Annotated in this window: 48 protein-coding genes (1 of these 48 running past the window's edge); 22 read left to right on the forward strand and 26 right to left on the reverse strand. The window is 43.3% G+C overall.

Features of this window, described 5'->3' with window-relative positions; translation table 11 throughout:
* Positions 1–398 precede the first annotated feature (398 nt).
* The 6 genes from AB4274_RS04335 to AB4274_RS04360 all read left to right on the forward strand — a co-directional run bounded on the left by AB4274_RS04335 (position 399) and on the right by AB4274_RS04360 (position 8,777).
* Positions 399–611 carry a DUF1656 domain-containing protein gene (locus tag AB4274_RS04335; RefSeq protein ID WP_017059802.1) on the forward strand — a complete coding sequence of 71 codons (213 nt, stop codon included), beginning with the start codon at positions 399–401 and terminating at the stop codon, positions 609–611.
* A 10-nt stretch (positions 612–621) separates the two neighbouring features.
* Positions 622–1,488, forward strand: coding sequence for an HlyD family secretion protein (locus AB4274_RS04340; protein ID WP_017059803.1), 867 nt, complete (start codon positions 622–624; stop codon positions 1,486–1,488).
* 9 nt (positions 1,489–1,497) lie between these two features.
* Positions 1,498–2,853 (forward strand): FUSC family protein, encoded by a 1,356-nt coding sequence (locus AB4274_RS04345; RefSeq protein WP_102397843.1) that lies wholly within the window; start codon positions 1,498–1,500, stop codon positions 2,851–2,853.
* A 326-nt stretch (positions 2,854–3,179) separates the two neighbouring features.
* Entirely contained in the window at positions 3,180–4,838 is a 1,659-nt protein-coding gene (locus AB4274_RS04350; protein ID WP_229647521.1) for a hypothetical protein, read from the forward strand.
* Between the two features lie 213 nt (positions 4,839–5,051).
* Positions 5,052–7,235: a carboxylesterase family protein gene (locus AB4274_RS04355; protein WP_372099344.1), complete on the forward strand. Its 2,184-nt coding sequence runs from the start codon at positions 5,052–5,054 to the stop codon at positions 7,233–7,235.
* Positions 7,236–7,319: 84 nt separating this feature from the next.
* A complete protein-coding gene (locus tag AB4274_RS04360) occupies positions 7,320–8,777 on the forward strand; it encodes a phospholipase D family protein (RefSeq protein WP_372111146.1) in 1,458 nt (485 codons plus the stop codon).
* Positions 8,778–8,878: 101 nt separating this feature from the next.
* Here AB4274_RS04360 and AB4274_RS04365 read toward each other — a convergent pair whose 3' ends face one another.
* From AB4274_RS04365 to AB4274_RS04395, 7 genes are all read right to left on the reverse strand, one after another.
* The gene (locus tag AB4274_RS04365) at positions 8,879–9,643 is read right to left on the reverse strand and encodes an aspartate/glutamate racemase family protein (protein WP_017070494.1); all 765 of its coding nucleotides are present in this window, start codon (positions 9,641–9,643) and stop codon (positions 8,879–8,881) included.
* Between the two features lie 228 nt (positions 9,644–9,871).
* Complete coding sequence (locus tag AB4274_RS04370; protein WP_029235664.1) at positions 9,872–11,590, reverse strand: autotransporter assembly complex family protein; 1,719 nt, start codon at positions 11,588–11,590, stop codon at positions 9,872–9,874.
* Between the two features lie 214 nt (positions 11,591–11,804).
* Positions 11,805–13,094, reverse strand: coding sequence for a DEAD/DEAH box helicase (locus AB4274_RS04375; RefSeq protein WP_017059810.1), 1,290 nt, complete (start codon positions 13,092–13,094; stop codon positions 11,805–11,807).
* Positions 13,095–13,295: 201 nt separating this feature from the next.
* Positions 13,296–14,036, reverse strand: a complete 741-nt coding sequence (locus tag AB4274_RS04380) for a DUF1223 domain-containing protein (protein WP_372111148.1) — start codon at positions 14,034–14,036, stop codon at positions 13,296–13,298.
* A 175-nt stretch (positions 14,037–14,211) separates the two neighbouring features.
* Positions 14,212–14,400: a hypothetical protein gene (locus AB4274_RS04385; protein WP_017059812.1), complete on the reverse strand. Its 189-nt coding sequence runs from the start codon at positions 14,398–14,400 to the stop codon at positions 14,212–14,214.
* 313 nt (positions 14,401–14,713) lie between these two features.
* Positions 14,714–15,715 (reverse strand): TerC/Alx family metal homeostasis membrane protein, encoded by a 1,002-nt coding sequence (locus tag AB4274_RS04390; protein ID WP_372111149.1) that lies wholly within the window; start codon positions 15,713–15,715, stop codon positions 14,714–14,716.
* A 574-nt stretch (positions 15,716–16,289) separates the two neighbouring features.
* Complete coding sequence (locus tag AB4274_RS04395; protein WP_372111151.1) at positions 16,290–18,029, reverse strand: bifunctional UDP-sugar hydrolase/5'-nucleotidase; 1,740 nt, start codon at positions 18,027–18,029, stop codon at positions 16,290–16,292.
* A gap of 238 nt (positions 18,030–18,267) precedes the next feature.
* On the opposite strand from AB4274_RS04395, the gene AB4274_RS04400 reads away from it, so the two are divergent.
* The gene (locus AB4274_RS04400) at positions 18,268–20,019 is read left to right on the forward strand and encodes an ATP-dependent endonuclease (protein ID WP_017059816.1); all 1,752 of its coding nucleotides are present in this window, start codon (positions 18,268–18,270) and stop codon (positions 20,017–20,019) included.
* A 176-nt stretch (positions 20,020–20,195) separates the two neighbouring features.
* Here AB4274_RS04400 and AB4274_RS04405 read toward each other — a convergent pair whose 3' ends face one another.
* Both AB4274_RS04405 and AB4274_RS04410 read right to left on the reverse strand, forming a co-directional pair.
* The gene (locus tag AB4274_RS04405; protein WP_017059817.1) at positions 20,196–20,690 is read right to left on the reverse strand and encodes a DUF1097 domain-containing protein; all 495 of its coding nucleotides are present in this window, start codon (positions 20,688–20,690) and stop codon (positions 20,196–20,198) included.
* Between the two features lie 204 nt (positions 20,691–20,894).
* Positions 20,895–21,800, reverse strand: a complete 906-nt coding sequence (locus AB4274_RS04410; protein ID WP_372111153.1) for a LysR substrate-binding domain-containing protein — start codon at positions 21,798–21,800, stop codon at positions 20,895–20,897.
* Between the two features lie 273 nt (positions 21,801–22,073).
* Here AB4274_RS04410 and focA point away from each other — a divergent pair, with 273 nt between their 5' ends.
* Complete coding sequence (gene focA / locus AB4274_RS04415; protein WP_017064629.1) at positions 22,074–23,525, forward strand: formate transporter FocA; 1,452 nt, start codon at positions 22,074–22,076, stop codon at positions 23,523–23,525.
* Between the two features lie 274 nt (positions 23,526–23,799).
* On the opposite strand, the gene AB4274_RS04420 is transcribed toward focA, so the two are convergent.
* The 3 genes from AB4274_RS04420 to AB4274_RS04430 all read right to left on the reverse strand — a co-directional run bounded on the left by AB4274_RS04420 (position 23,800) and on the right by AB4274_RS04430 (position 25,304).
* Positions 23,800–24,369, reverse strand: coding sequence for a YceI family protein (locus AB4274_RS04420; protein ID WP_017064630.1), 570 nt, complete (start codon positions 24,367–24,369; stop codon positions 23,800–23,802).
* Positions 24,366–24,905 carry a cytochrome b gene (locus AB4274_RS04425; RefSeq protein WP_017067366.1) on the reverse strand — a complete coding sequence of 180 codons (540 nt, stop codon included), beginning with the start codon at positions 24,903–24,905 and terminating at the stop codon, positions 24,366–24,368. Before AB4274_RS04425 ends, AB4274_RS04420 begins: the two co-directional genes overlap by 4 nt.
* Before the next feature lie 153 nt (positions 24,906–25,058).
* Positions 25,059–25,304 (reverse strand): DUF2164 domain-containing protein, encoded by a 246-nt coding sequence (locus AB4274_RS04430; RefSeq protein ID WP_017059821.1) that lies wholly within the window; start codon positions 25,302–25,304, stop codon positions 25,059–25,061.
* 252 nt (positions 25,305–25,556) lie between these two features.
* Between AB4274_RS04430 and AB4274_RS04435 the strand changes: the two genes are divergently transcribed.
* Complete coding sequence (locus AB4274_RS04435) at positions 25,557–26,192, forward strand: hypothetical protein (RefSeq protein WP_017069925.1); 636 nt, start codon at positions 25,557–25,559, stop codon at positions 26,190–26,192.
* Positions 26,193–26,767: 575 nt separating this feature from the next.
* Entirely contained in the window at positions 26,768–27,505 is a 738-nt protein-coding gene (locus tag AB4274_RS04440) for an EAL domain-containing protein (RefSeq protein WP_029235240.1), read from the forward strand.
* A gap of 179 nt (positions 27,506–27,684) precedes the next feature.
* On the opposite strand, the gene AB4274_RS04445 is transcribed toward AB4274_RS04440, so the two are convergent.
* The 3 genes from AB4274_RS04445 to AB4274_RS04455 are packed head-to-tail and all read right to left on the reverse strand — an operon-like array spanning position 27,685 to position 32,884.
* Positions 27,685–30,744 (reverse strand): efflux RND transporter permease subunit, encoded by a 3,060-nt coding sequence (locus tag AB4274_RS04445; RefSeq protein WP_017072168.1) that lies wholly within the window; start codon positions 30,742–30,744, stop codon positions 27,685–27,687.
* A complete protein-coding gene (locus AB4274_RS04450; protein WP_372111154.1) occupies positions 30,741–31,796 on the reverse strand; it encodes an efflux RND transporter periplasmic adaptor subunit in 1,056 nt (351 codons plus the stop codon). The genes AB4274_RS04445 and AB4274_RS04450 overlap by 4 nt, the downstream gene beginning before the upstream one ends.
* Positions 31,796–32,884, reverse strand: coding sequence for an efflux RND transporter periplasmic adaptor subunit (locus AB4274_RS04455; protein WP_372111157.1), 1,089 nt, complete (start codon positions 32,882–32,884; stop codon positions 31,796–31,798). Before AB4274_RS04455 ends, AB4274_RS04450 begins: the two co-directional genes overlap by 1 nt.
* A 150-nt stretch (positions 32,885–33,034) precedes the next feature.
* Here AB4274_RS04455 and AB4274_RS04460 point away from each other — a divergent pair, with 150 nt between their 5' ends.
* Positions 33,035–33,775 (forward strand): TetR/AcrR family transcriptional regulator, encoded by a 741-nt coding sequence (locus AB4274_RS04460; protein ID WP_017081129.1) that lies wholly within the window; start codon positions 33,035–33,037, stop codon positions 33,773–33,775.
* Between the two features lie 127 nt (positions 33,776–33,902).
* Here AB4274_RS04460 and AB4274_RS04465 read toward each other — a convergent pair whose 3' ends face one another.
* From AB4274_RS04465 to AB4274_RS04475, 3 genes are all read right to left on the reverse strand, one after another.
* Positions 33,903–35,174, reverse strand: a complete 1,272-nt coding sequence (locus AB4274_RS04465; protein WP_372111160.1) for a DEAD/DEAH box helicase — start codon at positions 35,172–35,174, stop codon at positions 33,903–33,905.
* 57 nt (positions 35,175–35,231) lie between these two features.
* Positions 35,232–35,843: an ACP phosphodiesterase gene (locus AB4274_RS04470; RefSeq protein WP_048612524.1), complete on the reverse strand. Its 612-nt coding sequence runs from the start codon at positions 35,841–35,843 to the stop codon at positions 35,232–35,234.
* 205 nt (positions 35,844–36,048) lie between these two features.
* Positions 36,049–36,177, reverse strand: a complete 129-nt coding sequence (locus tag AB4274_RS04475; RefSeq protein ID WP_017059831.1) for a hypothetical protein — start codon at positions 36,175–36,177, stop codon at positions 36,049–36,051.
* A gap of 444 nt (positions 36,178–36,621) precedes the next feature.
* Here AB4274_RS04475 and AB4274_RS04480 point away from each other — a divergent pair, with 444 nt between their 5' ends.
* Both AB4274_RS04480 and AB4274_RS04485 read left to right on the forward strand, forming a co-directional pair.
* On the forward strand, positions 36,622–37,845 hold the full coding sequence (locus AB4274_RS04480) for an aromatic amino acid transport family protein (RefSeq protein ID WP_017059832.1): 1,224 nt from the start codon (positions 36,622–36,624) through the stop codon (positions 37,843–37,845).
* A 148-nt stretch (positions 37,846–37,993) separates the two neighbouring features.
* On the forward strand, positions 37,994–39,418 hold the full coding sequence (locus AB4274_RS04485; RefSeq protein ID WP_017064641.1) for a methyl-accepting chemotaxis protein: 1,425 nt from the start codon (positions 37,994–37,996) through the stop codon (positions 39,416–39,418).
* Between the two features lie 408 nt (positions 39,419–39,826).
* On the opposite strand, the gene AB4274_RS04490 is transcribed toward AB4274_RS04485, so the two are convergent.
* From AB4274_RS04490 to AB4274_RS04500, 3 genes are all read right to left on the reverse strand, one after another.
* Complete coding sequence (locus AB4274_RS04490) at positions 39,827–40,552, reverse strand: HAD-IA family hydrolase (protein ID WP_017059834.1); 726 nt, start codon at positions 40,550–40,552, stop codon at positions 39,827–39,829.
* A gap of 304 nt (positions 40,553–40,856) precedes the next feature.
* Entirely contained in the window at positions 40,857–42,665 is a 1,809-nt protein-coding gene (locus tag AB4274_RS04495) for an HD domain-containing phosphohydrolase (RefSeq protein ID WP_017067501.1), read from the reverse strand.
* 60 nt (positions 42,666–42,725) lie between these two features.
* Positions 42,726–43,220, reverse strand: coding sequence for a hypothetical protein (locus tag AB4274_RS04500; RefSeq protein WP_017064644.1), 495 nt, complete (start codon positions 43,218–43,220; stop codon positions 42,726–42,728).
* Positions 43,221–43,468: 248 nt separating this feature from the next.
* Between AB4274_RS04500 and AB4274_RS04505 the strand changes: the two genes are divergently transcribed.
* From AB4274_RS04505 to AB4274_RS04520, 4 genes are all read left to right on the forward strand, one after another.
* The gene (locus AB4274_RS04505) at positions 43,469–43,948 is read left to right on the forward strand and encodes a CreA family protein (RefSeq protein ID WP_017064645.1); all 480 of its coding nucleotides are present in this window, start codon (positions 43,469–43,471) and stop codon (positions 43,946–43,948) included.
* Positions 43,949–44,077: 129 nt separating this feature from the next.
* Entirely contained in the window at positions 44,078–45,382 is a 1,305-nt protein-coding gene (locus tag AB4274_RS04510; RefSeq protein ID WP_017064646.1) for an inosine/guanosine kinase, read from the forward strand.
* 294 nt (positions 45,383–45,676) lie between these two features.
* A complete protein-coding gene (locus tag AB4274_RS04515) occupies positions 45,677–47,425 on the forward strand; it encodes a formate--tetrahydrofolate ligase (protein ID WP_372111162.1) in 1,749 nt (582 codons plus the stop codon).
* Positions 47,426–47,662: 237 nt separating this feature from the next.
* The gene (locus tag AB4274_RS04520; RefSeq protein WP_372111164.1) at positions 47,663–49,567 is read left to right on the forward strand and encodes a diguanylate cyclase; all 1,905 of its coding nucleotides are present in this window, start codon (positions 47,663–47,665) and stop codon (positions 49,565–49,567) included.
* 63 nt (positions 49,568–49,630) lie between these two features.
* On the opposite strand, the gene AB4274_RS04525 is transcribed toward AB4274_RS04520, so the two are convergent.
* The gene (locus AB4274_RS04525) at positions 49,631–50,236 is read right to left on the reverse strand and encodes a beta-phosphoglucomutase family hydrolase (protein WP_017069882.1); all 606 of its coding nucleotides are present in this window, start codon (positions 50,234–50,236) and stop codon (positions 49,631–49,633) included.
* Positions 50,237–50,323: 87 nt separating this feature from the next.
* Here AB4274_RS04525 and arfB point away from each other — a divergent pair, with 87 nt between their 5' ends.
* Positions 50,324–50,734, forward strand: coding sequence for an alternative ribosome rescue aminoacyl-tRNA hydrolase ArfB (gene arfB, locus AB4274_RS04530; protein WP_017059842.1), 411 nt, complete (start codon positions 50,324–50,326; stop codon positions 50,732–50,734).
* A 93-nt stretch (positions 50,735–50,827) separates the two neighbouring features.
* Here arfB and AB4274_RS04535 read toward each other — a convergent pair whose 3' ends face one another.
* Positions 50,828–51,145: a helix-turn-helix transcriptional regulator gene (locus tag AB4274_RS04535; RefSeq protein ID WP_017059843.1), complete on the reverse strand. Its 318-nt coding sequence runs from the start codon at positions 51,143–51,145 to the stop codon at positions 50,828–50,830.
* A gap of 200 nt (positions 51,146–51,345) precedes the next feature.
* Between AB4274_RS04535 and AB4274_RS04540 the strand changes: the two genes are divergently transcribed.
* On the forward strand, positions 51,346–51,672 hold the full coding sequence (locus AB4274_RS04540) for a hypothetical protein (RefSeq protein ID WP_102427961.1): 327 nt from the start codon (positions 51,346–51,348) through the stop codon (positions 51,670–51,672).
* A 115-nt stretch (positions 51,673–51,787) separates the two neighbouring features.
* Here the strand turns inward: AB4274_RS04540 and AB4274_RS04545 are convergent, their stop codons facing one another.
* From AB4274_RS04545 to AB4274_RS04555, 3 genes are all read right to left on the reverse strand, one after another.
* Positions 51,788–52,858, reverse strand: coding sequence for a trypsin-like serine protease (locus tag AB4274_RS04545; RefSeq protein ID WP_137001288.1), 1,071 nt, complete (start codon positions 52,856–52,858; stop codon positions 51,788–51,790).
* Positions 52,859–53,137: 279 nt separating this feature from the next.
* Positions 53,138–54,271, reverse strand: coding sequence for a glycine cleavage system aminomethyltransferase GcvT (gcvT, locus tag AB4274_RS04550; RefSeq protein ID WP_136973503.1), 1,134 nt, complete (start codon positions 54,269–54,271; stop codon positions 53,138–53,140).
* 447 nt (positions 54,272–54,718) lie between these two features.
* Positions 54,719–55,342: a helix-turn-helix domain-containing protein gene (locus tag AB4274_RS04555; protein WP_017059847.1), complete on the reverse strand. Its 624-nt coding sequence runs from the start codon at positions 55,340–55,342 to the stop codon at positions 54,719–54,721.
* A gap of 440 nt (positions 55,343–55,782) precedes the next feature.
* Between AB4274_RS04555 and AB4274_RS04560 the strand changes: the two genes are divergently transcribed.
* From AB4274_RS04560 to gcvP, 3 genes are all read left to right on the forward strand, one after another.
* Entirely contained in the window at positions 55,783–57,075 is a 1,293-nt protein-coding gene (locus tag AB4274_RS04560; RefSeq protein WP_017072175.1) for a serine hydroxymethyltransferase, read from the forward strand.
* Between the two features lie 51 nt (positions 57,076–57,126).
* Positions 57,127–57,507: a glycine cleavage system protein GcvH gene (gcvH, locus tag AB4274_RS04565; RefSeq protein WP_137033887.1), complete on the forward strand. Its 381-nt coding sequence runs from the start codon at positions 57,127–57,129 to the stop codon at positions 57,505–57,507.
* A 90-nt stretch (positions 57,508–57,597) separates the two neighbouring features.
* A protein-coding gene (gcvP, locus tag AB4274_RS04570) for an aminomethyl-transferring glycine dehydrogenase (RefSeq protein ID WP_372111167.1) crosses the window boundary here: on the forward strand, positions 57,598–57,671 show its 5' portion. It continues 2,806 nt past the right edge of the window; the window shows 74 of its 2,880 coding nt (coding positions 1–74); it begins with the start codon at positions 57,598–57,600; its stop codon lies off the right edge, out of view.

Raw genomic sequence — 57,671 nt, forward strand, 5'->3', positions numbered from 1 at the left:
ATTATTCAAAATAAATAAAGCATCTCGTTGCTTCGAACCGAATATTAAGAACAAAAGGTTTTATTATGTAATCCCATTTGATGGATCAAATCATCACTTTAACTGTTCGCATAGTTTTTGAAGTGCAATTTACACCTTAAGTGATTGGTTTAAACAGATTTATCTTAAACCGGCAAAAGTAGATGATTTTCGAAATCAATTTCAATTAAGTGTTTCCACTTCAAGAACGACAACCTACCTACCGTTGTTTTACTGGCTTACGGCTCTCAACAAAGAGGCAGTTGGCATAATCACCGAATAAAGTTGGATTTTGACGGGTACGATCCTCTATAAGCGATTATCACAATAAATCGAACTCCGTTATCGTTGCATTCATCAAACAAATAGAGAACAGAACCATGAATACCATGCCGCATGAGCTTGTGTGGGATGAAGTCTACTTCCCACCGCTGTTATTGGTTATCGCACTGGCTTACATACTGACAATGCTAACAGGGTCAATCGCGACACGGTTTGGCCTTCATAAGTACGTCGCCTTTCCTGCAATAGCAGAACTGAGCTTGATCGTGATTTTTACTGGCGCTATCGGCCATTTTATTACCATTTTTTGAGGCACTTACTGTGATCAAACGTTATCTCATCACACTTTTATTATTGGCTGCTGCGGGAACTGTGGTTTATAGCTATTACCAGTCGTACTCAAGTAACCCATGGACCAGAGACGGACAAGTCAGCGCTTATATCGTCTCGATTACACCTCGAGTCACGGGTCAAGTCATTGAAGTGCATGTCGAAGACAACTCGAAGGTAAAAAAAGGCGATCTTCTTTTTGAGATCGATCCGAGTATTTACAAGGCGACCTACAGAAAAGCACTTGCGACTCAAAAACAAGCATTTGCCCTACTCGCCAAAGCCAAAAACGAAGAGCAACGCGCGTTGAATTTAGAGAAAAGAACGCCCGGTGCCGTGCCCGTGCTGACACTAAACAACTTGAACAACGCGGTAGAAACCAGCGCCGCAAATGTCGAACTGGCAAAAGCGAACGTAGAAGAAGCACATCTCAACCTTGAGTACACCAAGGTATATGCGCCTACTAACGGCTATATCACCAATCTGAACCTACGTGTTGGCTCTCAAGTTGTCGCGAATTCACCTGTGGTTGCGCTAATTGATGAAGATAGCTTCTGGATTGAAGGTTATTTCAAAGAGACTGATTTAGTCGGTGTCGATGCTCAGGACACTGCTTATGTGACCTTAATGATGCACAACAATGTTCAGCTAGAAGGACATATCAAAAGTATTGGTTTTGGTATCGCGAAGCAAGACGGCAGCACAGGTAATGATTTATTGCCAAACGTGAATCCAAACTTCCAATGGATACGCCTAGCTCAACGCATCCCTATCAAAGTGAAGTTAGACAAAATACCAGAAGACGTACAACTGCGTGTTGGTATGACTGCCTCGATCAAAATAATCAAAAATAGCTAGGTGATTCTTATGTTCACTGCATCGACTAAAGACGCGATTAAAGTCGCACTCTCTATCGTTATCGCAATCTGCCTAGCGTTGTGGTTTGGTTGGGAAAAACCGTATTGGGCTGCGATAGCCGTCGCAGTGATGGCATTGAACGAGAGCTTCGCCCATTCAATAAACAAAGGCCATAACCGGTTAATGGGAACCTTGTTAGGGACCGGTTATGCCTTTTTCCTCATTGCGATGTTTTCACAAGATCGATTTTTGTTTCTAACATTTCTTACCGTGTTCTTAGGCACTTGTATTTTCATGTCTAGTGACGAGAAATACGGCTACATCTTTTCAATAGGATTTACCGTGTGTTCGATTGTTGCTTGTCTGGGCGGGTTTGATAACCAAACCACCTTTCACTTTGCTGTACTTAGACTTCAAGAAACACTATTAGGTGTTGTTGTGTTCTCTATTGTGTATCGCATCGTGTGGCCTGTGAATACTGAACTCAACTTTGTACAACGTTTCGAAACCAGTAAACAAGCGTTGTTAGATGCGATGGAAAAAACAGACAACATCGACATTGCCGCACTTGAAAGCAACACCGCGAATATTGATAAGCTGTATCAACTTTTAGATCTGCCACTGACCGGAAGCTACCACCTTAAAGAGAACATCCAAACATGGCGCTTGCGTATCGATGAAATGGCACATATCCAAGATACATTACTCAAACAAAGTAACAGCGAATCAGACTTAGATATCCAATGGGCAGTTCTTACTCACAACTTGAAGACGTTCGATGTATTAACACCAGAACAATCTCTTGTTGAGGGTGAACTCAATGTCATAGGTGATCATAAAGACGTGTCTTGGCATCATGCACATCGCACGTTTGTTGAACATTTGAATGAAGATGGGCGCAAAGTGCTGCAAGGCGTGTCGATGTTTATCACATCGCTGTTGGTTTGGATTTATCTTCCAGTTCCAGGTGGTTTCATATTTCCTATGTTAGCCGGTGTATTCTCTTCTATGGTGCCGACCATGCCACCAAGCGTTATTAAGGACGCTTTTTATGGTGTGTTGGGTACAGGGTCGGTGGTTCTGTTGCAATACATCTTTGTGATGCCATTAATGACAGAACTATGGGAGCTGGGACTATTCTACTTCCTTAACATTATGGTGATATGGAAAGTGTTCGCGACACCTAAGCTCATGGTACACCGAATATTGGGTATTAACTTATTAGTTGTTCTCACATCTGGTGCGCTCAACCTCACACCTGTTTATGGAATTGAAACGCCACTTTTGATGCTCGTAAACATTTTGATTATTCTGATGATAGCGAAGTTGTTTACTGATCTATTTAGAGTGAGGGTAACTGCTTAGAACTAAATGCGCTTAACAACTCACAACAAAACGGTCTGCCAAGTATTTTTACTTCACAGGCCGTTTTTTTATCTATTGAAAATCATTATAAATCAATTGATTAACGCTAATTATTACTAAGTGAGGATAGCGTCCATCAAAAGCGATTAACGCGATCTGCCACCTCCTCTTAAAATCCTCTCATTGATTGACGCAATGCATTTTTAGTCGCGACATTCACACTAGCAATCCTAACGGATAAATACATAACAACTGAACACGACGTTCAGTATTACATCGACTGTTTGAGTCTCGAAGGTTTGAGGCCACTCAGCGTGGAAACCGTCATGAGTTTTTTTGAAATACGCACCAGCGCTTGTAAGACCCATACTCTTTCTGTGTTAGCGAGCGCCCTATTACTTACCACCCCCAATTTTGCGTCTGCGGCAGAAACCAAGACTTACAGCGAAGTTATGGAAAAAGGTCGAGCACTATTTGACAAATATGGCATCAGTCATGATTTACCAAAGCTAGCAATCAGTTCGCTCGTACAGGGCGAACACCTAGTTGAACACGCACATCGAACCATACAAATTGGCGATGAGGTTCGTGACTCAAGCGTCTATCTGATAAAAAACACAGACAGCAAAGGCAACATCGACCTGCGCGTCAAATACAACCCGCAAGAGCTGGATGAAAACGAAAAACTGATCGATGAAATTGAAGAGTTTACGCGCACTGAGTATCGACTAAGAAATTATGCAGAAAGCTTCGATCCATCGTCAGTGAAAGTCAATGAAAAAGACAACGGCGACGTGACCATTAGCTTCAACTATTCGAAATACGGCTTACCACAAGACATCGCCTATTTCCGTTTCTTGAATGTTGATATTGAACTTGTAGGCGGCACACCAAAACGCATGGTAATCACCAACGACAAGCCATTTAATCTTGGTAAGTCAAAAGTCGATACCTATTACCAAGTGATTGATTTCCAAACGTTAGACTCTGGTAAAGTCGTTATTGAACGTAAGACAACTAACATCGAGGGTACGTCTAAAACGAAACCGATGACCATGAGCGCTGTAACTGAACCCGTCGCAATTTATGAAGACGACAACGGCGTTAATGTCCTGCATGAAGAGCGTCTAAAAGAAGTTTCAGATCCTCGTATGCAAGAAGCGAGTGTTAAGTTAGATCGAGTATTCCCTTTAATGGGTGACATGGTGCGTCGTCAAGGTATCGATTTGCCATTACCATTCGGTGTTTCAGTTGCTTATCGCAATCAAGACATGAACCTTCCTATGACCGATTACGTGATTGGCGGTGTGCGCTTGAATGACCTGTTCGACCCTGAAGATAGCGTTGCAACGGTTAAAGCAGAAAGTCTTTCAATACGTGGTGATGTGAATATTCTGCCGTTCTGGAATGTATTCGGATATGTAGGAAAGGTAAACGTTGACGCGAATGTTGATGCCTCTTACACCGGCGCTGCGGGAGAATATCTACAAGATAAACTCAATAACAAACTACCTGGTCTAGGTGACAAACTGTGCGAGGGCGTATCAGCACTGTGTAACAGTGGGCGTTTAAATGTACCACTGCATCTCGAATATGACTTACGCGGTGCGGGTACAACACTATCTGTTGGTTACAAAGAGTTCTTTGCATCACTGACCGGCACCTATTCACAAACCCGTCTGAAAGGGATGGATGATTGGGGTGACGGCATTGTCACGATTCAGCCAATGTTGGGCTACCAATTAGTTGATTATCGCGCTCAATTCTTCGTTGGTGCTGAATACCAAGGTTTAGATTCACGTATGCAAGGTACTGTAAAGACAGACGATATTGAGTTTGATTACGACGTTGGTGTGGACATTAACCAGTGGGCATTTTTAACCGGAGTCAACAAACAGATTGGCAAGCATTACAACATGACCGTGTTGTACAACAAAGGTGAAACTCGTTCGGCTGTGACATTGAACCTTGGCTATCGATTCTAACGGTCAAACCATCGCTCTATTGTGAATATAGATTCGTTAGAGCGATATTTTCATACGAGCCTCTGAAGCTCAGTCGTCCAACAAGATGACAACTCAAATATATGCCATGTCGATGCTCCATAGATGGAGCGCAATACCCAATGGAACTGCAGGATTGTCGATACAAGTGCGTTTGATCGTAACTATACCGAATATTATTGTGGAAAATTAAATATGAATATTGCATACCGCTCACTTATCGCATTGTCTATTGCTACTGCCCTTATAGGCTGTGGCGACGATAGCCAACCAACGGTTCCTTTCCCTGATAAACCTGAACCTTTAATTCCAGCACCTTCAGAAACCTTTACCACTCAAATCGGCGATGTGATGATTACTGCGACCAAAGAAGAGCTGGTTGTTACATCTAATACCGAAGACGATAAACTGGCTTCTGTTGAGTCTTTTAAAGGCATTAAGTTTGCCGATGCAGAGCGTTTTGAGCACAGTGAAATGGTTGATCTTGGGAGTGACATTGATGCCACTTCGTTTGGTGATGCATGTCCTCAATTGAAGACCGTTTCACAGACACAATCTGAAGACTGTTTGAACCTGAACATTTGGCGCCCAGTAGGCGTAGATGCTGATGCAGACCTACCGGTTTATGTATTCATTCACGGTGGTGATTTCGAATACGGTTCTGGTGCAGAGCCGCTCATCCAAGGTGATACCGTGGTTGCTCAAGGAAGCGACGATGGTAAGCCTTTCATCTACGTAAGCTTCAACTACCGTCTTGGTCAGTTAGGTACTCAATGGATTAAAGGCGAGAACGAAGATGGAAACTATGGCCTAGGTGACCAAAAGCGTGCCTTGGAGTGGGTACACAATAATATCGCTGACTTCGGTGGTAACGCTCAAAACGTAACCGTTATGGGTCAAGGCTCAGGCGCTATGTCTATTGGTTTCTTGCAGCAAGATGACGATATCGCAGGTCAATATTTCCAACGTGCCATCATGCAGAGCAACCCGTATGGTTTTGAGTATCCTAGCTATGACGTTGCAAAAGATCGCAGTAAGGGTTTTACAGCAGACACTTCGCTTGACAAGATCATGGCGTCGCAAGAAACAGCTTTGGATGGTATTGAACAACTGAAAAACTGGTTACTTAGTTCTCTGTCACTCTCACTGAATTACAAACTCAAGTTTAATGATATAGACGAACAAGGAAATATAAAATTAGGTTCCAACTCTGATAAGACACCAATGTCTACCCTTATGCCATTTGCTCCCTATATTCTTTGTAAAGAGCTAGAGACAGACTCAGACGCTGATGAAATTTGTGTAAGTTCTATTGAAACACCTATAAAAAAAGATTTCGCTGTGTCTACAGTACTTGGAAATAACGCTAGTGAATCTAACAGCTTCGGCATGTTATTCAATGTGACCTTTTTAGTTCCTACCATAATTGAGTATATAAAGCCCGAGATCAACGAAGATACAAACTCAGAAGAACTTGCATTAAGTATGTTGGATTGGTTGAGTGATGAAGATAACGTAGCCATGCTTGAAACTAAAATTGGGGGGATGAGTACTGAAGAGTTGACCCAAAACATGACGCTTTCCCTTACGGCATATAAGTCTGTAACACAGCTATTTTTTGGTTTAGATACAGACATCAACATTGACGTAAATTTTTTAAATTCGATTGCATTTGGTATATGCCTAGCAAATGCATCTAATGGTGAGGATAGTTACTTAAGTTGCTTATCAATTATTGGAGACATAGAACTTGCTAGTCATGATGAGGTAAAAGCTGCTCTAGATCTAACAGACTTCTACCCTAACTCAGAATCGAGCTTTGGTGGCGCTCTTGACAACATGAAGCAATTTAAAACCTTGCTAAATGACACCTTGTTCAATGGTCCAGCTCGTCACATGGCAGCAAACAGCGGAGTAGAAGCAACGCTATACCACTTTGAGCACAAACCAAGCTTTAACATGTGGAACTATAAAACAGGTCTAAATGAAGAAACGGGCGAATACGACCAACTGTCAATCATTGATCTATTCAAAACGATTGGTTGCATCAGCGGTGCATGTAACGGTTCAGAACTGCCATTTATGTTCAACAAAGCTGTACGTTTTGATGGAAGCGAAGTAAATCCATCAAGCAAAGATAAAGCCCTTATGAACGAAATGTCGCGTCTTTGGTTTAGCGATGAATTGTTCCAGAGCTACCAGTACAGCGATGCTACCGACAATGTGCTTGTCATTGATGGTGCAGGATTCAGCGACAACAGCACTACCTTCGACTGGGACTATGTCACAAACCCAGGTGTTGATCCTAAGCTTCGTGAAGGTCGCTTAACGGGTCTAGCAGAGCAAGGTCTTATGCCTTGGGACTGGTACCTAAACTAAACATATTCAACACCCTTCCTACTTTAACGGCCAGCTCGCTGGCCGTTTCTATATCCAAATTTTATGTTTAAACGCAGGTTAGTTATGACACTTAGCAAACTAAAAACAGCATGCACAATAATGTTGATTGCTTTGGTCACAGGATGTGCCCAACCTTACCCCGATGTTGAACCTGACTTCGAAGCTAACTGGCAAAGCACAGAACATCAAGCCGAAGTCTATTTGATCCCGAGTGCGCCTGAAGCCTTTGCGCGCCGCATTGATCTGGTTCGCCAAGCAAAACACTCGATTGATATGACTTACTTCTCTTGGGAAAACGACACTCTGGGTCTGATGCTGTTAAACGAGCTGAAACACGCCGCTGACCGCGATGTGGCCGTGCGCCTCACACTGGATGACTTGTTGGTATTCAATGACAAATGGCTTGCGGAGTTGGACTCACACGCCAATATTGAGATTCGACTGTTCAACCCTTTTGAGTCACGTAAAGCTGGCTGGATTGGTCGTGCGCTCAACTTCTCTACTCATCAAAAACAGTTAGATAATCGACTGCATGAGAAATACTTTAACGTTGATCACCAATCGATGATCCTCGGTGGGCGCAACATCGGTGATGACTACTTTGGCTACAGCGAAAGTGCCAACTTCTTTGATATGGATGTGCTGTTTAAAGGCGACGTGATTGCTGCTTTCGACCGAAACTACCAAGCGTTGTGGAACAGTGAGCATGTAGTGCCAATTCAAGAACGCATTAAAATCAAAGAGAAAGAGCAATACCAAGCGTTCACCAAAGCGTTGAACAAAGGTGAAAAGAATCAAGCATTGATCACGTCTGAAGTCGAAAGGCAGATAAAGAGCTTAAACCAACCGAAGTTCATTTCAGCCTCTGTCACGCCGGTATTTGACTCACTGGAGAAACTCAATGACAACAAGCCCTACTTTCGCCAACGTATTGAACACTTGATGAAGCAAAAAGTACCGACACCTTCTAAGGTTATTATTTCTACGCCTTATATGGTGCCAAGCGATAACAAGTTTGTATTCGTCGATGCACTTAGAGAGAGCGAAGCCGAAGTCACCTTACTGACGAATTCATCGGCTTCTAATGATTCGGGCTTTGTGCCTGCGTATTACGAAAAACACCGTGAGACTCTACTCGACAAGGGCGTAAGTATCTATGAGTACAAAAGCCAAGCGATCAATGATGATCACTACTTTCATGTTGATACCTACTACCACAACAAGACAGTAATTTTAGATGAGCGTGTCACCTATATTGGCTCTTCTAACTTCGATCCAAGATCAGACTTTCTCAACGTTGAGTTTGGGGTGTTGGTTGACAGTGAAGAGTTTGCGAAGCAATTGACACACTACTTAACACGTCAGAAAGAGGAGTTGTTCTGGGCTGTGTCGCGAGAACAATCAGGTGACACCATCTGGGCTTCAGAGGAACAAATCCATACTAAGAACCCGAACTACAGTTCATGGAACAAGGTACCTGATTGGTTATTTCGAAAAATGAATGGCGAGTTCGAGCTTTAAGTGTTCAGCTTCGAATCTTAATTTTTAATTTTCTCCAGTCCAAATGTAAAAAAGCCGCGTAATTCGCGGCTTTCTCATGTTTCAAATACACGTATCTGAGCTTATAGACGGTAGGTCATCGCTCTTTGGGCTACGTAGTTCACCATATCAAGCGTTGTGAAGATCGAATTAACATCATTAATGTTGTAATCCACATGTCCACGCTCTACATATTGCTCAGCGAGACGGTAAATATCAACGACACGCTCAGCTACCGCTTCCATAGGATCAATAAAAGTGACTGTTGGAAATGCCGTTTCAAGTTGCTTTCTAACCAAAGGAAGTTCCGTGCATCCCCAAATAACCGTATCTACGCCCTTCTCTACGATGGATTGAATCGCTACAGCAAGCAGTGCGGCATTACGCTCAAACTCGCCCGCTTTGATCCCGTTGGTTTCTCGGATTGCTTGTCCACACTCTGTCATCTCACCGGTTACTTCACCATAGATAGCACTATGCACGTTATGCTCTTGCTCAAAGGAATCTGGCTTAACGAACACCAGATTCGCGTCCGTTAGGTAACGATCATAGATTCCCGAATTGTATGTGCCGTTGGTACATAAAATACCAACAACAGATTCAGAGTTCTGCTCTTTGATTTGATCAACGGTGGTTTGAAGCATGTCGACGATATAAACGTTGGTGTGCTTTTGAACCTCAGGTCTAAAGTAATGAGCGGTGTTACAGGTCATTACGCCAAACTGAACATTGGCATGTTCTAAAATGCACGCTGACTCAATCAGTTCAGGCACAGGATCGGTACCGCCTTCGTTAATCACTTCAGATCGATCGGGGATATCTGAGTTTTTCACCACTATCATGGCCATGTGGTCTTAGTCTTTAAGTGCGCCGTGTTCAATTTCTTTCTTGGCGACGATATCTTGGAACAGAGCATCTGCTTCAGGGCCCATATTACCAAATACACCGAATCGTAGCTTTTTCATTGTTTTTACCTTTGTGTTTGTTAAAGCACAAAGGTTTTTACGCTCTTTCGATTTACTTGAATCCTATTAGATGGTTCGCATCCTCGCGAGTGCATAAACAGCGTACAAAAATCAGAATTGAGTACCCAAGGAAAAATGAATACGAAATTCGTCGCCTTCAGGCGCATCTAAGCCGTAAGCAAAATCGAGCTTAACTGGCATTAACTGTGAGTTCCAAATCAAACTCACGCCCGTCCCACGCTTCCAATCCGCTTGTTGATCAAATGCATCACCCACATCAAGAAATGCGCCCAACCAAATTGAACGATAGACTTGATGCTGATATTCGAGCCCAGCAGTTAACATATAACGTGCCCCCGTTAGTTCACCATTCTCGTCTCTAGGGGAGATAGATTCGTAACCATAACCTCGCAGGTTTCCATCGCCACCAGCAAAATACCGCAGTGACGACGGCACATCAGATAATGATTTGGCAATGTTGATGCCTACGTTGGAGCGGAAATGGAGCTTCTGCCTGTCACTAATATCCCATGAAAGGACACTGTTTCCTTCCAACCGCAACAGCCTTGAGTCAGAGAACAGACTAGGGTCAGAATACTCGACAGAATAGATGTGTCGATGATTGAGCTCCAACTGATCATTTTTACGATCAACCTGAGAAAAACTGATGCCAGGTAACAGCAATTGCGATTGCTCTTCCTCAGACGCCTGACGGTACTGTTCGTGCAAGTATCTGACATAAATGGTGCTTTGCCAATCACTGTCTAATTGCCAGTAACGTTCGAACTTAAGATCGTTTGTAAAGCTATTGGTGTCTCGATGATCAATTCGTTTCGATTCAAACTGAATACCAAAGTAATCCGTTGTGACTTTCTCTGTGGGGATTTTGTACCCCAACTGAAGTGATTGCTCCTGTTCAGACAAATATGTCTGTGTTTCAAAGCTGTGGCCTCTCCGGTTATACCAAGGCTTTGACCAACTGAGAGAGGCGCGTAAACCGAGATCAGTAGAATAGCCGCCACCGACCTGCACGATATTTCGAGAACTTGGCTCGGCAATGATTTCAATTGGAACTTCTAGGTTGTCATCAAGTTTGTCAAAGTCACCATGTACGATGACACTTCGAAACCATTGAGTGTCTGACAAATCAGATTGCAGTTCACCTAACTTGATGGTGTCAAAGTCATCACCTTTTTTAAAGGTGGGTATTTTCTCGATACGAGTAGGGTCAACCCCATCATCAGGAATACTTATAGAACCGAACTTGTAGCGTGGACCACTTGCAAAATACAAGTGTATATTCGCGATGTTCTCGCTAGGAATAACTTCAATCTTTGACTCGATAAACCTGCCGTCAAAATAACCTTTCCGCTTTGCTAAAGAGAAAATCGCACGCTTAGTTTGGTCGTATTCTTGGTGAGACAAAGTTAAACCTGAGCCTAACTTGCTTTGATTGAGTATATTGATGAACTCCGCATCTAGGCTAGCTTCACCTGTTATTTTTACTATCGATTCTGCGATGCGCATGACAGGACCAGAATCGATGTTAATGATCACGTTATCAGAATCATTGAGGTCGATATCGAGCTGTGGGTGATAATAACCATAAGGGTTGAGTGCATCTTGAATACGTTTAGATAGCTTCGTTTTCGATAGCTGTGATGCAGGAACATCGGCTAAAGGTTCTAAATATAATTCTACATTTTCGGTGAGAGTTTTATTAACCCCTTTAACCTCAAATTCAGCAGCACTAGAAGAGTGTTGGGTAAACAGGAAAAATGAAGTGGCCAGCACTAATTGTTTAATCGAGGTCTTCACGCGGTTACCCAATTGCTCAAAACCCGAACAGGTTATGAGCAAAGCGTTAAATCGCCGAATCTCTTATGGAGGACGCTATCCTTCGAACGGCTTATCGGGTTGTTTAACACTGCAACAGTCGTTTATTAACGACTCAAATCCCAGCCCTACAGACACAAAAAAGGCGCAATTAAGCACCTTTTGAATGTCTATTACTTATTGATTTATATGGCTTGCTGACTCAAGATCAGTTGTTGTTCAGCCACACATCTTGGTTTTTTGGAGCTTTCTTCTTCTTTTTCTTCTTGCCAGTACCGGCCGGTGGCGCAACAGGTTTTAGTGCTGCGATCAGTTCAGCTGTCGCTTCTTCATCCACTTCAAAGCCTTCAATTTGCTCACGCTCAAGACGAATCTTGTTCTTCTTCTCGATGATTTTGAAGTGGTGGTAATCTTCGTGATCGATCAGAGATAACGCAAGACCAACTTCACCTGCACGACCACTTCGGCCGATACGGTGCATGTAGTCTGACGGGCTACGCGGTAAGTCAAAGTTGATTACCACTGGAAGCTTCTCAATATCCAGACCACGTGCCGCGATGTCTGTCGCGATCAGAACGTCAATCTCGCCAGATTTGAAATCTTCTAGGATACGAGTACGTGAACCTTGCCCTTTATCGCCGTGGAATACTTCTGCGATGATACCGCGCTTGTAAAGCTTGTCTGCTAGGTGCTCACAGCTGTTCTTCGCATTAACGAAGATCAGAGCTTGGCGCCATTCATGTTGTTGAATTAGGTGTGCGAGTAACGCTGTCTTGCGACCTTTTTCTACTTCGAATACACGTTGAACCAGTGTGCTCGCATTGGCACTTTGAAGTTGAACTTCAATTGGATCGCTTAGAAGTTCGTGAGTCAGCGTTTTAACTTGCTCTGGGAAAGTTGCAGAGAACAACAAGGTTTGTTTTTTGCTCGGCAAGAGCTTCAAGATTGCATCAAGTTCTTCGGTAAAACCTAGGCTTAGCATTCGGTCAGCTTCATCAAGCACTAACGTTTTCACTTTGTCTAACTTGATAGCGTTGCTTGAAATAAGGTCAAGCAGACGACCCGGTGTTGCCACCAAGATATCAGTGCCGCCACGTAGCGCCTGCATTTGAGTGTTTACCGATACACCACCAAACACACAAACCGTTTTAATCGCGCCATTGAAATGCACAGCGTAAGATTTAACGCTGTCAGCCACTTGCTTAGCAAGTTCACGAGTAGGAACCAAGATAAGGCCAGAAACAAAGTTACCTTTGCCTGAACGACGGTCCAGAGGGGCATCTTCATGAATCTTTTGTAACAGTGGAAGTGCAAATGCTGCGGTTTTACCTGAACCGGTATTTGCGCCTGCAATTAAATCGCGTCCTGCTAACACACTTGGAATAACTTGCGCTTGGATAGGCGTTGGCTGTTGGTATTCAAGCTCAGATAAACGAGCCATCAAAGGAGAGATTAAGCCAAGATCAGAGAAGTTGGTTGGTGTAGTGGTGTTAGTCATTAATTGCAGGAACTCAAAGCTAAAATAATAGCGCGCTATATTAACGTATTTCAGCAGTATTACGTAACTAAATCGCCCTTTCGCTTCTATTTCACTGATTAATATCCGTCAGAAGCGAAGTTATCGATGTGAGAACCTCGATACTCGCCGTACCAACTTCGTCTAAGAGTATTCCAGCTACACAATTGTCGTGGGTTGCAGTTAGTTCAGCCAACCTGCTACCGTTTGTTCCGTTGCATACGAATTCGGCTCGGTTAACCAAACAGCGACTGCGTCTGGTGTAGCGACAAGTGGCTCAAAATTGATATTAAATTGCCATTCAGACTCACCACGCTGATAACCATCGTAAACCACAACAAAATCATGTTCGAGTTTCTTACCCCTGTTCTCGCCCGCCTTAACGCTGGTGACTTCGTTCATCGCCAGCAAAGCTATATGAGCAACATAATCCCCTTTGCCTTCGTAACTTACGCTGAACGTATCGCCTTTATAGTTGACCGTTAGCTTGGGGTTATTTTGTTGTTTGAGCGAAGGCAACGTTCTGTCTAACCAGTTAAAGTAACCGCGCCACTCTTTTCCATCGACAACAAAGCCGGGTGTGTAAACCCCACTTGTTACTCCATAAGCTTTGTACAAGCGTTGCTTCTGACTAAACGCCTTACTCGCGAACTTGTCGCCCCAACCTAAGTAATCCCAATAATCGACGTGATAGGCAAGCGGAATAACTTGTGTCCAAAGTTTTGGATGGTCTTCAAAAGTACTGAGGTACTGATCAGCAGGTGGACAACTTGAACAACCTTCAGAGGTGAAGAGCTCGATAACCTGTGCGGGCTGGCCTTCATTACTCCAGGTTTGTGCAAGCGACACTGAGGAATAGAAGCCGATCGGTAAGGCAAATAAACAAAGTTTAATCAATGATGAATTGCGTTTGGCGTGTGACATACCGAGATCCTTGTACAAAGCGAATTGAATGGCGCTCAAATACAGACCGTTATGCCTAGGTTTTTCTTTCAGGTGCTTAGTTTACGAAGAGATTGAGTTTATTTCAGATACAAAAACGCCAGCTTTAGAAGCTGGCGTTTTCTTAAAATTCTATATTTACATGTCAACGCTGAGATTAACGGTTAATACCGATATCGCGTTGCATGTGACCAGATAGGTCGCTTGCGTAGTAACTACGTGGAGAGTTGTCTACGAAAAGAATATCGAAAATGTGTGCAATCAATCCTTTGAAGTTAACCGAGTAGGTTTTCTTATCCATAGAGTTAGGAACAGCGATAGTATTCATTTGTACTGCTTGAGCCATGATTGCCTCTCTATAAATTTATTAATGTGTTTCGTTCTGATGACAAGAATAATAGGTGATCTTTTGCAGGTTAAAAAATGACTAAAATTAGATTTTGGGATTAGTTTTTCTAATAAAACAAACCATTAACAATGCCACAAAATAGATATGCAGATTATGTGAGTACAAATTCAATATAGTGTTTAAATCATGCATTTAGTACAAATACCCCGCAAACAACAATGGCCAATGTCACAGAAAATTTACATAAATAAATTTTCCACTTCATCAGCCACGTGTTCATTATCGACTTTTCGATAAGTTATATTTGTTTTTAATTTACTTGTTCAATGCCTGGCTTCTTCGCATAAACCGACGCTATAACCGCAATCGTCATCGTAGAAACCAATACCGCCAATGACCAGTAAGTTGGGATAGCCCACTCGCTATCAACCAGAAGCATTTTCACACCAATGAACACCATGATGAATGAAAGCGCGGGTTTCAAATAGATGAACTTGTCCATCATACCTTGCAGTACAAAATACAACGAGCGAAGACCAAGTAACGCAAACACGTTAGCCGCAAGTACCAAGAACGGTTCTTGTGTTACCGCAAAGATCGCAGGGATAGAGTCTAATGCAAACATCACGTCCATGACTGCGATCGCACCGATGACCAACATCATTGGAGTGAATGCCCATTTAGCCCCCTGTTTAACCATTAATGCAGGGCCATGGAAGTCCTCTGTTACCGGCATCACTTTACGAAGTAGCTTTTCAGGCAGAGTATTCACACTCTCCTCTTCGCCCTTGTCTAATGCCAGCTTAATACCTGTACCAACCAAGAACGCAGCGAACACGTAAAGCACCCAGTGATATTCCGCCAATAGCTGTGCGCCTAGTGCGATCATAATTGCACGAAGCACCAATGCACCAATTACGCCCCAAAGAAGCGCACGAGGTCTTAGATGCTCAGGAACTTGGTATTGAGCAAAGATCATCGCAAAAACAAACAAGTTGTCTACGCTAAGGGATTTTTCTAACAAGTAACCCGTAATGAATGACACGGTTGCTTTTTGCGCTGTGTAGTCACTGTTCGGCGCATAAATGTCCCAAAATAGGTAAATCGAGCCAGCAAACAAAAACGCAAGTACAAACCAGAAAACACTCCAGATTGCCGCTTTCTTGATAGTAACGTTACCGCCACGAGTCTGATAGATATCAATAGAGACGAGAATAACCGTTAGCAGGAAAAAGCCCGCATAAGTCGTCATGATTGGCGATGAAAAAAAGGATTCACTATTGGTAGATAATAGAGATTGAGTTGAGTTCATTATTCCTCCGGGCGGAAGAACTGTACAAAGACCTTCCGCAAACAAAGCATATCAAGCTCCATTACGGATCTTGACTGTGATTGCGTTGGTCTCGTTGAAGTGAAATATGGGATTTCACTTTTACATACCGGATAGACTCTTGGCCTAACGAGATGACGATATGTAAACTTGCGCTAACTACTCCCCAAACGCGTGGATAATAATCCTCTGGTTGTGTTTCGTCTATATAAATTTGCACGAAAAAAGCAAAAAAGGAGCAAACGCTCCTTTCTGATTGATGCCACTTTGTCAAATAGACACGCGAATTGATTCTAAGAATAAATTCGCAAGTCAAACACACTATTGCACTGCGTAATGAAGTTGCAAAAAGAGCAATTTACAGCCCTGCGGCAGGTATTAAATACACTAACGCTGACCAAACTGATACCCAACCGACAACCGCTACCGCATCTAACCAATCTTTCTTATCCATGCATATCTCCACAAGAAGGCGACCTGCAGAGATAAAGCATAAACAATGCCAATTTTATAAATAACCCAAAGTAATAGTGTTAAATATCAGTATCAGCTTTAGTTATCTAAAACACTCCATGCAATTCAACGGTTCATTGAGGTGAAGCGACTCTGGGTGGTCTTGCAGAAACTCGATGAAGCAGTCTGCCATAGAGTCAGTGGTGACCGTGCCATCACCGATCATATCCAACACAGCGTTATAGCCCTCTTTGCCTTTCATTGTATAGGCTGACGACGCGCCCCGGTAAATACGGTTGCGAGAAACAGCTTGCCAACCTGAATCATCAGAGTGAATTTCTAGATGGTGAATCCTGTGTCCTATAGGCGCTTCTTTGTGGTAACAAAACCTCAAATTATGTGTATAAGGAAAGCTACCTGAACCTGTGCCCACGACACCATTATCAATCGCGTTATTGATTGCACCTTCAAGCATGCAAGCGATCGTTTCACCTTTTACTTCATACACACCAATAGGTACGGCAAACGGTAGTAGTTTTCCGGCAATATCGGCAACAGAGACATCGCCGCTGTTCAGTGAATTTCTTACACCACCGGCGTTGTGAATGGCAAAGTCAACCTGATGCCCTTTCTTGTTCATTAGGTGGTGAAATGATTGAGCAACCAAGGGGGCTAGTTGACTCGGGCCTTTAGCATCTGGAATACGTACATGGCGAAGTTTAGTGTCTGCATGAGCAATCACTTGTTGCTGAAGCTTTCGAACTCGCGGCTGGTATTTATCCGTCAGAATGCTCTGCAGCTCAGGATCTTTCTTACACACTGCAATATTAGGGTGATTGTTTAAAAACTCACACGCCATATCGTGGGCATCGTCTTGCCCTACTTCACTCAGTTTCGCGTCTATAAAGAGTCGACGGCCTAATAACAGTTCGTTTTTACCATTGAAGTGCGTCACTTTGCCTTGAGAATCGAACTCGATTTCGCAGTGTCCTAAGCTCATGGCGTGGAAACCCGCTTGCACAACATAGGTATCGCCAATTTTCACACCGTATTCATCATCTTTAACTAAGCCGATATCAGAGAAATCACCTTGTAAGCGATGACTATGACCACCAACGATGACACCAATACCTGTTACGTTGGCTGCTAACTCTAAATCAGCTTCGTAACCAAGATGGCTAAGTAACACAATCTTGTTGATACCTGCTTGATGGATTTGCTCAATGGTCGCTTTTGCTGTTTCCAAAGCATTTTCAAACGGTGTATCGATATCTGGGTTAGCGATGCCTGCCATCTTGTCGATGCTTAAGCCGAATATTGCGACCTTCTCGCCATCAAACTCTTTCGTTATAAAAGAAGCACTTCGTGTTTCAGGCAGATAAGGCTTAACAATGTCGTTGTCCGCTAGCGTATGAGTTTTATTGATATCCTCATTCGATAGATTCCAGTTACCGGCCAACAGCGGGAATTTGATTCTTTTCGCGAAAATCGCAACGGGCTCATTACCCATGTCTAACTCGTGATTACCGAGCGTCATGGCATCTATATTAAGGGCATTCAACAAATCGGCATTGGCTTTTCCCTTGAATAAGGAAAAGTACAACGTGCCCTGGAAGCAGTCACCAGCGTGCAAGAACAAGGTTCCAACCTTCTGACGCTGGGCATCTTGTTCTATTTGTTTGAAGCGTGTTGAAATTCGAGCAAAGCCACCAGCACTGACATAAGGTTCAATGATGTGGTTGTTCATTTTAAGTGATAGCTGTAACGAGGTTGGTTCAAAGTATGAGTGGGTGTCGTTGATGTGTGCCAACACTATTTTTGTCGGCTTATTCTTTTTAGTCATATTTTCTTCTCTCTTTGTCCCTTCATACTAGGTCGAGAATCATGACAGAATCGTGAATTTTATGAAACTGCACTGCAAAAAAATACTCGAGATAGATCAAAAATCTCATTTTGCACCGTATTAATAAACAACGGGTTTTGTGACAGGTGAGCATACCGGATTTGGATTTTTCGATTATGATTAAAGATATCTGTTAGCTTTCAAATAATTAGCAGAGCCTTCCGTTAGGAGTAAGCCTATGCAACTAGAAAGAATCGAGATTTCTGGCTTTCGAGGTATCAAGCGCATGTCACTCGCGTTTGACGAGCTAACCACGCTTATTGGTGAAAATACTTGGGGTAAGTCTTCATTATTGGATGCCCTTTCCGTCATTCTGCCCTCAGACGGTGTGCCATATCACTTTGAAATGACCGATTTTCATGTCGATTACTCTGTTTCACACCCGCAGTCTCAACATCTTCAAATTGTTCTCGCTTTAAAAGCTAACGATAAGAGCGAACTTAACGCAGGTCGTTATCGCAAACTCAAACCTATTTGGGTTCAAGATGAATTTGGCGTATTTCGCATCTACTATCGCATCAGCGCGACGTTAGAACAGTATGAGACAACAACACACTATGCATTTCTTGGTTTGGACGGTAATCCGCTCAAGCTTCATCATTCAGAAAAGCTTGCTCAAGAATTAATGACCTTACATCCCGTTATCCGTTTGCGTGATGCAAGGCACTTTGATCGTCCTTTCAACGGCAAGTCCCTTAACCACAATGCTCACCTGCCGACTAATGTTCACGCAACTAATGCAAATTCAAACGGGAACGGGAACCATCACACGAGCAATGGCACAACAAATGGAAACGGCGCCAATAACGGTAATGGTCGACAAGCAAGAATAGAAAAACGAATAGACAACACCTGCCGCCGTCTTATGGCGATACCCGGACATGTTAATAAAGGTGAAATGCGCAGTAGCCTAGAGTCGATGCAAAGTTTGATTGAGCACTATTTTTCTTTCAAAAGTACTTCTCGTCGTAACCCTAGAAAACAGCGAGACGGATTGCTTTATTCTGCGGGTACCAATGATCAGAGTATTCATCAACTCGTCGAAGAGACCAAGAACAAACAAACTCGCTTATTATTCATGGGGTTACTTAACGCTTATCTACAAGCTAAAGGGCCAAACGACTTAAGGCGATGTGCGCGCCCTCTGTTGATCCTTGAAGATCCAGAAGGTCGATTGCACCCAACACACTTGGCAAGGGCTTGGAGCTTGATGCAGAAATTGCCCATGCAGAAAATCCTGACCACCAACAGTGGCGACCTACTTGCGGCGGTCCCACTTCAATCGATTCGTCGCTTGGTTCGTCAGTCAGACAAAACCATCGCCAATCAACTCAACATGAACCATTTCAGTAAGGATGAACTTCGACGAATTGGTTTTCATATCCGCTTCCACCGCTCTGGGGCACTATTTGCTCGCTGTTGGCTATTAGTAGAAGGTGAAACCGAGGTTTGGTTGTTCAATGAACTTGCCAACCAATGTGGCTATAACCTAGCAGCAGAAGGTGTGCAGATTATTGAGTTCGCCCAATCAGGACTTAAGGCACTGATTAAGGTCGCGCAAGAGTTTGGCATCGATTGGCATGTGGTAACTGACGGCGATGCGGCGGGTAAAAAATACGCAGCAACGGTGCTATCGAAGCTTGGTAATGATCAGGAAAGACATCGACTCACGGAACTGCCAGATAAAGATATCGAGCATTACCTATATATGAATGGGTTTGAGAGCTTTTTCCGTGACATGGTTAAGATTCCATACGATCACCCTATCCCTCCAAAGAAAGTGGTTGCCAAGGTATTGAAGAAACATGCAAAACCCGACCTTGCACTCGCCATTGTTTCTCATTGTGAGAATCAAGGACAAGAATGCATTCCGCTTTTATTAAGGTGGACATTAAAACGCGTGATCACCATGGCGAATGGAAATACCTAAACATAATTTGTTTTATAGATGCTATCAGTTGCTCTACTGATGAAATATTTATCTAGTCGCCTCAACCAAAAAAGGCACACCAAACGGTGTGCCTGTATAAATCGATATACAAATTAATTGGGGGTTATCTTGCAAGAGTTCACAGTGACTAACTAAGGTTAGGTTAGGTTAACGAATTAAGCCTTTGCCTGTTTAGCGTGTTGTTCAACAACTTCCGAAGATTGAGTCGATTTCTCGTGAAGCCATAGCCCCGTTGCTTTCATCAAGTATCCAAATACACCACCAAGCAGTAAAGATGGCACTACAAGTTGCCAATCACCACCTGCAGCAAACGTCGCACAGCAACCAATGAAGGTGCCTGGGATATAACCTAGCCACGCTTGTTTCGCTTGAATACACATAAAGAAAGCCACAATAGCAGTAATCATGTAGCCTAAAATCTCTAACCCTGCGAAGGTTGAGCTTTCGATAATCACCATTGCCCAGAATACGCCAGTCATGTTGGTCAATAAGCTACCTGCTAGTCCTTTAACGCCGCCTGTTGGCGAAGCAAAGTAACTGGTGCAACCTAAGAAACCTGCCCATGACAATAAGCCGAAAGAGATAGCAATCCATCCCCATAGACCTGACAAAATACCTGTTGTTAATGAAATCGCGACTAATGTACTCATACTATTTCTAAAGCCTAATTACGTAATTGAACGCAACCGGATTTAGCCTCACTTAAAATCAAGTAAGCATACTATGGGAAGATAGCCCTTATTTAGCCGATCACGATCACATTAATAATGTATGCAGATGTGCATTTATCACTAGATAGAGACAGAAATCGCTTATTCAACATATTTGGTTATCAGTATTTTATCAATTTATCGTTACAGAATCGATGGCTTGCCTTTCATCATGCGCTTACCTTCTCGCTTAATACACTCAGCAAGTGGGTTCTCAGACATATCTGCACGCCAAATAAAGGACAAGGTTCTTTCCATTTCAAGCTCAGGGACATTTAATGTGACCAGTTGACCAGACTCAACAAACTGTTCGACATCGAGATAAGGTAAACACGTTAAATATGGGCCGTTTGCAACCAAACTTCTTAAAACAGGAACGTGTTCATACTCTCGCCAAACATCAAGATCACCAATTAAATGGTGAATAGAGCTATCAAAAACTTTGCGAGTACCCGAACCATGTTCACGTAATACCCATTTTGCTTGTTCTAATTGCGCCAAGCTTACTCGTTCACGCTTCGCAAACGGGTGATGAGCCGATGCAACCACCGTTAAATGGTCCGTACACCACACTTCTTGGTGAACTCGGTTGTCATCACAACGACCTTCGATAACACCCAAGTCATATTGATAATCTAATACGCCATCAATAACCGCATCGGTACTTTGTACGCCGAGCGAGATTCGCATCTCAGGAAAGTCGTTATCAATAATACTGATGAGGTCAGGAACTAGGTGTTCCGCTGGTGTTTGGCTTGCACCGAGTTTGAGCTCTCCACTTAGTAAATGCTGCTCATAAAAACCCATCTCAATTTGCTGCGCATCTTGCAGTAAACGCTTCGCTTTAGGCCTTAGCCACATCCCCCAATGAGTAAGAGCCATTTGCTTGCCCTGCCTTTCAAACAAAGGCCTGCCGAGCATTTTTTCCAACTGTGCAAGAGACATACTTGTCGCCGACTGAGTCAACGCCAATTTGTCTGCTGCCTGACTAACGCTCCCGGAGTCTGCTACTGCATCAAATACCGCGAGTTGCTTTAATGAATAACGCAAAATTCATCCTTAATGCTTTTAATTATTTGTGTCCTGATGCTCGTTTTTTATAAAGCCAATGAGCAATCAATTTCATTCTACGCGTAACCCAATCTATATCAATAAATTTGATGTGGTTTCTAAAAATTATCAATTTTACCTCTACCCATCAACGCCCTAATCTGGAATGGCAGGACACAACGAGCCCTGCAAAACATTACTGATTAACCATTACGGATTAACCAAGTCATTAACACTAGGAATTACACATGACGGATTGTTCAAGGGGGGGATATGGCAACCAGCACTTCTGAAAATCATCAACTGTTCTCACCAACAGAAATGATGGCGGAAGCAGAGAAGTTTGCATTAAGTAAAGCAAATAAAACCAGCAGCATGACATTGAGTTTGGCAATCATGGCTGGCGCATTCATCGGGCTTGCTTTTTTGTTCTACATCACGGTAACCACGGGCAGCGCTGATGCTGGATGGGGATTGAGTCGCTTAGCCGGCGGTCTTGCATTCAGTATGGGTTTGATCTTGATTGTGATTTGCGGTGGTGAGCTATTTACCAGCTCAGTGTTATCCAGCATCTCATGGGCTAACAAGCAAATCACCTTCACTAAGATGCTGTCTATCTGGGGCAAAGTGTATGTCGGCAACTTTATCGGTGCCATGTTCCTATTGGCTTTGGTAAGCGCAGCAGGCTTATATCAACTGGATGGCGGCCAATGGGGCTTAAACGCTCTAAACATTGCTCAACACAAGCTGCACCACAGCCCAGTTCAAGCGTTTGCTTTGGGTGTGCTTTGTAACTTGTTGGTATGTTTAGCGATTTGGTTAACGTTCAGCTCTGCTAACGCAATGACCAAAGCAATGATGACCGTGTTACCCGTTGCAATGTTCGTAAGCTCAGGCTTTGAACACTGTGTGGCGAATATGTTCATGGTTCCTCTAGGCATCACGATTCAAACATTCGCCCCGGAAAGCTTCTGGATGCAAATCGGTGCAACACCGGCGCAGTACGCAGACTTAAACGTCATGCAATTTGTCACAGCAAACTTAATACCAGTGACAATCGGCAACATCGTAGGTGGTTCAGTATTGGTCGGCTTAGCCAACTGGAGTATCTACCGTCGCCCACAACTTAAAGCAGCAAAAATTACCGCTATTACACAAACAACAGAAATTACGTCAGTTAAGGAAATTACTATGAACACAGCAACTACTATCAAGCAAATCATGAACACTCAACCAATTACATTGAGCGTTGAAATGCCAACATCAGTCGCGATTGATACACTTTTAGACGCGCAACTTGTTAGCGCTCCTGTTTGTGATGTTGAAGGCCGTCTAGTGGGTATCTTCTCTGTTCATGACGTAATGGTTGACCTTTGGTGCCAAGATTACATCCCAACTAAAGGCCAAAAAGTCGTAGACCTAATGAGCCGTGACGTTGTGGCAATCGATGCAAACGACAAGCTAGTAGACGTTGCTGAGTTCCTATGCATCGACAAAGAGCAACTGTACCCGACGACAAGCATGGGCTTCGCAACTCGCTTGACATCTCTTTCTCTAGAAGAGCGTGCAAAAGCGATGAAAGTAAGCCAACCACATATGCTTCCAGTGTTAGAAAATGGCGTGATGGTGGGTGTGTTGACTCGCATTGAAGTGATGCAAGCACTGCGTCCAATCTACGGTGACCGACTAAACGTGGTTCCTCAAGCTGAACTAGAAACAGCTTAACTAATCGTAAGTTGAACTATTAGGGATTAGTAGTTCAATTAGATAACTCAGTCATGGCAACGTTGACTGGCTAGAGGCAAATGGTGGCTTTTAACGTACTAAACGGTTTGACACAAAACAGACCTAAACGCGTTGCCATTTATCTCAATAAAAAAGGCGCAAAGTGAAAACTTTGCGCCTTTCTCTATTTCTAACTGCTGACCTATTTAGTATCGACCAAACTTTTTATATTTCTAAATAATGTTGATACCTGTCAGAGAGCTAGAAAGCTAGATTACTTTTTTACGCCTTCAACGTGTAGTTCCATGTCTACATAGCTTGAAGCGCCCATTACTGGAATGTTGAAGTCAGCAAGTTCTAGACGAGTTGTACCCACGAAACCAGCACGCTCACCGCCCCAAGGGTCTTGACCAGCACCGATGAATTCAGCTTCGATAACGATTGGCTTAGTTACGCCGTGAAGCTTAAGGTCACCCATTACTTCAAGTTTGCCGTTGCCTTTATCAACCACTTTTGTGCTGTTGAAAGTAGCGTCAGAGAATTTACCTGCATCAATGAAGTCAGAGCTACGGATGTGCTTGTCACGCTCTGCGTGGTTTGAATCAAGGCTTGTTGTATCAATAGTTACGTTTACTTTTGATGCTTCAACGTTGCTTTCATCAAATGAGAAATCACCTGAGAATGTGTTAAAACGGCCTTGGATAAAGCTATAACCTAGGTGGCTAACTTTAAAGTTAACTGAAGCATGCGCACCTTTTGTATCAATCACGTAATCAGCGGCGTTCGCAGCGAAAGGCATTGCCATAGCAAATGCTAATCCTGTAGCGATAATTGACTTTTTCATTTTGAAGCTCCTATCATTTTTCGTAGCGTATCGTCTTTGTCGATAACGTGGTGTTTTATCGCCGCTAAGGCGTGCACTGATGCCATAATGATCAGTACCCATGCAGCATAGTAGTGAACCGTACCTGCGAGATCAGATTGGTTTGCAAACAGTTCGCCCATACTTGGTACAGTGAACCAATTGAATACCTCTATCCCGCGGCCATCTGATGTCGAAATCAAATAACCTGAAATAAACAAAACCGCTAAGTTGATGTACATGAAGCCGTGAGCGATCTTCGCTGCTGCAACTTCATAGCTTTTACCTTCCACTTTAGGTGACGCGGTAACTAGTTTCCAGACCAAGCGGATAACAGTAACGGCAGCCAAAAGAATGCCTACCGAGCGGTGATAGTCTGGCGCTGTTTTGTACCACTCGCTGTAGTATGAAAGATCAACCATCCACAGGCCTACACCAAATAAGCCAAATACCGCGAGAGCTGAAATCCAATGCATCGCTCTTGCTAAAGGGTTGTAATTTCTAACGTTGTTGTCCATGCATCTCTTCCGAATGTTAACGAGTAGTGTAGTTTCGAAAAGCGTACCCTACACCAAGTTTGTGTAACATATTATTTACCAAGCTTTACATTGGTAACATCATTTCAAATTAAACGAGTTATTCAAATTATTTGAACAAGTTTGGGCTAAACGTTAGATTTCAACGATTTGTTCGATCTCGTAAAGCTCATCTGAGATATCTAACATTTTACGTTCCATGACTTTTTGAGCGTCTTCTATCCCTTTGTTGTAGTAAACCGCCCCAAACTTTTTACTTATGAAATCGACCAAGAATTCTGTGTCGAACTGACCAAGCTCCACATCAAGTTCATCTTGCAGGTACTTTTGGAGCGTATGAGTAAGCTCAGACTTTTGTTTCGAATCTAATTGAATGGTCATGAATGTTTCCAAATAAAGAGTAAGTAGATCAATTGTGATTTGCTGACTAGACTATAGTCGAGGTAACTAGCTAGAATTCCTCATAATTTAGAATACAGACCTGTAGAGCGCCAGTGCTATCCATAAAATCACTCAGCAATGGTTAATTTTGATAGAGAGATCAAGAACTCGCACTTTGACGATAGGTAACGGAACCGCAATTACCGTACTATTGCCCATCAATAAGATAGTAGCTGTGTATAAGGGACTTCATTGTTATTAGATCTAGTGATTAAAAGCGTTAATCAATTTCAAGACGATTGCCTAAAGCTCTGTGAACGCCACTACCCTACGGTGCACAATCAAGGGATCAGTGAGCACCATATAGGAAAGGCATTTGCTCGCCGAATGGAGCACACCTTCGTTAGCTTTAATCATGCAAGCAACATCAGCCCACTTGAAATGCTTTCTTCTGGCGAAACGCCTCGACACTTCCGAATATCTTCCGAAATTGGTACCGTTTGGATGATCAGTCATCATATGGTGAGCGCCGGGAAAACCTGTCGTAGAAAGTTAATGTTGGACATCCATAATTGGCAACAAGAGTATGGATTTTCCATTCAACCCAATGACGTTTTGATCATTGTCTCCGACCATTGGATTAGCCGAAGCAAAAACAGCGGTGAATTATTGCATTGGTGGATGGGTGAACTCCCAGACGAGATCACGGAATATAGCCAACAAGGTATCACGCTAAGAGAGAGTGATTCTCAATTCGCTACTGACTTAAATAATAATTTTAAAATCAGCCCTTGCTTCATTAAATTTGGACACCCTTTAAAGCGGTCAGGAAATCAACAACTGGTTCGTAAATACCTGCAACTTTACGCAGTACTTCAATGGCAGTAAGAATACGGGTCAACTTTTTTAATCAGTCTTGAAAGTAAATAGTTAGACCTCCATCCCAATATTTTATAAAACCCAACTCAAGCCCTACCCAATAATCAATCAAAATTTATCTTCGATAAAATAATAACTTATCAGCTCATCGTTCATATTTTGAGAAGTAGATATCATTTATATGCAAACAGAGTTGTTTGTTAATAATGTAACTTTGACATTCCCCCATAACCTGAGGCTTTATCCTTACTTTCACCTGGTGTATTAGCGTTGAAAGCTTATATTGATTGGTGTTGATATGAGATAGATTACTCAGAGATTAAATTCACAATAGTCATTATTAATGGTGAATGATAAGTAATTTTAATGACTAATATCAATTATCATGCTGTTTTTTCGTTAATTATATTTATTTAAATATTGACTCTACAAATGAGTTTTATTAATTGACAATTTACTTACACCTGTCAATATTGTGACAGCCGCGACATGTACGTCCGCCATTGAATAAGCCCTCTTTACTAGCGACTATGATTTTATCAGACAGAAGTGAATTTATTAGCTGTATATCCGTAGATGCTGATATGCAGTTTATTGCGAAATACCAAGACCTGACGCTTAGGAGCGTCTATCAACCTATATTCGACTCTTCTATGACTCAAATAGGTGTTGAGGCTTTGGTGCGCATTTCAAATAACAAAGGTGATATTGTTCGTCCTGATCACTTCTTCCATTCCGACGAAACCTCAAGCACAGACAAAATCAATGTAGAGAGGTTGAGTCGAGCGATTCATATCCGTAACTTCGCACAATCGACAATCCGTCATTTACATCTATTTTTGAACGTTCTTCCAAACGTTGGTGAGTTGTTTGCCGCAGAGAAAGTGAGCGATAGCTTGTTAGCTAAACGCCTTCACGAGCTTAACCTTTCATGCGAACAGATAGTGATGGAGTTGGTAGAGTTGAACGCAGAAAGTGAAGAGCGTTTGAAAGATGCCGCTCTTTCTCTTGCGGATAATGGCTTTCAAATAGCGGTCGATGATTTTGGAACACAAGCATCAACCGAACAACGCGTTCGTCACATTAACCCTCATATCATCAAGATAGACCGCTCGGTTATGTTGGACTTTGAACAAGGCGACACTCGAGAAATGGAGTTAGTACTTGATCTTGCAAACCAAATTGGCGCAAAGACAGTGATTGAAGGTATTGAAACCCAACAACAACTCGAAGCGATGCAGGGCTTAGGCTTCAATATGTATCAAGGCTATCACTTAGCCATGCCAAAGCCGATTGAATTAGACATACGGCTAGCAATCTAGAATTGCCCTATCCTTCTCAAAGCCGCTTGACCATTGAGTAGCGGATTTTTTAATGCTTGCCTATTCGTACCCTCATACCGCTCTCACGTGTCAACACATTTCAGGACGGGACAACACGCATAAAAAACCCAGTCAAATTTGACTGGGCTGGCTTAAAAGAATCTGTTTTATATCATTCCCTAATAACCCGCAGTGGACGGTTTGATTCTATATAAAATAGCGAACATCACCGGTACTACTATTAGCGTTAGTACGGTAGCAAAGCCTAAGCCTGCCATGATGGTAATCGCCATCGAGCCGAAAAATGCATCGAATACCAAAGGAATCATACCCAAGATAGTCGTTAATGCTGCCATAGATACCGGTCGTACACGACTAATCGCACTGTCGACAACCGCTAAATATGGGTCTTTACCTGTTGATAGCTCACTGTTGATTTGGTCAAGCAGTACAATGCCGTTCTTCAAAATCATGCCGCTTAGACTCAATAAGCCAAGGAACGCTGTGAAGCTGAATGGCATATTGGTACCTAACAGACCAATTGAAACACCAATGATAGAGAGTGGCACCGTAAACCAAATCACAAGCGGCTTACGAACCGAGTTAAACAGAAGCATCGTGATGATAAACATCAGCAAATAACCCATTGGCAGTGAACCAAACAGAGATTCTTGCGCATCTTTAGAGCTTTCGTACTCACCACCCCAGCTAATGCTGTAGCCTTCTGGTAAATCTAATGCTTCTACCTTTGGTTTCACACGAGCAAACAGACTCGCTGGCGTTTCATCACCAAGAACATCGTGGTCAGCCAATACTGTTAGCGTACGTTTTCTGTCGCGACGCTGAATCAGTGGCTCAGACCATTGAAGCTCTACGCCATCAATCACTTGCTCAACTGGGATGTAAGTTTGTAGTGATGGGCTCCAAATCTTCACATTGTTTAGCGATTCGAAATCAAAACGCTCTTCTTCCGGTAAACGCGCCACGATAGGTAACATATGAGTACCATCACGCAGTAGGCCGATGTTGTAACCGCCAAACGCCATCTGTAATGTCTCAGACAAGTCAGTTTTTGAAATGCCTAGGCGACGAGCCTTAGATTCGTTGAACAGTGGTACAAGTTCTTTAGTGCGTTCACGCCAGTCATGACGAACATTTCGAGAGCCTGGATCGGCAAGCAAGATGTCTTCGACTTCAACTGCAATGTTACGCAGTACTTGTGGATCGGCACCGATAATACGCGCTTCAATTTTTGAAGCGGGTGACGGACCAAACTCAATCAACTTGAACTGGAACGTTGGTTGCTCAAATTCGTTCGCTAAGTCTTTGTCTAGCGCCGCTAGAGCCTTAAACATAGTGTCGCGGTCAGTGGTTCTTACTTGTAACTGGGCGTACGCTTCGTAGCTTTTCTCTGGTTGGTAAGTCAGTGCGAAACGTTGCATGCCCTGCCCAACCGTTGTCGTTACAAACTCCACGTCGTCTTGCTGGCGAATGTAGCTTTCAACTTTTTCTGTCTGCTTGATCGTTTCACGAACATCGGTGCCTTCTGGCATCCACATGTCTACGTAAAACATTGGGGTATTTGACGGCGGGAAGAACTGCTGCTTCACCATACCAAAACCGACGACAGAAACTGCTAATAGAGCGACCATACTAACTACAGTAAGCCATCTAAATCGAAGTGCTACTTTCAGACACGCACCGAATACCACAAACAGGATGCCTTTGTATGGGTCTTCGTTCTCATCAACCTTGTCTTCTTCTTTAAGCAACATCTCGGCAAGGAATGGCGTTAGTGTTAGTGCAGTTACCCAACTCAAAAACAGTGAGAAACACAGTACCCAAAACAGTGAACCCATGAATTCGCCTGTCGCATCCTTCGACAAACCAATCGGTGCAAACGCTGTGATAGCGATAATGGTCGCACCTAACAGTGGCCATTGTGTTTGCTTGACGATGTCTTTCGCTGCTTGAAGCTTGGTTTTGCCTTTCTTCAAGCCCACCAAAATACCTTCAACGACAACAATCGCATTATCCACCAGCATACCCAGCGCGATGATCAGTGCCCCCAGAGAGATGCGGTGCAGTTCAACATCGTTGTAATCCATCAGGATGAAGGTACCGAATACCGTCAATAGAAGAACCAAACCGATGATCAAACCACTGCGTAAGCCCATTGCGAACAACAATACAATGATAACGATGGCTACCGCTTCAACTAGGCTGATTAAGAAGTCAGCCACAGATTTGTCTACTTCTTGCGCTTGGTTGTAGAAGTAATTCAGTTCTACACCCGCTGGCTTAATGCTTTCTAGGCGATCCAGTTCCGCATCCAGTGCTTTACCAATCTCAACCACGTTTACACCAGAAGAGAACGCAATACCCAAGTTGATTGCTGGTTTACCGTTGTACGTTAATACATTGCCCGGCTTTTCTTGAATGCCACGAGTTACTTCAGCGACATCTTTCAAGCGAATCAGGTTACCTGTATCGCGACCATGAATGATCAGGTTTTCTAGTTCTTCAACCGTGCTTAAGGTGCCGTTTGGCTTGATCGTAAGGCTTTGACCATTCAGCATCACCTCGCCTGCCGATACCACACTGTTTTGCTGTGCTAGCAGTGACGTAACCGTCGACATATCTAGGTTCAATGCGGCTAAGCGTTCCAGTGACATCTCAACAAACAGTTGTTCTTGTTGGTCACCTGCAATGCTTACTTTACCGACACCGTCGACCAGTTCGATTTCACGCGTTAGGTAATCTGCGTACTGTTTGAGCTCAACGTAATCGTAACCATCACCGGTCAGCATGATCATCACACCAAACACATCACCAAAATCATCGATGATCTGAACGGAATTTACACCACTTGGCAGTGTTGGTTGTAGATCGTTGATCTTACGGCGCATTTCATCCCAGATCTGAGGCAGCTCGTCTGGACCGTAGTCCATCTTCATACTGACCATAATTTGGGACATACCGTTCGATGATGTCGAGGTAATCTTGTCGATATAAGGCAGCTGTCGTATCTCTTTTTCAAGTGGATACGTCAACTCCTCTTCAACTTCCATTGACGTTGCGCCAGGGTAAGTTGAAATAATCATGGCATCTTTAATGGTAAAAGCTGGGTCTTCTAAACGGGATAGATTACCAAAAGACGTCACACCGCCAATGGCCAAAATGACTAGAAACAGCCAGCTGATTACTTTGTTCTTTATTGAATATTCTGCGATGTTCATTCTGCTTTTCCTGACAATTGGATTCCGTCACGGAGTTTTCTTAAATTCGAATTTACGAGTAGCTCACCTTGCTCAACACCATGAGCGATGAGTGCGCCTTGGCCACTGATCTTGTCGACTTCTACTTCGCTTTTGAATACTTGTCCGTCTTCCATTTTCCACACATAGAACTGATTCGCTTCAGAGCCCGCTTCTAGCGTTGTCATTGGTAATTGGTAGCCTTGAACATCGCTCAGGCCCGCTTTCGCCATATCTACATTGACCGTAACGCTCGTGCCTGGCAGGATTTCACTTTCAGGCTGCTGCATCTGCATCCAAAATTCGTAGGTACGGGATTGTGGGTGCAGTTCACTGGTGTGTTCAAGATACGTCAGTGGATATTGGCCTGTGTGACCGCCAAAGGTCGCCTCAGGACGATAGCTATTTGAACGCATGTCTGGGCTAATTGACGCCAAGATCGAATCTGATACTTGAATTCGCACATACACCTTGTCGTTCTGGTACACACTCAGTAGTGTTTCTCCAGGCGTCGTATTTTCGAATCGTTGCTTATCGACAGTTGAGACTGTTCCTGAGAATGGCGCTAAAAGTTCTGTGTAACCTAGCTTGCGTTTTGCCGCCGCCAAATTCGCCGATGCGAGCTTATAGTTAGCCGTCAGTTGGTCGTGTTCTGATTGCGATAACATTTCGCTGCCAAACATCTCCGTTCCACGGGCCAACTGTTTGCTTGCCAGTTTGAATTGAGATTGAGCATCAGTCAGATCTTGTACGTACGTTGCGTTATCTAAGGTGGCTAATAACTGGCCTTTTTCGACGTTGTCGCCGGCTTCTACCAAGACTTGTTGGATTTCGCCTGCGAGCTTAAATGCCAAGGGGGTCAATTCAGCGGGCATTACCTGACCGTTAAAACTTCTGAATTGATCAGTCAGCGGCGCGCCAACTTCAAAGGTAGAAACTAACAGAGGGGGTTGTTCACGATGTACAGCTTCACTGTTACAGGCTTGAAGTAACATAGCCGACGCGACAACAATTGATAATTTGGAAAGGTTCATTAAATACCGCCCTCACGTAACCAAGCTTTTACTTGCTGTCCATCGGATAACACATCCACACCCGCTTCAACGATAAGGTCGCCAGACGACAATCCATCAATAACCTTGCCTTGCTCATCAAGAAGGACTTGTACTTTAGAAATCAGTTGAGAGTCAGGGTTATAACGCCATAGTTCACCATGGTCAGCTTCTTTGGTTAACCAAGCTGAATCAACAATGCCAATACCGTAGTCAGATTTATGCTTCTGAACTTCAACTTGCGCTGTCATCCCAGAAAGTAAATTGATGCCTTCCGGCTTTTCGATGGATACAACCGCTTGGTAGCTGTTGGTGTCTTCATCTGGTTGTGTAGAGATTTCTTTAAAGCGAGTCGGGATACGAATACCACGGTGGCTATCCATCACAACCCACATGTTTGAGCTCGTTAGGTCTTGAATAGAACGATCTTCAAGCTTTGATACTGGAATAGAAAACGTCACGTCCATCTCACTGTGATTCAAAATATTCAGTACAGGCTGCTTTTCTGCGATCAATTGATATTGTTTTCCAAACACCATCGATACCACGCCATCGAATGGAGCAACTAAGGTGGTGTAGCCAAGGTTTGTTTTTGCTTGGTCCAACTCAACGTCAGCGGCAGTAAAGGTGTTTACGGCTTGGTCGTAGTAATCGGTACTGACTAACTTTTTCGCGTACAACTCAGAAGCTTGTTTGTATTGGCTATTCGCAAGATCAAATTTGGCTTGTGCTGCATCAACCGCGATACGGTAATCCGTCGCGTCTAATACGGCTAACACCTGACCCTTCTTCACTTCTTGTCCCATACGAACATCGAAGGTTTCTATATCTCCACCCACTTGGAAAGAAAGCGCAGCACGGTCAGTTGCATCCACTTTTGCAATGAAGCTATCAAGCTCGATATCCGTCTGCAAAGGAATCTCAAACAGCTTTACAGGCTTAACAACTTGAACCGTTTCTTCTGACTGAACCTTATTACATCCGGTCAAAGAGCCTGCGAGCAATAGTGCTGCAATCACAGCTCCCATGCGCTTGCTCGATATGGCATTGATCGACAAATTGAACTGCATGATGTCTCTCCATTTAATTATTATGATTTATTACACAGGTGGGCAGTATATTCAAAATTCCGTAATCCACAAGATTTACTTTCCACCTGTGCAGTATTTTTTATTTGAGTAAAAACAGTGTAGAATGTGGTAATCAGGTAAATGTGTGAAATGAAGATGACTGAAAAGAAACAAGGCAGAAGAAGCGCAAAAGACGCTGAAGAGACGAGATTTTTGATCATGGGTGTTGCTGCGGATATGTTCTGTGAGCATGGTTATGATAGCGTTTCGCTTCGTAACATCAGTGAGAAAGCAGGTGTATCGCATAGCCTTATTCGCCACCACTTTGGCAGCAAAGAAAAAATCTGGCATGCGATAAGCGATTGTTTACACGCCTATTTTCAGTCTTATATTGCTAAGATAGTGGAAGAGTTACCAAAAGGCGTCGCACCAAACATTACTATCTATTTATTTAGTATGCGCCTTTTTAGCAACATGATTCACTCACGAAAACCGATGCAACTTATCACTGACTCTGTTCGCCAAAAAGACAACTTGGTCGATTATTTTATCGACAATGTTGGCGATGTCGAAAAAGAAATCAACATGTTAGCTGAACAATATAACGATGCGAATCCAGAGAATTTGATCAACATTTATGAGATTAAGTGGCAAATGATCATGTATGCGCACGGAGCGGTATGCCTAACTCCCTTCATGGAGAGCACTTGGAATGAAGGCGATATGGTCACCTCGCCCGAAGATGCCCTACTTAAGCATTGGCAGCTTTTCAACACGCAGATGGTCAGCAAGTTTAGAATAGAAGACCAATGGGTGCTAAACCCAACTAGCCTAGAAGAGCTAATTTATGAAGTGCCCTGTGTATGGAAGTGCAATCAAGAACATCATTAATCCAGTGTTTTTATTTTCCTTGGTCGTAAGTTGATTTACTTAAAACAAAAATGCGCCGTTACAGAACCAACTGTAACGGCGCATTTTTATATCTATAGATCTTTAAACTGGAGCTTTGTCCAGCTTGTTAGCGACGTGCTTTACCGCGGTTTTGGTGAATCTTAAGCTTCGCTTTCATCTTACGTTTTTCTGATGAACGACTTTTACTGCGCCCACCGCGATCAGGGGCTACATCTTTTTCTAGGCTTGGTTCAAAGCCCTCTAACCACTCTTGAGGCAAGCGAGTATCAAGTAAGCGTTCAATGTCACCCAATAGGTACGCTTCATCCTGACTCATCAAAGAAATCGCTAAACCAGTATTACCTGCGCGGCCAGTACGTCCGATGCGGTGAACGTAATCTTCAGCTTTAAATGGCATGTCATAGTTCACAACTTGTTCTAGCTGCTGGATATCAATACCACGAGCTGCCACGTCGGTTGCGATCAACGCACGAACTCTGCCTGACTTGAAATCGTCTAGGGCTTTTTGACGCGCACCTTGGCTCTTATCGCCATTGATTGATGCCGCTTTAATGCCGTCTAACTTAAGCTCTTTAACGAGAGCATCAGTGCCCTGCTTAGTCTTTGTGAACACCAACACTTGTTGCCAGTTTTTTGAACCAATCAAATACGCTAATAGCTCACTTTTACGCGACTTATCTACCGGGTAAACCATCTGTGTTACGGTTTCAGCGGTGCTGTTTTTTGGCGTAACTTGGATTTCACTTGGCTTCTGCATCATACGGTGTGCAATCGCTTTGATTTTGTTATCAAACGTTGCAGAGAAGAACAGAGTTTGACGCACTTCGTTCATGCGAGAAAGAATACGCTTGATGTCAGGCATGAAGCCCATATCTAACATACGGTCAGCTTCATCCAGTACCAGTACTTCCGTTTGGCTCAACATGATGTTTCTAGTGAACATGTGATCAATAAGACGACCAGGCGTCGCGACAAGAATATCTGCGCCACCGCGTAAGTTATCAGTTTGCACCTTCATGCTAACGCCGCCGTAAGCCACCACGACTTTAATGTCGGTGCCCTTTGCGTAGCTAGTTAAGTTATCGAAAACCTGTTGTGCCAATTCACGAGTTGGCACTAATACAAGCGCACGAACGAGCTTAGGGTTCGGAATAACGTTGTCTTTTGTCTCGATTAATCTTTGAATAATCGGTAAACCAAACGCAGCCGTTTTACCTGTACCCGTTTGAGCACCAGCCAGTACATCTTTGCCTTCTAATACCAATGGAATTGCTTGTTCTTGAACACTGGTAGGAGCCGTAAAATTAAGCTCAGACAACGTGGCAAGAAGATGCTCAGATAATCCTAGTTGGTTAAAAGATTTTGTAGATTCAGACATAGTATGATGCTCAAAGATTAAATAGGCGCGGATTGTAGCAAACCTGCATTACGCTGTTTACCTTTCCTTTTGATTTTTCTTCATTTGAAGCGCATTAAACTGCTTCGCTTCTTCTAAAACGTTGGGATAAAGCTCATTAAAGTGACACTGCAACGTATCGTAGTGACGTTCGAGGTCATCGTAACATGCCTCGAGCATACCGAGCTTAGGCCTTCTCAACGCCATTCGCTGCAATACCACCTCTATAGACGACATGTCTTGATAGCTCTCTAACCATCGATGCTCAGCCATTTTCTGATGAACCATAACGAAATTTTCTGGCCAGTGTGGCTCTTGATGTTCAAAGATCTGCTCATGGCTATCTAAACAAAAACGTTCTAATGTCTGCTGTGAAAACTGAGCCCAATGATTGGCTAAGCAGTGATCCCAAAACACATCGAGTGCGATAGGCGCAAAGCGTCGTGTTTGGTCTGAGAAAAGTGATTTTGCAGAACGAGATACATCATGACGATCAGTATAGCTATCAACAAATCGATGAAGCCTAATACCGTCAGAAAGGGAATCAGAATAGTGTTTATTAGGGTCGCCTTTAACAAAATCACCTAACAGGTTACCTGCTAAGTTACTGTTACAGTGCTTGGCGATGTGAAGGTGTGCGAGAAAGTTCATTGAACCTCATTAAAGTATCGAGAACTAAGTAACATGGTAAACGTACTCGTTTATCTTCGCGAACTTTAATGAGGATAGTTTTGGTATGACGTGTGAGCGAATACGATTTGCTCAGTTTAGAATTGTTTGCTTTGAGAAGCTTTAGCTAAGAAAACTTTTAGCTTTAAAACGTTTCAGTTGAAACTGAATTAAAGATCTTAAAAGCTTAGTTCGAAGACTTGAAAAGCTCTTCTGCTAACTGTTTCACTGTCTGCTCATAGTCAGACAAATCAATGCCAATTTCCATAGCATCTAACAACTCTAGACTTTCGTCATTATAAGATTGGTCACTCATTGTGCCCCCTCTATTCCTTGATGTGGACATGATGTCCGATTAACTAGTGCACCATCTTGGACTTATATTATGTCACTTTGATGAACGCACTCTACTCTACCCATTTCATATTCATAGCTTAAAGCTACTCGCGATCATTAACGCTTTTTTGCGTTAAAGGGTATACGCGAACGACATATGTACTGCCACCTTACACCAAGTACAACAAATTACTCGTAAATTTTGAAACCGATCATGGTCAAACGTTTGCTTTGCTCATTTGAATGCTGACACGCCCCTTTGTGTAAATATTAATTTACAGTGGATGTTTTTAATTACAATAAGAATTGCATTTGGAATTAAACTCAATCAGAATACTTCAAAATCGAGATATTCTTTGGGTTTATGCGCTTAAGCTAGAAGAATTACAATGAAAACACACCCTAACGTAAAGAATTATATACAATGAATAAATCAAAGGTTTTTGGTAGTACTTTGATCATTGCAGGCACAACCATTGGTGCTGGCATGCTCGCTCTTCCACTTGCTTCTGCAGGTATTGGCTTTTCAACTTCACTTTTCTTGATGCTGGGTTTATGGGCGTTAATGGCTTTTACTGCGCTATTAATGGTAGAGCTTCACCAATTCGCAGAATCTGACGCTACCCTACACACGTTAGCTCATACCATTTTGGGGACAAAAGGAAAGTGGATTGCGAGCTTCGCGGTGATGTTTCTTTTCTACGCTCTGTGTGCGGCATACATAGCTGGCGGCGGTGCGCAATTTAACCAACGAATTTCGGATATCGCGGGTATCGAACTTAATGCTCAAATCACCACGCTTCTATTTACCCTATTAGTTGCCGGCGTTGTTACGATTGGTACACACAGTGTTGATAAAGTTAACCGCGTTTTGTTTGGCTTAAAGCTTATCGCGATGGTTTTGGTACTCAGCTTCCTAGCGCCAAACATTACCTCTCAATACTTAATGAGCATGCCTTTACAGCAAGGCCTTATTGTTGCGGCTATTCCGGTTGTGTTTACCTCTTTTGGTTTCCACGGCAGCATCCCATCAATTGTTCGATACCTAGATGGTGACGTTCGTTCTTTACGTAAGGTAATGATTATTGGCTCGGCACTGCCTCTGGTTATCTACGTTTTCTGGCAAAGTGTTACTTTGGGCGTGATTAGCCAAGAGCAGTTGTTGTCTGACACAAGCTTGGGCGCGCTATTAGTCTCGCTATCGCAAACGGTTCATCAATCCAACCTAAGCGTGATCGTCGGTGTGTTTGCAGACCTTGCACTGCTGACATCTTTTATTGGTGTGAGCTTGGGCTTATTTGAATTCATGGGCGACTCACTGAGCAAGAAACTAGGTAACGCAAAACGTGTTAAGACAGCTGCTATCACCTTCTTACCGCCACTGGGGTTTGCCTTATTTTACCCACAAGGCTTCATCATGGCTTTAGGCTACGCAGCCATTGCACTTTCAGTGCTCGCGATTCTGTTACCAACAGTGATGGTCTACAAGGTTCGTTACACTGATTTCTCTGTCAAACCACAATCTTCAGAAGCCAGTTACCAAGTGTTAGGCGGTAGCAAAGCGTTGTTTTTAGCAGGTAGCGTTGGCGTATTTATCATTGCGATTCAAGTTCTTATTTCAGTAGGGTTACTGCCTTCTTTAGGCTAATAAACCTATACAGAACTAATTTACTTGATTCAGATCTCATAAATGACATATCACTATCATTAATTTTCACAATTAGTCGATTTAAGTCACATTTTTATTGAGGTCGGTTATTTAGAGTCCACGGTAAAGGATTTACCGTGGAGTTTTTATGAAAGAAGTACAATTTCGAACGATAGACAAACTGTTTATTAAGATGTCGATCAACGACAAGTTTTGGGTCATTTTCTTAATCTTTTTTGCCGCTCTGGCAAGCCTAGCTGGACTGAACTACGTCAACAAAATGGAACACATTGACGTAACTGCAAAACAGCAGGTCGAGTATCAACTGCAAGGCATTTTATCAGCATCAGATTCCCCGGCATCTGTTCGCTCTGTTAGCCAGCAAACTCGCGCTCAACAAACCACTATTTCAAATAATGGTTCTGTGACTGCCACAGCACTCGCACAAGATGGCAACTACTACTCACTTACCGTTTCAACTAACGATATACAGAATCAAAAGCAGCAAGCACTGTACACTTTATTACTGAGCTTCTTGTGGTGTGTGCCTTTTGGTCTTTTCTGTTACTGGGTAGCGACTTTCCTAGGCGGCGCACTTTGGGTTCTTTATTCAACGACTCAAAAGATTGGTGATGGTGACTTAACATCACGCCTTGGCTTCCACCCTGGCCGTGATGAGTTCGGCACGATTGGTTGTGCGCTTGACCGTTCAATGGACACGCTTAGTGAGTTAGTCAACAACGTAAACCACAGTGCAGCAACGCTAAGCGAAACATCGGCTTCTTTCGAAACTGAGATGAAGCGCAGCGAAACACAAATCATGAGCCAAAATGCCTCTCTAGACTCTGTAGCGACAGCAATGGATCAGATGACAGCTTCGGCAAATGAAGTCTCTAACATCTCTGCACGCTCAACTGAACAAACAGAACAAGACGCGCAGCAAATCAACGATAGCCATGCGAAGGTTCAACAGGCAATCTCGGAAATCACCACCCTTTCTTCTTTGATTGAGCAAACCTCATCTTCTGTTACTAGCTTGAATGTGAATACGAGCCAAATTAACGAGGTCATCACGACGATCAATGCTATTTCAGAGCAAACTAACTTACTTGCTTTAAATGCCGCGATTGAAGCCGCTCGTGCGGGCGAGCAAGGCCGAGGTTTCGCTGTTGTTGCTGATGAAGTAAGAACACTGGCAAGCCGCACTCAGTCGGCTACTGTAGAAATCCAAGCGATGATTGAACGCTTACAGCAAGAGAGCCAAAATATCGCGAAGATCACCGAACAGACGGTTGACCAAGCGCAAACCAGTAGCCAGTTGATTTCAAACATTGGTCACGACGTAAACTCGATTGCAGATTCAGCTCAAGCACTAATGGACATGAGTATCCAAATCGCAACATCAGCCGATGAGCAAAGTAACGTTGCCAATACGATTGCAGCAGAGCTTAACGATATTCGAAGCCAATCCGATGTGATTAAAGACGTGGCTCAGAATTCTTCAAATGGCGTATCTAGGCTAACAGAAGCGTCGGTTTCTCTATCTCAGACATTGGCACGCTACCGAACTTAAGGATCAACTGGTGAACTAGCGGCGTGAATTGAAAACAAACTAATGAGGACTCGTAATGGGTCCTTTCTTTTTGGCTTTTGTTTAATAACATTACAAAAACCATGGTCAATAACGATGACATTATCAATTACCATGAAGCAAGTCGCAAAGGAGAGATTAAGAAGTGTCAGAACTGTCTAATATTCGAGCTTAGGAGTAATCTAATTGAACGGGTCTTTTTTCGCTTACCCCCTTGCTGCAGGTGACACATAATGAATAAAACAGAAACACCAAACACCGACGACATTACATGCCCTTTATGCCAACACGACGAGTATCTGCTTTCAGAAAGTGGAGAAAAGTTTACTTGTGCATCTTGCGGTTTCCACACCAAACAATTTAGTAAGGTAGTCAGCCTTCAACTAAGCTCTACCCCACCAAAGCTGCAGAATTCGATATACCACCATTTGAGCAGTGCTTGCCATTAATCCAAACTGAAATTTCTTCTAAACTGTAGATATCCTGAGCCGCGAGTTCTGCTGAGTCGGCTTCGGGATCTACGATTGCTTCATCAATACTCGGGCGTAATCGAAACGATTGGATACCCGCGCGAACACCAGCCTCAATCCCTTTCAACGTATCATCCACGTAGATGCACTCATTTGGCAGAAAGCCCATGTTCATGGCCGTGTACATGATTAGATCAGGCTCTGGCTTCCAGCTGTTAGCATCAAAAGCTGAGAACACTTTGCCTTTGAAGTCGTCTAGCATGCCTGTCATCGCCAATGAAGATTCAACCCTAGATTTCGGTGCATTGGAAGCAATACAAAACTCGATGTCTTGTTGTTTGAGGAATTCAATAAGTTCGATAGCGCCATCCATCGGTTTTAAATGACGCTGGAACAGTGCTTGTAATTCATTGCGATATAACGGCTCAAGTGTATCAATCGAGATAGATAACCCAAGACGTTCTTGTGTATCCATTAAGATGTCGGCTAGCTTCCCGCCTTGAAAGTGCGCATAGCAGTCGTTGACGTTTAGCTCCGCTCCAAAGCCAGTGAAAACGTTCACCAAAGCTTGGCAGCACAGCTTTTCACTATCGATAAGTGTTCCGTCACAATCGAAAATCACACATTTAGTCTGTTCTAACCGCATAGGTATCTCACTCAGATTGAATCCAAGTTTTATCCTATAGTGTTCTTTCAATGCGCGAGATGATTGAGGTAACAGTTTGCAGATACAGGCTTATTTCTCTTCGCGAAATATGGAGTTGATCACTTTATCGCTCAGCATAAGCAACAGTTTTCATCAAATGACCCCAGATTCTACGAAATCAAAGACTGCGAGGTTTACATAAGTGACTCAATTTCAGGGGAAATATAAATCACTACTTCCTAGCCGGATCGTGGTGAATAGATAAAGAAGCCAAGACGTATAGGCCACTCAGATAAAGCAACGGTTAGCTAACAACCGACTCTTCTAAGACCTTAGCTTCAAGCGAAGGTGAAGACGCATATTCTACAGTTCCAGTATCGGGGTACGAATCTCGGATAGCGACAAACTCGGATAAGTGTTTCAGTAGCAATTTAGTTAGCTGAGGATCAAACTGGTAGCCACACTCTCGCTCAAACAAATCGACCACCATATCTAACGGCCACGGTTCTTTGTAGCAACGTGCACTAAGCAGCGCATCAAACACATCGGCTACGGCAGTGATACGAGCAAACAGGTGTATTTCATCACCCACTTTTCCATTCGGGTATCCAGCACCATCCCAACGCTCGTGATGTTCGTTAGCAATGATTGCCGCGAGGTTGGTAATATCACCCGCTCCGCTCTTTAGTAAGTTATAGCCAGCCGTAGTATGAAGCTTCATCACCTCCCACTCTTGGTCGGTTAATTTCCCAGGTTTATCCAAGATTGATTCAGGGACTGAAATCTTACCCACATCGTGCATTGGGCTGATGATCTCAATCATCTCGACCTCGCGATGGCTCAAGCCACGATACTTAGCAAGCAGTGCAGACAACTTGGCTACACGCTTAACGTGATTACCAGTTTCGCCAGAGCGGGTTTCAATTGCCTCTCCGAGAACATGAATCATATCCTTTTGGATATTCAAGGTCTGTTTCTGAAGCTTTAAGATTCGTTTGTTCTTATTCGCCAACTCTTTCTTTTGGCGCAGAGTGACAAATTGCATCAAGATGATCAGGCTCAAACCCGCAATCACCATCGACAGCCCCAATAACAACTGGAAGTTTTTGCGAATAAAGGATGAAGGCTCGTTAATGAAAACCGCTTCGTCAGGTAACGCGTTTCCACTAATCCCGTATCTCTTCATTGCAGGGTAATTGAATACAAAACGTTTGTTGTCTCCGGGAGTTAACGGTGTAGTAAAACCAAGTGGAAGGTATTTATCCAACGCATCGACGGCCTGTTCACCCATGCTTTGTGAGTGATTAACGTAACCACCGAGTACATCACCCGAAATATAGAACTGCCATAAAGCAAACACCGGAGCAGCACTCGATTTTGACAACGTATCCGCAATCTCTTGGTAAGTGTGATAAACCCCTTGCTTTAACTCGGTGTTGTAATGACTGAGCAATACCGCATCGTCCGCAGAGATCCCTTCCAAAAATTGGCTCGTATGCTCCAGCGACAAGTCGCGAATTTCTACGAGATTGATATTTGAAAATTCAGCCATCATTTTGTTCATTTCTTTATGAATCAATTCAGACGTGACACTGTAATCATTTACAAAATAGAGATTCTTTAGATTAGGTCTTAATTTGGAGATCAGCTTAATATTAACGTCTATCTGATCGTTCTCGTAAAGCACAGTTGCTCTGTCAGACACCGCGTACATGTCGGTGCTGAAATCATTGATGCCGGCTGCAACGACAGGTGTGGAGCGATCAATCAAATTAGGCAGAGATTCAAGAAAATTGGCTGCGTTATCGTCCGTCGCAATTACGCCATCAAATTTATAACCTGCATACTTCGCACGTAAGTAGTTCGCGAGAGAGTCGTAATACTCTGGGCTGTGGACACGCTTTGAATCCAAATACTCTATTGAGAGTTTAACTTCGGTTTGAGACTGGCTGAACGCACTGTCTATCCCTTTTTGGAAGTCAGCAGTCCATTGATAAGAAGGTTCGTATGAGTGTAAAACTAGGATGCGTTTAATATCCCAGTCGTTAGCAAAACTGAGTGAAGAATAAGCGCTAACACATAATACAGCGATTGATATCAATAGCTTGTACATACAATACCCTTTAAATAAGACGGGGTATTGTACTTAGATTAACGCTTTGTCAAAGAATCTTTAGTTCTCGATCCATACTTTATCGCAAGAAGCATGATCTTGTGCCCAAAAATCGTGTAACTGCTTAGCAAAGTTGTTGATACTTTGACCATTTTCAGCAACGACATCCGAGATCAATAGGGAACCATCCGCTTCTGTGACGATAGCGCTCGCCACAACTTCACCGTTTTGAGTACCAATATATAATACATGATCGTCAGAAAGCATAATTTGGCTCAAGAACTCAAGCATGTGTGCCCTTTCGATTTCATCTTGGTAAACGCTTGCTTGGTTGAGTGAAAATAGCACGGTCAATTTATGGAAATCGACTTTATGCAGTTCATCAATTTGGGAAGGAGTTTGATCTTGTGCTAGGAGTTGGTATGTCTTGGATGGAAGTTTGCTTTGATAAAGTTCACGGCCGAGGAGGCTCTCTTTTGCGGGGTAAGCAATATCGAGCTGACTAAATAGCCATTGGTTTTTCTTGTGTGCAATTTCAGGTATTTCGTTATTCATTCTTTTAGTACCTACGGTTAGTATCCCCAAATATCGCAGTTATTTGGAAGACATACGGTCGGCTGAGGTGCCGAGCTACAAGCAGAGAGCATACAGAGCATGACCAAGGCCAACAAGTACTTTAAATGCTTCATATTTTTCATTATCCAACAACATCCTTTAAGAACTTAACGAAAAGCTCTACACTCGTATCCAAGCTTTCAATATCCTTATAGTAAACAGAACTATATAAATAAAAAGGACTTCTTATGAAAAAAGCCTTAATAGCAGCAGGTATCGTGACAATGTTAGCTGGCTGTTCGGACAACGAGGTTGGCGACGTCTCACTGGGTTTCTTCACAATGAAGGATATCAAGATGTCTTCATTAGATGACGATAAGATCGCGGGTGTTACCTGTCATATCGCATCAATCGAAGCAAACCTTAGCCTTTCTGATCCAAGTGATAGCTCTATATCTTGTCGTCAAACAGGTGAAATTACACCAGAAATGATTGCTCAAATAGACAAGAGTAAGTCTGGCGAAGTGGTATTCAAGCAATCGAAAAGTATCTTCTTTAAAACAATGAAGGTTCGTCGTATCTACGATGCAGAGAATCAGTCGCTGCTTTACTTGTCTTACACCACCAAAGAAACAGAAGGTAGCTTCAAACACAGCCTTTCAACTGTTCCACTATGGGGTACAGAGGCTTACGTTGATCCAGCGACGTTAGTACAGCCAACCGAGTAGTTTCAAACATATAGTTAGTTGAATCACCTGTACAGACATTGTACAGGTGATTCAAAATGTAATAAAAATGAAAGAAACAGAAACAAAATGTGATATCATGCGGCAAAATTTTTTCACTGTATTTTTCATATGAAGTTTCCTGGACAGCGTAAATCTAAGCACTACTTTCCAACTCACGCACGTGATCCGTTGGTCAACCAAATTCAACAAACGCCTAAGCTTCACCGCGCAACGATTGTGGGTGTTGGCCAAACGATTGTTGATATCGAAGCCCGTGTTGACAACGAGTTCCTAGAAAAATACGAGCTGAGTAAAGGTCACTCACTGGTATTGGAAGAAAGTAAAGCAGATGCGCTGTATGAAGAGTTAGTTGAGCGCGGTTTGATCACGCATCAATATCCTGGCGATACTATCGGCAACACACTGCACAACTATTCCGTACTTGCGGACAGCAAATCTGTCCTGCTTGGCGTAATGTCTAAGAAGATTGAAGTTGGCTCATTTGGTTATCGTTACCTTTGCCGCACTTCTTCTCGTATGAATCTAAACCACCTTCAAACTGTTGATGGTCCAATTGGTCGTTGTTACACGCTGATTTCTGAAGATGGCGAACGTACGTTTGCAATCAACGAAGGCCACATGAACCAACTTCTTCCAGAAAGCATTCCTGAAAAAGTCTTCGAGAAAGCTTCTGCATTGGTTGTGTCGTCATACCTAATGCGTGGCAAACCTGAAGATCCGATGCCAAAAGCGGTACAAAAAGCGATTGAATACGCGAAAGCGCACAATGTGCCTGTTGTACTAACACTTGGTACTAAGTATGTGATCGAAGGCAACGCTGAATGGTGGCAAGAATACCTGAAAGAAAACGTAACCATCGTCGCGATGAACGAAGATGAAGGTGAAGCGCTAACGGGTGAAAAAGATCCTCTATTGGCTGCTAACAAGGCACTTGAGTGGGTTGACCTAGTTCTATGTACTGCAGGTCCTATTGGTCTATACATGGCAGGTTACACTGACGAACCAGCGAAACGCGAAACCACACTGCCATTGTTACCGGGTAACATCCCTGAGTTCAATAAATACGAATTCAGCCGTGCGATGCGTAAGCAAGACTGTAAAGACCCAGTAAAAGTGTACTCTCACATTGGCCCTTACCTAGGCGGCCCACTTGAGATTAAGAATACCAATGGCGCTGGCGATGGTGCACTTTCAGCACTACTTCACGACATGGCAGCAAACAGCTACCACCACGTGAATGTACCAAACTCAGAGAAACACGAGCACGCTTGTCTGACGTACTCTTCACTGTCTCAAATTTGTAAGTACGCAAACCGTGTAAGCTACGAAGTGTTGACTCAGCACTCTCCTCGCCTTTCTCGTGCACTGCCTGAACGCGAAGATAGCTTAGAAGAAACATACTGGGATCGTTAATCGGCCATATTAGGTAGTTACCTCTTAGAGGTTAACGCCAAGTGAGATTACCCATTCCTTGAAGGGCTGCTATATGCAGCCCTTTTTGTATTCAACGCCAATATAATTGCAACTGAAGGTAATCAGAACGAATATTTTGCTCGTTTAAGATTTGATCTCGCGCAATGACTCTTTAGATCTGTTATCTTCCAGCACATAATTCGTGTGGTTTGCCTTTACTTGGCAAATTTATACAGTACTATCGCCACGCAAACGTTTACGTACCGCCTTTCGGTTCTGATATAAGGATCAAATATGCTGTCTGATATTGATATTTGTCGCTCTACTCCCCTTAAAAACATCAGTGAGGTTGCCAAGCAAGCTGGCCTGCACCACAACGAACATCAGCCATTAGGGCAATTCAAATCTAAAGTGTCTCTCACGTCACTTGAACGCCTCGCCAACCAACAAGATGGTAAATTAGTCGTAGTCACGGCGATCACACCGACACCTCTTGGTGAAGGCAAAACCGTCACTACTATCGGATTAGCACAAGGCCTCGCAGAGATTAACCAATCTGCAATGGCCTGCATTCGCCAGCCTTCAATGGGTCCGGTATTTGGTGTAAAAGGTGGCGCTGCGGGTGGTGGTTACTCTCAAGTTGCCCCTATGGAACAATTAAACCTGCACCTGACGGGCGATATTCATGCTGTTACGGCCGCTCACAACCTCGCCTCTGCCGCCATTGACGCACGTTTGTATCATGAACAACGGGAAGGCTTAGAGGCGTTTGAAGCGCGTTCTGGCTTAAAAGCCTTGGATATTGACCCAAGCAGAATCGTTTGGCGACGTGTACTTGACCACAATGATCGCGCACTACGCATGATCACGGTTGGCAAGAACGAAGCAGACAAAACAATTAACGGCTTTGAGCGAGAAGATGGATTTGATATCTCAGCTGCTTCAGAGCTAATGGCCATTCTTGCTCTAGCCAATAACCTTCAAGATTTGAGAAAGCGTATCGGACGAGTGGTACTTGCTTACAACAAACAAGGCTTGCCGCTAATCGCAGATGACTTCAACGTTGCAGGCGCAATGACCGTAACCATGAAGGATTCTATTGAACCAACATTGATGCAAACCCTTGAAGGCGTCCCTACCCTAATTCACGCCGGGCCTTTCGCGAACATCGCACATGGTAACTCTTCAATTATTGCCGATAAGATAGCGTTAAAACTGAGTGACTTTGTTGTGACCGAAGGTGGTTTTGGCTCAGACATGGGTTTTGAGAAAGCATGCAACATAAAAGCGAAAGCGTCGAACAAAAAGCCCGATTGCGCTGTGGTTGTTGCAACATTACGTGGATTAAAGGCCAACTCTGGTTTATACGATTTGAGACCGGGCACTCCATTACCAGATTCAATTTTTAATGATTACCAAGACGCGCTAATTGCAGGCTTTGACAACCTAAAATGGCACATCAACAACGTTAAGCAATACCAAGTGCCTACAGTTGTTGCGATTAACCGATTCCCACAAGACTCAGCGCAAGAGCTCGATGCTTTGAAGCAGATGATCACCGACTTCGATCCAAGCGTTAGCGTTGAAGTAAGCGAAGCATTTGGTCAAGGTGGCGAAGGGGCAACTCAACTGGCTCACGCTGTAGTAAAAGCTTGCCAAAAACAGAGTGAATTTAAGCCTTTGTATCACTCAGAGCAAAGCCTAGAAGAAAAGCTGATGGCAGTTGCTGAAGTTGGCTATGGCGCGGCAAGTATTTCGCTATCTCCACTGGCTAAAAAACAACTGGCCGAATTCAAACTGCATGGCTATAACGACCTATCGGTTTGTTTAGCAAAAACACCATTATCGATCTCGACAGAAGCACACATTAAAGGTGCACCAACCCAATTTGACGTGCCTGTTAGAGAACTAAAATTGTGTGCTGGTGCTGGCTTTATTTACGCGTTGTGCGGCAATCTGATGACCATGCCAGGCTTGCCTGACAAACCGGCATTCATGTCGTTAGATATTGATAGTAATGGAAATATCGTTGGCCTAAGCTAGCTGCCCTTAGTTAGATAATCGGCAATTAATCGCGATTAATTTAGCTTAGGTTTCGGAGCAGTGTTCTATATTGAGTAATCATTTACTAACGAAGTGATTGCTCAACAATCAAGCTTAAATGCAAAAAGTTGCACTTAAATCGTAGTTGTATGCGAATCTTGTCTTAACTTCTCGGTCAAGATCACATTAAAAACCTTATAAAATATATAGTATTGCGCTGATTCTTTGAGGACAGCGATGAATACAAGTATAAAAAAACTAGTCAGCCAATTTCTATGTACCATCTTTGCCCTAGGACTAGTCCCTGCCCTCTACATCAATTCTGAATTTGACAGGGTTGAAGCTCAGCACACGCTAAATATCCAACAGTCCAGCCAGAACCAGATCGAATACAGCTTTCATGAACTCGCTGTTATTGTTGAGCAAATCTCTAACTCTGTTCCTTCAATCGCCGACTCTCAAACACTACTCCGAGCGATTCGAGAACCTTCTATTGTCCATAAAGAAACCCTGCAAGATCTTTGGGTGATGTTAGCTCGTGGCCAAAAATACTATTCCCAGCTTCGTTATCTCGATCTAGCCGGCAACGAAGTGTTCCGCGTTAATTATAAAGACAATCAAGCAATCGTGGTTCCAGATAGTGAACTGCAGAACAAGTCTTCGCGTGATTACTATGAGGTACTACAGCAATTAAAGATTGGTGAGATTAGCTCTCGCGGTATTGATCTTGAAGTCGAAAACGGAGAGATCGTTCGCCCTTTGATTCCAGCGCTACGCATTATGACGCCAGTCGCTGAAAACAACCGCATTATTGGTTACTTCATCGCAAACCTGAACATGCTTGAGATTTATAAGCGCCTTCACTATCAAATTGGTGCATCTTCTGCTGTTCCTATTATTCTCAACAAAACCGGACACATAATCATGGGGCCGGATCCTACGGAATCTTTCGGACATGTAATTGAATCACGTTCAGAGCAGACTTACGCAAAGTTATACCCTGAGCTTTGGACTGCGATTCAAGACAAGACATCTTCGAGCTATTTCGATGGTGAGAACTGGTATTTTCATTCCGACATCAGCCCTAAAATCAAACAGTTTGAAAGCCCTATTTACATGGTTCTTCACATTGAAAATCAGCAGTTCAGCAGTCAATACCGACAAGAAAAACAAGCGATCGTCGTTCAGATCATCACCTTGTCTTTCTTGATTTCGATGATCTCCGCTGGCTTCGTATTGTGGAACAGCAACCACAAGAAGAACAGTATCGAGAGCCAACTTGCTAAGGCCGCAATGAATGGCATGTCTGCCTTGGTGATTACCGACAGAAACAACCGAATCATCAAAGTAAACCAAGAGTTCACCCGTGTGAGTGGCTACGAGTTAGAAGACGTAAAAGGCCGCCAACCGTCCATGTTTGCCTCTGGTCGCTACAACGAAGAGTTCTACATCAAGATGTGGAGCATCATCAAAGAGAAAGGCATGTGGGAAGGCGAAGTGGTTAATCGTCGTAAAGACGGGTCTTTGATCACGGAAATATTGCGAATCCAAACCATTAAAGACTCGAAAGACGTGATTCAGTTTTATGTCGCTTCATTTGTGGATATAAGTAAACACAAAGAGCTAGAAAACAAACTGAGAAACCTGAGTGAAAAAGATGCCTTAGCTGGGTGTTGGAACCGCCGTAAATTCGATCTTGAGCTGCGAGATGAGTGCTCTCGTGTTAATCGTTACCCTACTCGCGAACAGTCTTGTTTAGCGATTTTGGACATAGACCACTTCAAACGCATCAACGACAGATTTGGTCACGATTATGGAGATCGCGTCATTCAAACCGTTGCTCAAGTATTACAACGAGAGTGCCGAGAAACTGATTTTGTGGCTCGTATTGGTGGCGAAGAGTTTGGCGTTATTCTGCCTCATACCACAACAGAAGAAGCTGAGTATGTACTTAACAGATTGAGAATCGCAGTCAGTATTGAGCTCGATAACGTGGTGACGGTCAGTGGTGGAATTACCAACCTGACCAACGACCCTGCTCTTAACTACAAGTGCGCCGATTTAGCACTTTATGAAGCCAAAGCAGCAGGTCGAAACAGTGTGTGCCTGTTCCTAGACAGCGAAATGAGCGAAATCGCCTAACAGAAAATCAGTATTGTTCCGCTAGGCTATTAGTTTGGCGGTTTAACAACCCAATCCTTGCAATCAGCTTGGTGCAGGATAGAACTCTAGTTTGTTCCCCTCTACCACTAGAATACAATCCATGTTCGCAGCATGAGCAGCCTGCTTACCTAGGTTCGTATCTTCAAACACAACACACTGCTTTGGCTGCAAACCCATACCAAAACACGCATCTAAGAAAGTATCCGGATTTGGTTTGTGATTCTTAACGTCTGTTGCTGTCACGAGAATATCGAGCTTACTCAAGATCTCTGTCTTATCCAGTAACTGTTCGGCACTTTTACGTTGACTGCCCGTTCCGACTGCAATCTTCTTGTTACCCAGATGCTCTAACAACAGAGAGTGAGTACAAGGGATAACGTCTCCTTTGTCTTCGATAGCCGCAAACGACGCCATTTTAAACGTAGAAACCGCTTGTGGGTCGAGCGATAAACCGTATTTGCTGTTCACCTCACCGGCTATCTTATAACTCGGCATGCCACCTAAGCTATGCAGCCAAGACGCTTCAAAATGAAAGCCAAACTCTTCAGCCGTTCGCTCCCACGCCTTTACATGTGCAGGCATTGTATCGATCAACGTACCGTCCATATCAAAGATTAATCCTTCATATGCCGTTAAATCTATTTTCATCACTACTACCACTCTTAAATAAAGTTACTGATACCATAACCAATATTCAGTATCATGGCGCCATATTACCGTTCAAAATGGATGTTTATGTTACAAATATCTAACTCTGTTTCGATTCAAGACTGGGAACTCCAGTTAACAGCGATCAGAGCACAAGGAGCCGGCGGTCAGAACGTCAATAAAGTATCGAGCGCGATACATTTACGTTTTGATATCAAGCACTCTACCCTACCTGACTTCTATAAAGAAAAGCTCCTCGCACACAAAGATAGCCGCATCACCAAAGACGGTGTGATTATCATTAAAGCGCAACAGTATAGAACTCAGGAACAAAACCGAGATGATGCTTTAGTGCGCTTGAAAGAATTGATCTTGGAAGCGACAAAGGTTCAAAAAGTAAGACGAGCAACTAAGCCGACGCGTGGCTCTCAGAAAAGACGTTTAGAAAGCAAAAAACAAAGAAGCACCACCAAACAGCTGCGTGGAAGAGTGAGCTGATGGCTTCATGCCCTCAGAGAACACATTACCCTAGAAGTATCTGTCAATTTGACTAACGAATCGATCTATTACGCTGTTTATTTGAAAGAAAGACTACTGCTTCTTTTTGACCGACAAAATCAGCTTGATCAACAACAGGCGCTCTTCGCTGGTCAGCAGACGACTGACCGCAGCTACATCTTCCGCTGTTACTTGTGATGCGCCAACAATATCAAGCACCACATCCAAATCCGTCACTTTTAAGGTTCTAGTGATTGAACGATACTGAGACATCTTGATGTCCGCCTCTCCGCGTTCAATCCTTTGATAGGTTTTTAAGCTCATTCCTGCACTCGAGGCTAACTTTTCTTGAGACAAGTTGGCTTGTTTCCTACGCTCAATCAGCGCCAATATTATGGGTTCTTGTGACATAAGCTCATCCTCAAAAGACAGTTATGTCCTAAATTCAGCAAGAAGCAGACCATATTGACTTGTGATGGTTTACATAAGCCATCAAAGGCATATTATTCGCTTGATAAAACCGTTACGTTTCATAAACCTTCACACTGATATCAGTTGTGAACGTACAGGCTAGGTAACTTGAGTATTCAAGTGTTGGGAAATAATAAAAATTGCATATTGCGAATAAGAAAGACGTCAAATTGGAAATTGCGAATCGCTATACATTGGCATTTCCTTGCATTAGTCACGCATTAGAATCAGACAATCCCCGCCCAGAAATTATTGCAATACAACATAAGCTACTCACGTACAAAGAGGTGTTGCTGCACGGGAACATGTTGGAAGGTAAGGAATTAAAGCAAGCTTTTTCTGCATTGAATGAAAATGAAAAAGGTGTGGCTCAAGGCGGTATTCAAAGCATCAACGACGCAGTAAAAGAGATGGATGTGATTGTCGAAAGGTACAGTAGAAAAGCGTCTACTGAATTCTGTGCCTAATCTACTAATATCAACAATTAGCACCAACCACTGAACGGCTTAAACAAACAAAAAAAATGGCCAGTCATAGTTGAATGACTGGCCGTTTGTTTAGCTAACATGAAGACGTGGGTATCTAACGAGACATCGTTCTTCTAAACCTACCGAGTAACATCAACGCGCCTAGCACGCCAAACGACAAACTGCCTCCACTGCCGCCTGAACCAGATGAAGTCCGTGCATTCACATAAGCCGTTCGCTTAGCTTCTGTTGCTGAAATTTGAACGGTTTCAGAACTATCTATCACACCACCAGTTACATCTGTAATCCAATCTCTGTAGTCATAGATTTCAGTGAATACCGAAGTTACTCTTGAGCTGCCACCACACGTTTCAGGACCAAAGCTGGTAATCCCTACTTGTCTGTAAACCGAACCATCCTTCCAGTAGACAGGACCTCCAGAGTCACCTTGACAAGTGCCACCGTACAAGCCAGAAGTAGCCACATCTCCAACGAAACAAATTTGATTCTCTGTTAACTCATTGCCAGCAGCAAATACCGTTTTACAAGTCGCATTGTCTACATAATTGAGGTTTGCTTTTTGTAGCAAAGTGGTTCCGTCGAAACCAGTGCGTGTATCACCATGGCCCACAGCGGTAAACGCCTCAGAAGAACTGCGATAACCATCCGAACTAGGACGCTTTACAACATCATTGATTGAGTCGATATTCAGTGCGCTTTCTAACTTAAGTATTGCAACGTCATTGCGTAATAGGTCGCTCAACGCATTTGAATAATCGCTGCGATAGTAAACCTCAGATACACGAGCTTTTTGGATGTTACCGTTGGGAAACTGAGAAGTATCTTCAATTTGAGGGACGACAACAGTAAACAACTGCCCTTCTTCATTACCGTATATACAATGCGCTGCGGTTAGAATATGCGTTGGATCTAAAATTGTTGCACCACAGTAAGGGCCTGTTGAGTAAACACCGTCATAATCAATACGATCAATGAACAAGCTTGCCATCGAAGGAAATTCCGTGACTGAAGCGTCGCTACCATTCACAATATAGGGTGTTACACCCACATCAGGAGTACTTTCGTCCGTGTTTTCCGTTGCCATAACACTTGATGTGTAAATTAATGGCGCTAAAAGCCCTAAAACGGCTTTACGAACCGGACTCATTGTATGGTTTACGTTCATAGTTAACTCCTTGTACCCCCTACTACTTATTTACAAAAATGATGAATCGTCACCATAACACGTCACAATCGTGATTATAGTAAGTATTTGTAACGATATCGCCACATATCTCATTTTATAAACGAATTTTAAGTAACCGTTGTTAGTGGGTAACGTTAAAAGCAATACGTTACCAAAGACATACGCTACCAAAATCAAAAAAGCCTACCGTTAGGCTTCCCAATAAAGAGAAGCAAACAATAGGCTTTCATTTAGCTTAGTGGTTTCTCTTAAAAGAGATTAGCCACGATAGTAACGCTGAGGTACGAATGGCATTTTTTCTACTGTCATTGGTAGCTTCTTGCCACGAACTTCAGCGAATACTTTAGTGCCAATAACCGCTAGGTCAGTACGAACGTAAGCCATAGAAACAGGCTTGCCCGCGTTAGGACCCGCAGTACCACTTGTTACAACGCCAATCTTGTTGTCTTCAGCATCGAACAGCTCAGCGCCTTCACGTACTGGTGCTTTAGTCTGACCAACAAGACCAACACGCTTGCGTTGAACGTCTTTAGTCGCGATTTGCTCAAGGATGATATCAGCACCTGGGAAACCGCCAGCGCGCTCACCGTCAGTACGACGAACCTTTTGAATACCCCACAGAAGGCTTGCTTCTACTGGAGTCGTTGTTGTATCTAAGTCATGACCGTATAGGCATAGGCCACACTCAAGACGAAGTGAGTCACGAGCACCAAGGCCAATCCACTCTACTTCTGCTTCTGATGTTAGTTTACGAGCAAGTGCTTCAGCGTGATCGTTCGGTACTGAGATTTCATAGCCATCTTCACCTGTGTAACCACTGCGGCTTACGATGCACTCTACGCCGTCGATATCGACTTTTTGAACATCCATGAACAACATGTCTGCAACGCTTGGTTGGAAACGAGCAAGAACTTCAGACGCTTTCGGACCTTGAAGTGCTAATAGAGCGCGGTCATCAATCACTTCCATTTTTACGTCTGCAGGAAGGTGAGCCGTTAGGTGGTCGATATCTTGTGTTTTACACGCCGCGTTCACAACAACAAATAGGTGATCGCCAAGGTTAGCAACCATAAGATCATCCATGATGCCGCCCTGTTCATTAGTAAAGAAGGCGTAGCGCTGCTTACCAGAAGGCAGGTCGATAATATCTACTGGAACCAGAGATTCTAAAACAGCGGCTGCATTTTCACCGTGTAGACGCAGTTGCCCCATGTGAGAAACATCAAAAAGACCAGCAGCGTCACGAGTGTGTAAGTGCTCTTTCTTTACACCTAGTGGATACTGAACTGGCATGTCGTAGCCAGCAAAAGGAACCATTTTTGCGCCGACTTCAACGTGAAGTGCATGCAGAGGTGTTTTTAGTAGGTCTTGATTAGCGTGTTCTTGAGTCATTTTATTCTCCATGAAGCGTTGCAGGCTTTCCAAATCGAATCTGCCGCTTATATCTCTATTTAGAGTCGCCTCTAACGATATGGGTTAACGTTAGAAACAGTAGATAGTAAAAAGTGATGTCTTCTATATAGGCTTTTATTACTAGCGATATAAATAGAGGCTTCTGTATAAAAGCTATACGACTCACTTTCTAAGAATTCACTTCAGTAAACTTCAATCAACATGAGTAAACCGTGTTCACTATAGTAAACAAGCCTGAGTCAGTTTTACACCCTTAACAAGATTAAAACAGCTCAAAATGTGATATTTAACAATTTAAAAACAACTTTCAGTCGCATACAAAAACGCGATATTGATGCTTTTCACACCAACATCGCGTCTTTTGGCAAACGTTAGAAACAAAAGCAAACGTTTGCATTCACTATAAGAAATTCTAACTTTGTTAACTTATTTTGCAGTCACCCACAAAATCAGTGCATCTTCTGTACTAGTAGAAATCAACATATGCCCCATGTTGGCGTCGTAATACATGCTGTCACCTTCGCTCATGGGTACCGGCTCATAGAATTCTGAGTAGAACATCACATCACCAGAGATCACCATCAAGAACTCCTCACCATCGTGGCGAACCCAATCGTTATACTCTTCAAAGGTGCGTGCTCTCACTCGGCTCTTGAACGGCATCATCTTCTTATTCGAAAGTTCTGTCGCGAGCAGTTCATGCTCGTAAGTCGGAGTTGGGTGAGGTTTACCCTGACCTGCTTTAGTTAAGTCACGACGTCCTGTGGCAACCTTTTTTCTTGGTGGCTCAAAGAGTTGCGGCATATCAATTTGCAAACCCATAGCCAATTTCTGCATCGCTTGGAACGTCGGTGAGATTTGTTCGTTCTCGATTTTACTCAGCGTAGAGCGCGCCAAACCAGTACGTTGGCTCGCCTCTTCTAACGTAATGCCCAGCTTGCTGCGGATATCTTTAATACGCTGGCCGAGCCTAAGTGGTTCGATATTCTGATCTAACGTCTCTTTCGCCAACGTTAAAGATGGGTACTCATCATAAATGTCTTCTGACATAGGTCCCTCATTCATTTCTTACTTCCTGTCTATTGATTTCATTGTTGCATGAAGCGCTTTGTTGATTAAAGAGCACACAGGGAAATAAAGCGTGCTCCCTGTAGCAAAACGAGAAAATCTGTTTCCTATTGGAAATTTTTGTTGAAAATTGATTTTATCGGAGCTATGTTATCGACTTGTTAGATGAAGAGATGCTACTTCAGCTTGCAGCAAGTGATAGATTTAACATTTGTAAGAGCTGTTTTTTACCCGAAATTTTTGGGAACCAATTCGTGCTGCATTGACCCTACAACGATCGCTTTGACGCCATGGTCGTATAAATAAGAAGCAACGCACTATTTATACACCTATATAACGCAAACGATACCGATGCAGAAATCAACGTAAGACCTAATGGACTATAAAAACAATCACCATTAGCTTAATGAAAGGTCTCGACAATGAACGCTTATCAAAACCATAGCTTAGACAGTTTTTTCTCTACGAACCTATCTGCGACTGACGACGCAGTATTTGCTGGAATCCAAGCAGAGAACACTCGTCAAAACGAACAAATCGAACTTATTGCTTCTGAGAACATCGTTTCTAAAGCAGTAATGCAAGCTCAAGGCACTTGCCTTACCAACAAATACGCAGAAGGCTACCCAGGTCGTCGTTACTACGGTGGTTGTGAGCACGTAGATACAGTAGAAGCTATCGCGATTGAACGTGCTAAACAGCTATTCAAGTGTGAATACGCGAACGTACAACCTCACTCAGGTGCTCAAGCGAACGGCGCAGTTAAACTTGCCCTACTTCAACCTGGTGACACTATCCTAGGTATGTCTCTTGACGCTGGTGGTCACCTTACGCACGGTGCACGCCCTGCGCTTTCAGGCAAATGGTTCAACGCAGTTCAATACGGTGTAGACCGCGACACTCTTGAAATCGATTACGAAGCGGTACGCGCTCTCGCTATCGAATGCCAACCTAAAATGATTATTGCAGGTGGTAGTGCTATCCCACGCGTTATCGACTTCGCTAAATTCCGCGAAATCGCTGACGAAGTTGGCGCTATCCTAATGGTAGATATGGCACACATCGCGGGTCTTATCGCGACAGGTGCACACCCTAGCCCACTGCCACACGCACACGTTGTAACGACAACGACACACAAAACACTTCGTGGCCCACGCGGCGGTATGATTCTGACCAACCACGAAGACATCAACAAAAAGATCAACTCTGCAGTGTTCCCTGGCCTTCAAGGTGGCCCATTAATGCACGTTATCGCGGCTAAAGCAGTGGCGTTTGGCGAGGCACTTGGCCCAGAATTTAATACTTATATTGATTCAGTGATCGACAACGCAAAAGTTCTTGCTGAAGTGTTGCAAACTCGCGGTTGTGACATTGTGACTGGCGGAACAGACACGCACCTAATGCTGGTTGACCTTCGTCCTAAGGGCTTGAAAGGTAACGTAACTGAAGAAGCATTAGAGCGTGCAGGGATCACATGTAACAAAAATGGCATACCATTCGACTCAGAGAAGCCTATGATTACCTCTGGCATTCGTTTAGGTACGCCAGCTGGAACCAGTCGTGGTTTTGGCACTGAAGAATTCAAACTTATCGGTGAATGGATCGGTGATGTTCTTGATGGCTTAGTTGAAAGCCCTGAAGGCAACGCTGAAGTTGAGCAACGTGTTCGCAAGCAAGTTAAAGAGCTTTGCAAACGCTTCCCTCTTTACCGTTAATCCGTTTTTAAGATTTAAATTAAAACCTCATAAATTTTTGGAGAATAAGCAATGGACAATACACTTAAGTTTGCAGACAGCCACGAGTGGGTAAAAGACAACGGTGACGGTACTGTAACTATCGGTATTTCTGAGCACGCTCAAGAGATGCTAGGTGACGTTGTGTTTGTTGACCTGCCTGAAACTGAAGACGAAATTGAAGCTGGCGAAAGCTTCTCTCTAGTTGAGTCAGTTAAAGCTGCTTCTGATATCTACGCGCCAATCTCTGGTGAAATCGTAGAAATCAACGAAGAACTAGAAGATAGCCCAGAGCTAATCAACGAAGAACCTTATGAAGGTGGTTGGATTGTTAAAGTGAAGATGTCTGATGCGTCTGAACTAAACAACCTTAAAGATGCGGAAGAATACCTAAGCTCTATCGAAGAAGACTAATAGGTAACCTCATTACGATAAAGCTGCTCTTGTGAGCAGCTTAATTTTAGGGGCTAGCTCACGGCTCCAGAGAGAAAGTAGAACGATATCATGACTGAATTACTTCAAAGCCAATTACTGAAAGACTTGGGTACACAAAACGAGTTTGTTGCTCGTCATAACGG

This window comes from Vibrio sp. 10N.261.55.A10, from assembly GCF_041470825.1.
GTDB classification, from domain to species: domain Bacteria; phylum Pseudomonadota; class Gammaproteobacteria; order Enterobacterales; family Vibrionaceae; genus Vibrio; species Vibrio crassostreae_C.

What these genes read in the sequence shown, in the direction of transcription:
- AB4274_RS04335 (WP_017059802.1), top strand. Translation starts at nt 399, where the DNA reads ATGAATACCATGCCGCATGAGCTTGTGTGGGATGAAGTCTACTTCCCA.
- AB4274_RS04345 (WP_102397843.1), top strand. Translation starts at nt 1,498, where the DNA reads ATGTTCACTGCATCGACTAAAGACGCGATTAAAGTCGCACTCTCTATC.
- AB4274_RS04350 (WP_229647521.1), top strand. Translation starts at nt 3,180, where the DNA reads ATGAGTTTTTTTGAAATACGCACCAGCGCTTGTAAGACCCATACTCTT.
- AB4274_RS04355 (WP_372099344.1), top strand. Translation starts at nt 5,052, where the DNA reads ATGAATATTGCATACCGCTCACTTATCGCATTGTCTATTGCTACTGCC.
- AB4274_RS04360 (WP_372111146.1), top strand. Translation starts at nt 7,320, where the DNA reads ATGACACTTAGCAAACTAAAAACAGCATGCACAATAATGTTGATTGCT.
- AB4274_RS04365 (WP_017070494.1), bottom strand. Translation starts at nt 9,643, where the DNA reads ATGGCCATGATAGTGGTGAAAAACTCAGATATCCCCGATCGATCTGAA.
- AB4274_RS04375 (WP_017059810.1), bottom strand. Translation starts at nt 13,094, where the DNA reads ATGACTAACACCACTACACCAACCAACTTCTCTGATCTTGGCTTAATC.
- AB4274_RS04380 (WP_372111148.1), bottom strand. Translation starts at nt 14,036, where the DNA reads ATGTCACACGCCAAACGCAATTCATCATTGATTAAACTTTGTTTATTT.
- AB4274_RS04385 (WP_017059812.1), bottom strand. Translation starts at nt 14,400, where the DNA reads ATGGCTCAAGCAGTACAAATGAATACTATCGCTGTTCCTAACTCTATG.
- AB4274_RS04390 (WP_372111149.1), bottom strand. Translation starts at nt 15,715, where the DNA reads ATGAACTCAACTCAATCTCTATTATCTACCAATAGTGAATCCTTTTTT.
- AB4274_RS04395 (WP_372111151.1), bottom strand. Translation starts at nt 18,029, where the DNA reads ATGACTAAAAAGAATAAGCCGACAAAAATAGTGTTGGCACACATCAAC.
- AB4274_RS04400 (WP_017059816.1), top strand. Translation starts at nt 18,268, where the DNA reads ATGCAACTAGAAAGAATCGAGATTTCTGGCTTTCGAGGTATCAAGCGC.
- AB4274_RS04405 (WP_017059817.1), bottom strand. Translation starts at nt 20,690, where the DNA reads ATGAGTACATTAGTCGCGATTTCATTAACAACAGGTATTTTGTCAGGT.
- focA (WP_017064629.1), top strand. Translation starts at nt 22,074, where the DNA reads ATGGCAACCAGCACTTCTGAAAATCATCAACTGTTCTCACCAACAGAA.
- AB4274_RS04420 (WP_017064630.1), bottom strand. Translation starts at nt 24,369, where the DNA reads ATGAAAAAGTCAATTATCGCTACAGGATTAGCATTTGCTATGGCAATG.
- AB4274_RS04425 (WP_017067366.1), bottom strand. Translation starts at nt 24,905, where the DNA reads ATGGACAACAACGTTAGAAATTACAACCCTTTAGCAAGAGCGATGCAT.
- AB4274_RS04430 (WP_017059821.1), bottom strand. Translation starts at nt 25,304, where the DNA reads ATGACCATTCAATTAGATTCGAAACAAAAGTCTGAGCTTACTCATACG.
- AB4274_RS04440 (WP_029235240.1), top strand. Translation starts at nt 26,768, where the DNA reads ATGCAGTTTATTGCGAAATACCAAGACCTGACGCTTAGGAGCGTCTAT.
- AB4274_RS04445 (WP_017072168.1), bottom strand. Translation starts at nt 30,744, where the DNA reads ATGAACATCGCAGAATATTCAATAAAGAACAAAGTAATCAGCTGGCTG.
- AB4274_RS04450 (WP_372111154.1), bottom strand. Translation starts at nt 31,796, where the DNA reads ATGAACCTTTCCAAATTATCAATTGTTGTCGCGTCGGCTATGTTACTT.
- AB4274_RS04455 (WP_372111157.1), bottom strand. Translation starts at nt 32,884, where the DNA reads ATGCAGTTCAATTTGTCGATCAATGCCATATCGAGCAAGCGCATGGGA.
- AB4274_RS04460 (WP_017081129.1), top strand. Translation starts at nt 33,035, where the DNA reads ATGAAGATGACTGAAAAGAAACAAGGCAGAAGAAGCGCAAAAGACGCT.
- AB4274_RS04465 (WP_372111160.1), bottom strand. Translation starts at nt 35,174, where the DNA reads ATGTCTGAATCTACAAAATCTTTTAACCAACTAGGATTATCTGAGCAT.
- AB4274_RS04470 (WP_048612524.1), bottom strand. Translation starts at nt 35,843, where the DNA reads ATGAACTTTCTCGCACACCTTCACATCGCCAAGCACTGTAACAGTAAC.
- AB4274_RS04475 (WP_017059831.1), bottom strand. Translation starts at nt 36,177, where the DNA reads ATGAGTGACCAATCTTATAATGACGAAAGTCTAGAGTTGTTAGATGCT.
- AB4274_RS04480 (WP_017059832.1), top strand. Translation starts at nt 36,622, where the DNA reads ATGAATAAATCAAAGGTTTTTGGTAGTACTTTGATCATTGCAGGCACA.
- AB4274_RS04485 (WP_017064641.1), top strand. Translation starts at nt 37,994, where the DNA reads ATGAAAGAAGTACAATTTCGAACGATAGACAAACTGTTTATTAAGATG.
- AB4274_RS04490 (WP_017059834.1), bottom strand. Translation starts at nt 40,552, where the DNA reads ATGCGGTTAGAACAGACTAAATGTGTGATTTTCGATTGTGACGGAACA.
- AB4274_RS04495 (WP_017067501.1), bottom strand. Translation starts at nt 42,665, where the DNA reads ATGTACAAGCTATTGATATCAATCGCTGTATTATGTGTTAGCGCTTAT.
- AB4274_RS04500 (WP_017064644.1), bottom strand. Translation starts at nt 43,220, where the DNA reads ATGAATAACGAAATACCTGAAATTGCACACAAGAAAAACCAATGGCTA.
- AB4274_RS04505 (WP_017064645.1), top strand. Translation starts at nt 43,469, where the DNA reads ATGAAAAAAGCCTTAATAGCAGCAGGTATCGTGACAATGTTAGCTGGC.
- AB4274_RS04510 (WP_017064646.1), top strand. Translation starts at nt 44,078, where the DNA reads ATGAAGTTTCCTGGACAGCGTAAATCTAAGCACTACTTTCCAACTCAC.
- AB4274_RS04515 (WP_372111162.1), top strand. Translation starts at nt 45,677, where the DNA reads ATGCTGTCTGATATTGATATTTGTCGCTCTACTCCCCTTAAAAACATC.
- AB4274_RS04520 (WP_372111164.1), top strand. Translation starts at nt 47,663, where the DNA reads ATGAATACAAGTATAAAAAAACTAGTCAGCCAATTTCTATGTACCATC.
- AB4274_RS04525 (WP_017069882.1), bottom strand. Translation starts at nt 50,236, where the DNA reads ATGAAAATAGATTTAACGGCATATGAAGGATTAATCTTTGATATGGAC.
- arfB (WP_017059842.1), top strand. Translation starts at nt 50,324, where the DNA reads ATGTTACAAATATCTAACTCTGTTTCGATTCAAGACTGGGAACTCCAG.
- AB4274_RS04535 (WP_017059843.1), bottom strand. Translation starts at nt 51,145, where the DNA reads ATGTCACAAGAACCCATAATATTGGCGCTGATTGAGCGTAGGAAACAA.
- AB4274_RS04545 (WP_137001288.1), bottom strand. Translation starts at nt 52,858, where the DNA reads ATGAACGTAAACCATACAATGAGTCCGGTTCGTAAAGCCGTTTTAGGG.
- gcvT (WP_136973503.1), bottom strand. Translation starts at nt 54,271, where the DNA reads ATGACTCAAGAACACGCTAATCAAGACCTACTAAAAACACCTCTGCAT.
- AB4274_RS04555 (WP_017059847.1), bottom strand. Translation starts at nt 55,342, where the DNA reads ATGTCAGAAGACATTTATGATGAGTACCCATCTTTAACGTTGGCGAAA.
- AB4274_RS04560 (WP_017072175.1), top strand. Translation starts at nt 55,783, where the DNA reads ATGAACGCTTATCAAAACCATAGCTTAGACAGTTTTTTCTCTACGAAC.
- gcvH (WP_137033887.1), top strand. Translation starts at nt 57,127, where the DNA reads ATGGACAATACACTTAAGTTTGCAGACAGCCACGAGTGGGTAAAAGAC.